The following is a 54,153-nucleotide window of genomic DNA, read 5'->3' as shown; positions in this document are numbered from 1 at the left end:
CCGGGTGCGGCTGCGGCGTCGGCGGCGGCCTGCGCGGCGTCTGCGGCTTCCGCTTCGGCTTCGGCGTCGGCTACGGCTTCGGCTTCAGAAGAAGCATCCTCTACAGCGTCTGTGCTGTCATCCTCTTTGTTGGCAACATCTGCGGTGTCATCCGCAGCCGTTTCAGGGGCCACAGTTTCGGACTCTTCGGACTTTACCTCAGCACCGGTTTCCTGAATTTCGGACGACGCGTCTTGCGTCTCTTCCGGCTTGGCTGGTTTTTGGTCCATGGTCGTCTCAACCCCCCTAAAATCAAATAGCCTTGCGAATATCTTCGCCGCAACTTAGCCCCTTATTTAGGGGCTCACAATAAATCCGTCCTCGTCAAATAGACCAGCAATGCCCTTTGCCATAGCAGGACTATCCGCCCTTGACGCAATAATAATGGTTTTTGCCCATCCTTGCGGCAATTCTGACGCAACCGCCCAACTCATCGCGACAACATAACGCGGGGCAATCCCGGTCACTTGTTGCGCTAACAGCTTGGCACTCCGCGGAGAAAACAACGGCAAGACCACCGGAGAAGTTCCATTAAGCAGAATTTTCGCATCTTCGGTCAGGGAAACGGGCGTCTGAGCATAGACCACTTTTTCGCGCGTTAGGATGCCGTGAGTCGACAATCGCTGCGCAACATCGCCCCGCGAAACCTCGCCGCGCAAGTGCAGAAGCGGTGCTTTGGGCCCCAGACGGAGCAACCCCTCAACCAGCTCATCCGCATCATCGCCCATTTGGCGTGCGGCAAACCCCGCAGCAGCGGCAGCGGCTGTTGTGCGCTGTCCGACCGCATAGACCGGCAGATCGCGGCGATCTGTCTTGGCGATCAACGCATCGACACCATTTTTCGATGTGACAATCAAACCTTTGACGTGCTCTAGTGGCAGCAGATCGGGCAGGGTGGCGATGTCCAAAACCGGTGAGATTACAATCGGCATCGCGCATGGCATCACTTGAGCCAGTTCCATCGCAAACCGCTCGGCCCCTTCGCGCGGGCGCGTGATCAGGATCTTGGCAGCGGGACGGTCCATCAGGTCTCGGCATTGTAAGGTCTTTGTCCCAGTGCTACCTCGGGACAAACCGCCCTGCAATGAAAGAGACAGATGTCCGACCTGACGATCCTTGGTATCGAGAGCAGCTGTGACGACACCGGCGCCGCCGTTGTGCGCGGGACTGCGGGCAACGCCCGTGTGATGTCGAACATCGTGATGGGGCAGGCCGAATTGCACGCAGCCTTCGGCGGAGTTGTCCCCGAGATTGCCGCCCGCGCCCATGCCGAAAAGGTCGATCTGGCGGTCAAACAGGCCCTGTCCGAAGCCATGGTGTCCTTGTCCGAGGTTGATGCGATCGCCGTCACTGCGGGCCCGGGCCTGATCGGCGGCGTCCTGTCCGGTGTCATGTGCGCCAAGGGGATCGCAGCCGCTTTGGGCAAGCCCTTGGTCGGGGTGAACCATCTGGCGGGCCACGCGCTGACCCCGCGCCTGACCGACGGATTGACCTATCCCTATCTGATGTTGCTGGTCTCGGGCGGGCACTGCCAGTTCCTGATCGTGCGCGGACCAGACGAATTCACACGCGTCGGGGGCACCATCGACGACGCCCCGGGCGAGGCGTTTGACAAAGTCGCGCGACTGCTCGCGCTCCCCCAACCCGGTGGCCCCTCGGTCGAGGCACGAGCGCGCGAAGGCAATCCAAAGCGCTTCCGCTTTCCGCGCCCTCTGTTGGATCGCGAGGGCTGCGACATGTCCTATTCCGGTCTGAAAACCGCCGTCCTGCGCGCGCGGGACGAGATGATGACCGACAACACCCTGACCGCCCAAGACCAAGCCGACCTTTGCGCTGGCTTCCAAGAGGCTGTCACTGCCGTTCTGGCCGAGAAAACCCGCCGCGCCCTGCGGGTCTACATGGAGCTGAACCCCAGCCAACCCATGATCGCCGTCGCAGGCGGGGTCGCTGCCAACCAAGCCATCCGCGCGGCGTTGACCACGGTCGCCGAAGAGGCAGGCGCAGGCTTCACCGCACCGCCCCTGAAACTGTGCACCGACAACGGCGCGATGATCGCCTATGCGGGGCTGGAGCGGTTCGCTTTAGGCGAGACCGACGACATGGCCCTGCAAGCCCGCCCGCGCTGGCCTTTGGACAAGAAATCCGCACCCATGATCGGCAGCGGCAAAAAGGGAGCCAAAGCATGAGCGTTTCGGTTCTGGGGGCAGGGGCGTTCGGCACCGCCTTGGCCATCACCTTGGCCGAGCGTGGCGTGACCCTGTGGGCCCGTGATCCGGATGCCGCCACTGCCATGCAAAAGACCCGTGAAAACGCCACACGACTCAAGGGCATCCAACTGCCCGACGGTCTGACTGTGACCAGCGATCTGGCCGCCGCCTGCGCCGCCGATACGATCCTGATGGCCGTGCCGATGCAATCCACCGCCGCCTTTGTCTCTCAGAATGCGGACCTGCTGCGGGGCAAGACGCTTGTCGCTTGTTCCAAGGGCGTCGATCTGACCAGCCTGCGCGGCCCGACCGCTATTCTGGCCGAAGTCACGCGCGCCCCTGCGATCATCACAGGTCCCAGCTTTGCTATCGATATCGCCCGAGGACTACCGACCGCGCTGACGCTTGCCTGTAAAAACCCGATCCTTGGCGAAGAGCTGCAAGAAACCCTTAGCTCCGCGACCATCCGCTTGTACCGCAGTATGGACCCTGTGGGCGCGGAACTTGGCGGCGCGCTGAAAAACGTTATCGCCATTGCAGCGGGGGCTGTAATGGGTGCAGGCCTTGGAGAGTCTGCCCGAGCAGCTTTGATCACCCGCGGATTTGCCGAGATGATGCGGATCGCAGGACCCCTTGGCGCGATCCCCGAGACGCTGATGGGTTTGTCCGGGTTTGGCGATCTGACGCTGACCTGCACGTCGCCGACCAGTCGCAACTATGCGTACGGCTTCGCGTTAGGGCAGGGTGCGGACTATGACCCTACCATCACAGTCGAAGGTGCCGCGACCGCCCGCGCCGTCGCCCGTCTGGCCCATGACAAAGGCATCGACATGCCAATCACCTCGGTGGTTGCCGCGCTGGTCGAAGGCCGTCTAGATGTATCGCAGGGCATGCAAACATTGCTGTCCCGCCCATTGAAAGAGGAAATCTGATGCTGTTTGCCCTGACCGCCCGTGACAAAGCTGGCGCCCTCGAGGTTCGCAAAGCCAACCGCGATGCGCACCTTGCCTACATCAAAGACACCGGCGTCGTCGCCCAAGCCGGCCCTCTGCTGGATGCGGCAGGCGAGATGTGCGGTTCGCTGGTCATTCTGGATGTCGAGGACATGGACGCAGCGCAAGCTTGGGCTGCAGGCGACCCCTACAAAGCGGCCGATTTGTTCGAGTCCGTCGAAATCATCGCGTGGAAAAAGGTCATCGGCTGATGCGCTACTGGCTGTTCAAATCCGAGCCTGACGCCTGGTCCTGGGACAACCAAGTCGCCAAAGGGGACGAGGGCGAGGAATGGAACGGCGTGCGCAACTACCAAGCGCGGAACTTCATGCGCGAGATGAAGGTGGGGGATCTCGGGTTTTTCTACCACTCGCAAAAGGACAAAGCGATTGTCGGGGTGGTCGAGGTGATCGCCGAGAGCCATCCCGACAGCACCACCGATGATCCGCGCTGGGACTGCGTGGACATCAAGGCTGTTGGCCCGTTCGCCACGCCAGTCACTTTGGATCAGGTCAAAGCGGACGAGCGTCTGGCGCAAATGGCGCTGGTCAAACAGTCCCGCCTGTCGGTGCAGCCAGTGACCGAAGCAGAGTGGAAACTTCTCTGCGATTTGGGCGGCTATACTAGATAAAGACGATGCCTTTGACGCGGCGGGAGTAAGTAAGAGGTCTGACGCTAAGAAGGATATTTAAATGCAAAGGGGTACTATTTTAGTGCCCCTGTTTATTCGTATTCGGATGGAATTAGCTCCATATTTTGCATTCTCGTATCGATCCAACGACGGTGTGCATGACTTGTTTGACAAAATTAAATCTTTCATTTTTGGCAGACTCTTCTAGTTCGTTTTTCAGGAGGTTCAGGAAAAGCTTATCTATGATTTGCATCTGCTCTCCTTTTCGAGGGCCTTCAGGTATCACCTCTCCCTCTAAGTCAATCCGAAAAGGATTTTGATCTTGCCCCATAGCCTCATCAATTTTTACCATCAGAACATTTATCACTTTCTGATAGGCTATGCCTTGCGCTTGGGAGGATACAACTCTATCGGCCAAGTATTTCATATATTCGTTTGCGTCATCCAGTTCGCCGTTGAGGCGTGCGCATTCATCCAAGGCCTCCATAGCGTTGCGATGGCTGCGACGCGCACTACGCATTTCAATAGCAAGACGAGACATATTTAGACTTCTTTGTTTAATGTAGCGGGGTCCGGCCAAGCCAATGGCCGAACCCCTTTCCCCACATGCTCCCACACACGCGATGGATTGGTTCGGCCATTCTGGCCTGTTGATTTATGAATAGACCGTGCGGTGCCCTGATCGCAAACAAATAGAACAGGGCATTTTAGTCGATTGCGCGGTCAATTGGCTTTGAGGCGCCAACTCACAAAAGGCTTTAGCCGTACACGGACTCTTTGCCGAAGTGCTTGACCAGCAGATAGTAGATGACAGCGCGGTACTTGTTGCGCTCAGAACGGCCGTAGGTCTCGATCACAGAATGGATCGCCTCCATCAGTTCTGGACCATCAGTCATCCCAAGTTTCTTGATTAAGAAACTCTTGCGCACAGTCTCCAGTTCACTCGGCTGGCTTCCTGCAACGGTCGCAGCATCGGCATTGTAGATCGACGGGCCGCACCCGATCGTCACTTTTGTCAGCAAATCCATATCGGGGTCCATGCCGCATTTATCGCGCAGATCCTCGGCATACTTGGCAATCAGATCGTCTCGTTTTCCCATAGTCACTCTCCCTCTTCGGGCTGCTGCCCTTACTCGCTAAAATTGTGAAAAGCGTAAGAGCGGGATTGCCTCGCAGACAAGGGAATTTTGCATCCGCCGCGTTTTCGGCAAAGAAAAGGGCGCGCCGCACTGGCGCGCCCCATTCAAACCTATACGCTCGGAATTACGAGTTGTCGGGCATATCCGGCATGGTCTCGGCGGTCATGGCATCCGCGATCACCATATCGTCGGGCAGGCTCTCGATCGCACTCTCGTCAATCTGCGGCATCTGCTTCAGGGCCTCAGCATCTTGCGACAGGATCAGAGTCTCGTCTTCGGCAACGGTGAAATCATTCAGCGGCAGGGCAACAGTGTATTCGCCTAGGCCAAGGAAACCGCCCACGCCAACAACGACTTCTACACCGGTTTCGCTTGCGATCACGTAGTCAATCTCGCCCACATCATCGCCGTTAATGGCCTCTACCTCCATCCCGATGACCTCGCCTACAGTTTTCTGAGCCAGTGCCATTTCGGTGTCGGCTGGTTCGGTCGACATCATCGGATCGGCGCTCATGTCAGCTTGGGTGCCCATATCAGTCGTGGTTCCGATCTCGGTGTCGCCATCCATCGGTTGTTCCATCATGATCTGGCCGTCGACCTCGCTCTGCGCATTCATGTCGATGTCGTTCATTTCGGCATACGCCGTACCAGTCATTAGGGCGGTGGTGGCAGCGGCGGTCATCAGTTTGGTCATAAAGGTCATCGTGTTTCTCCTTCTCCAGTTGCGGTGTGATGGGGAAACAGAAAAGCCCCGGCGAATGTTTCTGCCGGAGCTTGGAACTGCCAAATTTGGCGGTAAGTTGCTGTGACTGCGGGGAAGCTCTGTGCAGGTTCCCGCCGACAGCCTGTTAGTAACGGTAATGTTCCGGCTTAAAGGGACCTTCGGGGGTCACGCCGATGTAATCCGCTTGTTCTTTGTCCAAAGTGGTCAGCTTCACACCAATCTGGTCGAGGTGCAGGCGCGCCACCTTTTCATCCAGATGCTTTGGCAGGATGTAGACCTTGTTGTCGTACTCGTCGCCTTTGGTCCATAGCTCGATCTGGGCCAGAACCTGGTTGGTGAATGAGGCAGACATCACGAACGATGGGTGACCAGTTGCGTTACCGAGGTTCAGCAGGCGGCCTTCAGAGAGCAGGATGATCTTGGCGCCGCTCGGCATCTCGATCATGTCCACTTGGTCTTTGATGTTGGTCCACTTGTGGTTCTTCAGGTTGGCGACCTGAATTTCGTTATCGAAGTGACCGATGTTGCCGACGATCGCCATATTCTTCATCTCGCGCATGTGCTCGATGCGGATGACGTCTTTGTTGCCGGTGGTTGTGATGAAGATGTCAGCGGAGTCCACGACGTCTTCCAGCAGGACAACTTCGAAGCCGTCCATGGCCGCCTGCAGTGCACAGATCGGGTCAACTTCGGTGACTTTCACACGTGCGCCTGCCCCGCGCAGCGATGCGGCCGAGCCTTTGCCCACGTCGCCGTAACCACAAACCACAGCCACTTTGCCGGCCATCATCACGTCGGTCGCACGACGGATGCCGTCAACCAGCGACTCTTTACATCCGTACTTGTTGTCGAACTTCGACTTGGTGACCGAGTCGTTCACGTTGATCGCGGGGAAGGGCAGCTGTCCATCGCGCACCAGTTGGTACAAACGGTTCACGCCAGTGGTGGTTTCCTCGGACACGCCTTTGATCTGGTCGCGCACTTTGGTGAACCAGCCGGGGCTCTGTTCCATGCGCTTCTTGATCTGCGCTTTGATGACTTCCTCTTCCTCGGACGAGGGGACAGGAATGATGTCTTCGCCAGCTTCGGCACGTGCACCGAGCAGAACGTAGAGGGTCGCGTCACCGCCATCATCAAGGATCATGTTAGGGCCGTCTGCGAACATGAACGACTTGTCGAGGTAGTCCCAGTGCTCCTCAAGGCTCTGACCTTTGATCGCGAAGACGGGGATGCCCGCTTCGGCAATCGCCGCAGCCGCGTGGTCTTGGGTCGAGAAGATATTGCACGATGCCCAACGCACGTCCGCACCCAGCGCCGCCAGCGTTTCGATCAGAACCGCTGTCTGGATGGTCATGTGCAGCGAACCGACGATGCGCGCGCCTTTCAACGGCTGGCTTTCACCGTATTCCTCGCGCAAAGCCATCAGGCCCGGCATTTCGGTTTCGGCGATGTCCAGTTCCTTGCGACCAAAGGCGGCCAGCGAAATATCCTTGACGATGTAGTCGTTAGCCATGGGCGGCTCTCCTTCGATCTAGCGTCTTTTGCCGGTCGAAATAGCACTCGGCCGCCATATCGACAATGCGTATGAAAAAATGCATTTTTACTGTTTCCACAATGGAAACATTATCCTAAAGTGTAGGGGCGAAGCGGTTCTGCAAGGTCCGCGTCGTGTTTTACCAAAGTACAATTATTGAACACATTAACCCTCAGTGGGAGCAACATTTTCAAACGGAGCGCACCACAGTATAATATCGTTTTGCGAAACAATAGCACCCCCATGCACTGTTTATTCCTGCAACCTGTGCGGAATGGCTGATTGATCACGACAATCTGTCATTCTTGCTGACGGTCCCCAACATACCCCAGCACACAGCTTCGCTGGAATCGCAGGTGTCGGCCCATTCAGACCGGCATTGGCGGGCAAGGTGATACGAGGGGCCGGATTGGCCTTGGCCAATCCGGCACTGTAGTAACGAGTAACCTGGTACTGGATGGCGCGGAGGGCAGCACCGCGCCATTTTCTTTTGACTTCTGGCATTCTATTCATGGCACACCATCACAGGAGTGCCCCATGCCCCCACCTCCCAGAGCTTGGCAACGCATGCTATCCGGTCGTCGTCTGGACTTGCTGGACCCAACCCCCATGGATATCGAAGTCGAGGATATCGCTCACGGGCTGGCTTTCGTCGCGCGATGGAACGGGCAGACAGTCGGGGATTATGCCTACTCGGTCGCCGAACATTCCTTGCTGGTCGAAAAGATTTACGCCCTTCAAAATCCCAAAGCTCCGCCCAAATGGCGGCTGGCAGCGCTGCTGCACGATGCACCGGAATACGTGATCGGGGATATGATCTCGCCGGTCAAAGCGGCAGTTGGCCCGTCCTATTCAGAACTGGATGAAAAGTTGGCTGCAGCAATTCACATCCGGTTCGGCCTGCCAGCCGCGCTGCCAAAGACGGTCAAGGCCGCGATCAAGCGCGCCGACAAGGTCAGCGCATGGCTTGAGGCAGTGAAAATCGCTGGATTCGATGAGACAGAGGCCAACAAGTTCTTTGGCCGTCCATCAGAAGAAATCCTGAACAGTATCTCTATCGACTTACGTCCGCCGGTCAAAGTCCGCGAAGATTACACCAAGCGGCATGCTGAACTGCTCGCCCTTATTTAGGCGAGCGTTTGGCCAGAATGCGCTGAAGAGTCCGGCGATGCATATTCAAACGGCGTGCCGTCTCGGACACGTTCCGATCACACAGCTCATACACGCGCTGAATATGCTCCCAACGAACGCGGTCTGCGCTCATCGGGTTTTCCGGCGGCGGGGGCAGTTCGTCATCGGTGGCCAGTAAGGCGTTGGTAATGTCGGTCGCGTCTGCGGGCTTCGACAGATAATCCGTCGCGCCGATTTTCACGGCAGCCACCGCGGTTGCAATCGCGCCATAGCCGGTCAGCACAACGATCCGAGAGTCAGGTCGTTTTTCTCGCAGAGTTTCGACGATGTCCAAACCGTTCCCATCTTCGAGCCGCAGATCAACAACGGCAAAGGCCGGAGGCCGCGCCGTGGCGACAGCTTTGCCACCCGCAACCGAGTCCGCAGTCTCCACATCGAACCCACGTTTTTCCATAGCCTTGGCAAGGCGCCGCAGAAACGGTTCGTCGTCGTCGACCAGTAACAGTGTCTTGTCGACGCCGATATCAAGCTGTGCTTCTGCCATCGTAAAACCTCCCCACCGATCCGCCGGCCATCACCTATATCTATGTCCAAGGTGTGACTGCGTCAAACCTTCACATTCACGACTTAGCATCCAGAAAACATTGAATGCCGTCAGCCATCTGCTCTGGGCTCAGTTCGCGGCGGTAGAAATCGAGAAAGCCATCCTCGGGCGTGACGAGGTAACTAAATGTTGAGTGGTCGACCAAATACCATTCGGGATCGTCGGACTCATTCTTCTTGTAGTAAGTCCGGTAGGCTTGGCTTGCCGCTTTGACCTGCTCGGCGCTTCCGGTCAGCCCGATCATGTCAGGATGAATATTCTGTGCGAACTCTCCGACGACTTCGGGCGTGTCCCGCTCTGGATCAATCGAGATAAAGACGGGCTGAATATCGTAGCCTCGTTCAGTCAAGATATCCACGGCATCTGCATTGCGCACAGTGTCAAAGGGGCAAACATCGGGGCAGAAGGTATAGCCAAAGTACAGCAGCGACGGTTTGGTAATGACATCGGTGTCAGTTACGACCTCGGCGCGACTATTCAGCAACTCGAACGGACCACCGATCGCACCTGCACCGCCAGCCACTGCGCTGGTCCGGCATTCGGCAAACTGATCTTCGGGCCCTTGGGTCAGCACGAAAGCCGCCGTCCCGCCAACCACTGCCACGACCGCAGCGGTTGCTCCGATTGCTAGTGCTTTCCGCATCGCCTTCTCCTTTGTTTGTTCGGGCCGTTGATCCCAAAACCGGTGGCCCGTAACAATGGTTTACCTTGTCGCAACCCATGTAGGCATCGCTATGGCAGATACCAGCCTCTTTTCGACCGGTTTCGGCGGTCCAAACCACTTCGTGCGTCTTCGGACCATGATCCTGCTGCGTTGGCTGGCCATCGGGGGTCAGTTGATGGCGATTGTGGTGGGGCAGTGGCTCTATGGCCTGCAGCTGGAGATTGGCCTGTGTTTTATGGCCGTGGGCGTCTCTGTGATTGGCAATCTGATATCGCTGTTTGTCTTTCCCCAAAACAAGCGCCTATCAGAGACCGAAAACTTCCTCATGGTCCTGTTCGACATCCTGCAATTGGGTTTCCTGCTCTACCTGACGGGCGGTCTGCACAATCCCTTTGCCCTGCTGATCCTCGGACCCGTGACCGTGTCCTCCGCGGTAATGAGCCTGCGGTCCTACCTGATCCTTGGGATGACGGCAGTGGTGATCGTGTCCCTGCTCGCCAAATATCACCTCTTACTTACAACGCAGGCGGGCGAGGTGCTGCGGGTTCCGGATCTCTTTGTCTTTGGCACGTGGCTGGCGATTGTGATCGGGGTGATGTTTCTAGGCCTCTATGCGCGGCGTGTGACGTCCGAGATGCACACCATGTCGAACGCCCTACAGGCCACACAGATGGCCCTCGCCCGCGAGCAGAAGTTGACCGACCTTGGCGGCGTGGTGGCAGCGGCAGCCCACGAGTTGGGAACTCCACTGGCAACGATCAAGCTAACCAGCGCCGAACTGGCCGAGGAATTGGACGATCGCCCCGAACTCCAAGAAGACGCCCTGCTCATACGGCAGCAGGCGGATCGTTGCCGTGACATCCTGCGGACGATGGGTCGCGCTGGCAAAGATGACCTGCACATGCGTCACGCCCCATTAACGACAGTTCTGGAAGAGGCCGCAGACCCCCATCTCATGCGCGGTTCTCAGGTGATCTTCGACTGGCCAGAGGATTTAGATGCAGAAATCCCGACGATCCTACGTCGGCCAGAGCTGATCCATGGTGTTCGCAATTTGGTCCAGAATGCGGTCGATTTTTCCCGCAGCAAAGTCTGGATCGAAGCTCGGTGGACCGAAAATACGATCACAATCCGTATCATTGATGATGGCAAAGGCTACCCTGTCAGCATCATTGGCCGCATTGGCGATCCCTTTGTGCGCCGACGCCGCGCAGAACGCGACCTGCACCAAAGACCCGAATACGAGGGCATGGGTCTGGGGCTCTTCATAGCGAAAACGTTACTAGAACGTATAGGCGCCGAATTGACATTCGCAAACGGATCTAACCCATTGGACCCCGAATCACTGGGCACAGAACAGTGCGGTGCGATCGTCGAAGTGGTGATCCCGAGGGCAAAAGTAGAAGCCTCTAGTGACCAAATTGCACAAATTGGCGCTGAAAACCCGTATTTCGAATAATTTTCGCAACATGATAGTTGCGCTAATGCTTTATCTCTCTACCGTGAGCTTATCTCTTAGGGAGAGTTACATGCCACCGTTGCCACCGCATCTTGTACTAGTTCTTGTGGCCTCTTCGCTCCTGGCGGGCGCATTAGCCGCTTTGGCAATTTTGATTGCCACGCACAACAAAGAAATGCCGGAGAAGCCCGGTCAGAAAAGCGCGTCCGGTGATCATCCAACGGATGATTTGTCCGACACTGCGATTGCACAAAACCCCGAGGCTCTTGGGGGTGCCCTGCTACAAACATTGACCAAGACGATTGCCCATCTTTCAGTCGGGATCGCCATTTTCGACAAGGACGGTCGAATGGTGTTGTTCAACCCTGCCCTGATGGAACTGTCGAGCTTGCCGCTTGATCTGCTGACTAAGCGTCCACGCCTGTTTGACTTCTTTGACCAGCTGCGCACCCAAGGTATATTGCCGGAACCGAAGGACTACGCAAAGTGGCGCAATCAATACATGCAGCTTGGGAATAATGCTCCGGACCTGCTCGAAGAATTGTGGAGCCTGCCATCCGGCCTGACCTACCGCGTGACAGCGCAATCCCTGCGCAACGGGAACATGTCCCTTATGATCGAGGATATCTCGAACGAGTTGAGCGCAACGCGCGGCATCCGTGCCCGCGTCCGACAGAACGAATGCATCCTCAACAGCATCGACGAACCGCTATGCGTCTTTTCCGGCACCGGTCATCTGTCATTCTCTAACCGCGCATTCAAGGAACGTTGGGGCACCCCCGAGGCACGATCTGTCGGCAAGATGAACGACGCCATCAGCCGTTGGAAGGCACAAACCACTCTGAACGCGAACTGGGGCAAGCTCGCCGCGTTCTCTGAACAGCTGGATCACCGCAATGAATGGAGCTTTGATGCGGCCTTCCTTGACGGCGACAGCTACTCGGTGCGCGTGAACCCTGTGACTGGCGGCGGAACTATGCTGCGGTTCTTGCGACAGGACGCGATGGATTCTCTGTTCGAAACTGCGCAGAGCAGGTTGCAGGTGGACGGCGCTCGGTCCATCTTCGCAACCGATGGAAAAGCTATTTGAACTTCGCAGTCCCGAGGACACACAGGACCTGGCAGAGCGCTTTGCCCCGCAGCTGAGCGCGGGCGATATCATCCTGCTCGAAGGCCCGATTGGCGCAGGCAAAACACACTTCGCGCGGTCCCTGATTCAGGCCCTGCTGCCCGAGCCAGAAGATATCCCGTCACCGACCTTTACGATCGTGCAGGTCTATGATGGGCCGGATTGTGAAATTTGGCACAGCGACCTCTATCGCCTGAGCCATCCTGACGAAGCGATTGAACTCGGACTAGAAGAGGCGTTCGAGACCGCAATCTGCCTGATCGAATGGCCAGATCGGATGGGTGACGAAACTCCAGAGGCAGCCTTAAAAATCACGCTAGATGTCTCTGACGACCTACAAGCGCGCACTGCGGTGCTCAGCTGGACCGATCCGCGGTGGGGTCAGAAAATCGAGGCGGTGTCATGAGCGTCACCGAATTCCTCACCCTCGCAGGCTGGCAAAATGCGCAAATCAGTCCGATGACGGGCGATGCCTCTGCACGCCAGTACTCCCGCCTACAGCGCAAACAAGAGACTGCCATTCTGATGCAGGCCCCCCAAGACGGCAGCACGTCTGCCTTTGCGCGGGTAGCTCGTTATTTGCGCCAGAGCGGCTTGGCGGCCCCTCAGATTTTCGCCGCTCAGCCAGATCAGGGTCTGCTACTAACCGAAGACTTCGGTGCCTATCGGTTCGCTGACATCGCGGACCAAGCACCGGACCGAGCCACATCTCTGTATGCTTTGGCGACCGACGTCCTGATCCACCTGTCTCGGATCCCCGCGATGGATGGGTTGCAGCCCTATGACGGCAAGACGATGGCCGCGCAGGCAGAGCTGATTTTTGAGTGGGCACTCCCGGCCAAGCCTTTGCCCGACCTCAGATTGGCTAAGCCACTGAACAACGCACTGAGACAGGCGGCGCGCCCCTTTGACCGGATGCCCCGAGTGACGATGCTGCGCGATTACCACGCCGAAAACCTGATGCTGAGGGACGCTGCGGGCATCCAAGCCGCTGGCCTACTCGACTTCCAAGATGCAATGGCCGCGCATCCGGCCTATGATCTGGTCTCGCTCTTGCAGGATGCTCGGCGGGATGTTGATCCGGCGATAGAGCAAGAGATGACCTTCCGTTACATGGCCGAGACGGACTGCGACAGCACCGACTTTTACGCAGCATATGCGTTATACGGTACGAGCCGCGCACTGCGCATTCTGGGAATATTTGCGCGTTTGGCCGCCCGCGATGGCAAGACGCGCTACCTCGATTTCGTGCCGCGGGTGCGCGCGAACCTCGAACGGAACCTCTCTCATCCCCATCTGTCAGAGGTCGCCCGGTGCCTCACCCCTTGGCTGGAGGCCACAGCATGACCCTGCGCTTCCCAGTAATGCTCTTTGCCGCCGGGTTCGGCACGCGCATGGGCGCACTGACCCAGTCCCGCCCCAAGCCGCTGGTCGAGGTCGCGGGCAAAGCACTGCTCGATCATGCTCTTGCTCTGGTTTCTGAAGCAGGCGGTGGCCGAACCGTCGTGAACACCCATTACCTAGGCGGTCAAATTGCCGACCATCTGACGGGTCGCGACGTCGCAATCAGCCACGAGGCACCCGATATTCTGGATACGGGCGGAGGATTGCGAAACGCTCTGCCGCTTCTTGGCCAAGAGACCGTCATGACCCTGAACACCGATGCCGTGTGGGCGGGGCCGAACCCTCTGACACAACTTGATGCAGCTTGGGACCCTGATCGCATGGATGCGCTGCTGCTTTGCCTACCAAAGGAAAACGCTCTGGGGCACAAGGGCGACGGCGACTTCATTGCCACCGCAGATGGTCCCGCCCAGCGCGGCCCGGGACTGGTCTATAGCGGTGTGCAGATTATCAAAACCGGCGGCCTATGGGACATCGCCGAAGATGCCTTTTCGCTAAACGTGCTCTGGTCAGACATGATCGACCGCGAACGTTTATACATCCTGCCCTACGCTGGCCATTGGTGCGACGTGGGCCACCCTGCTGGTATCACCCTAGCCGAAGAAATGTTGGAGACTCATGGCTCTGTTTGACCCGACCGACGGCCCTCGTGTTTTCGGCCTGCCCATGGGGGCAGACTTCACGCGAGAATTCACACTTGGGCTGATGGATCGGCTGGATGGCCTACCACCCCATGAACAGGCCCGCGTCGAGGTGTACGTGAACACCGCGCGGATGAAGCGCAGGATGCAAGAGGTCTTCGACGAGCGTGGCGCTCGCCTGCTGCCGCGCATCCGCCTGATCGGCGAGCTTGCGGATTTGCCGGGCCCAGACCCGATGCCGCCTGCTGTGCCCGCTCTGCGCAAGCGGCTGGAACTGGTGACGCTGATCCGCCAACTCTTAATCAGCGCGCCGGAGATCGCCCCACAAACGGCACTCTTTTCCCTTGCGGACTCGCTCGCTGCACTCATGGATGAGATGCAGTCCGAAGGGGTCGATCCCCAGCGCCTACAGGAGCTAGATGTCTCGGACCAATCGGGACATTGGCAACGCGCACTAGCCTTTGTTCAGATCGTCGAACAATTCTTGGAAAACAGCGCAACACAGCCGGACAGGCTTGGCCGTCAGCGCATGATTGTCGAAGCGCTAGACACCTACTGGCAAGAGAACGTCCCCCAACACCCTGTCATCATCGCGGGCTCTACTGGCTCGCGGGGGGCGACGGCCGAGTTCATGAGGCTTGTAGCAGGTCTGCCCCAAGGCGCGATTGTCCTTCCCGGATTTGACTACGACCTGCCTACCAAGGTCTGGGCCGACATGAACGATGCCCTAACAGCCGAGGACCACCCGCAGTTCCGCTTCCGCAACCTGATGCGGATGCTGGGTTTTACACACTCAGATGTGCCAATCTGGACCCAGATTGCACGCCAAAATCAGACACGAAACAAGCTTGTGTCACTTGCTTTGCGGCCTGCACCCGTGACGGATGCGTGGCTCGAAGAAGGTCCACGCTTGCCAGACCTACACGCTGCCGCTGATGGTCTGACCCTGCTGGAGGCACCTGACCCTCGTACCGAAGCGAACGCGATCGCACTGGTCATGCGAGACGCTCTAGAGCATGGGCGCACTGCGGCTCTCATCAGCTCTGATCCAGTGCTCAACCGGATGGTCAAAGCGGCCCTCGACCGCTGGGAGTTGATCCCAGACGATTCCAAGGGCGATCTGGTACCGCTATCCCCACCGGGCCGGATTCTGCGCCAAGTGGCCGAACTGTATGGCACGCGGGTCAGTGCTGACGACCTGCTACGCATCTTGAAACATCCGCTGACCCACTCTGGTCACCTGCAAGAAGAAGATCCGCGCGGCAACCACCTACGCCGTACCCGTGACATGGAATTGGAAATCCGGCGCAAGGGCGTCGCCTATCCAGACCCTGCGTGGCTGCGCGACTGGACCGCCAAAAAGTACAAAGGCGAAGAGGGCACCGAGGTCTGGGCCGAATGGATCATAACCAACCTCCTGACCCTGCCCGATTTCGGCGAGGCTCCTCTGCAATCCTATGTCGAGGATCATATCGAGCGCACAATCCGCATCGTCGCAGGTCCCGAGGGCGAAAGCTCGACCCTCTGGCGAAATGCGGCAGGCCGCGTGACGAAACCCCTGATCGACGAATTCCGGCGCGAGGCGCATGTGGGCGGCAATATCACCGCCTTTGACTACTTCGGGCTGCTGTACGGAGTCCTGACCGGTGCCGAGATCCGCGACCGCGACACAGGCCACCCCATGCTCAGCATTTGGGGCACGCGCGATGTGCGGGTAGAGCGGGCCGACGTGATGATCCTTGCTGGTTTGAACGAAGGCTCGTGGCCCAGCGCACCGCGCCCAGATCCGTGGCTGAACCGCGCGATGCGCGCGCGTGTCGGGCTGAACCTTCCAGAGCGGGACATTGGCTTGGCCGCACATGACTTCCAACAGGCGATCACCGCGCCAGAGGTGGTGCTGACCCGCGCGGTTCGCTCGGACGATGCGCAAACCGTGCCGTCGCGCTGGCTGAACCGCCTTACGAACCTGATGTCAGGCCTGCCGATGATCAACGGGGCAGAAGCCTTGGGCGCTATGCGCAAGCGCGGGCGCCATTGGGTCGAGCTTGCCGAAGCTATGGAAATTCCGGGCGACCTCCCACGGGCACAACGTCCCAGCCCGTGCCCCCCGATCGAGGCGCGCCCACGACAGATGTCAGTGACGGAAATCCAGACCCTGATCCGAGATCCCTACGCCATCTACGCCAAGCATGTACTGCGCCTGCGCAAGCTGGACCCTTTGGGTCGTGACCCCGACGCCCGCTTGCGCGGGACTGTGTTGCACCGCGTGCTAGAGTTATTCACTAAAGCGGGGCCCGTTACAGGCACTGCCGAAGACCGCGAACGCCTGCTGAAGATTGCTGATGGTGTACTGCTGGAAGAGGTCCCGTGGACCGTCACCCGAACCTTCTACCGTGGCCGGATCGAGAAGTTCGCCGATTGGTTCATCAAGGCCGAATCCGAACGCCAGACACGGCTGCAAACACTGGGCCGAGAGGTTGCCGGCAAACTGTCGATCAACGTCGGGGACTTCACCCTGACGGCCAAGGCCGACCGCATTGATCAGGACGACAAAGGCCTCTTGCATCTGTTCGACTATAAAACCGGCGGCGCACCCAAGGACAAAGAGCAGACCTATTTCGACAAACAGCTGCTCTTGATGGCGATGATGGCGGAAGAGGGCGCGTTTCAGGATATCGATCCAGCAGACGTCGCCAGCGCCATCTATATCTCTCTCCGTGACATGGACGAAACCGCTGCCCCGCTGGACAAGGACCCGACAGACAAAGTGAAAGGTGAGTTCTTTAGCCTGCTGTCCTCCTATCGCGACCTGGACAAGGGTTATACCTCGCGCCGCGCTGTGAAGAACGAGAATTTCGAAGGCGATTTCGACCATCTGGCCCGCTACGGCGAATGGGAGCCGACGGACGATACCAATCCCGAGGTGCTGGAATGAACGTGATGAACGACGCAACCGCCCGTCAGGTGCAGGCAGCGAACCCGCACTATTCGACATGGCTGGCCGCAAATGCAGGGTCCGGCAAAACGCGTGTTCTAACTGACCGCGTGGCGCGACTGCTGCTAACAGGGGTCGAACCCCAGCACATCCTCTGCCTCACCTACACCAAGGCCGCCGCATCCGAGATGCAGAACCGTCTATTCAAGCGGCTCGGCGAGTGGGCAATGCTGGACGCTGCGTCCTTGCAGCAACAGCTCGAGGAATTGGGCGAAGCGGGCGAGATAAACGCCGAACGCTTGGCTCACGCCCGCACCCTGTTTGCCCGCGCGATCGAGACTCCGGGCGGCCTGAAAATCCAGACGATCCACTCGTTCTGCGGGGGGCTTTTGCGGCGTTTCCCCCTAGAGGCCGGCGTCAGCCCTGGCTTTTCCGAGATGGAAGAACGCGCCTCTGAGATTCTGCGCATCGACGTGTTGGAACAGATGTCTGAGCAAGTACCGGACCTCTTGGCCCGCGTGGCTGACCATCTGGACGAGAGCATGCTTGGGGGCTTTACCGCGAGCGTTGTCAGCCATCTGGACCGCCTGCGCGACCATCCAGGGCAGGACGCAATCTGGCAGACCTTTGATCTACCCTCGGGATATACCGAGTCTGATCTGCGCGCCCACGCCTTCATCGGCGGCGAGACAGAATTGATCGGAGAATTAGTCCCGTTACTGCTGGGATCGGGGGCGAATGACAGCAAGGCAGGCGCCAAGCTGCAAGGGTTCCACGTGGACAACGCCGATGCCTTTGACGTTCTGGAAAATATGCTGCTGACGGGTGCCGGGGCCAAAGAGCCCTTTACAGCCAAGATTGACGCCTTTCCCACCAAAGCCCTGCGCAGTAACGGGGCCGCGCACCTCATGGATCGCCTGAACGCACTGATGCTGCGGATTGAGGATACCCGCGCTCGCCGCCTGTCCCTGTTGGCCGCCCGCAAGAGCCTGATCCTACACGACTTCGCCGCCGACTTCCTGCGCCGCTACGAAAGCGCCAAGCAACTGCGCGGCGCGCTTGATTTCGACGATCTGATCCGCAAGGCGCGCATGCTCCTGACCGATCCAGCGGTGGCGCAATGGGTCCTGTACCGTCTGGACGGCGGGATCGACCACATTCTGGTGGACGAAGCACAGGACACCAGCCCGCAGCAATGGGCGGTGATCGAAGCCCTCGCACAAGAGTTCACCAGCGGCGAAGGCGCGCGGTCCGACGTGGAGCGCACCATTTTCGTTGTGGGCGACAAGAAGCAGTCGATCTACAGCTTCCAAGGCGCGGACCCCGAAGCCTTTGACCGGATGCAGGATGAATTCAGGGGTAAACTAGAGACTGTCGGCGCGCTGTTTCAGTCACTAGAGCTTGAATACAGCTTCCGGTCCTCGGTCGCGGTTCTGGGATCAGTGGACAAAGTTTTTAAAGGCCCATTGTCCAAGCAGGTCGGGCAGGATGCCACCCACCGTGCGTTCAAATCGGCGCTCCCTGGGAGGGTCGATCTGTGGCCGTTCTACGAGGCGGACAAGGACAAAGAGGACGACACGCCTTGGTACGATCCGGTGGACCGGACCAGCGCATCGTCGCCCGAAATCCTGCTGGCCCGCGACGTGGCCCGCGAAATCCGCCGCATGGTGGATGACAAGGTGCTGCTGCCTGATGAGGCCAAGGGCACCACTGGCCTACGCCCCGTGCGGCCCGGTGATTTCCTGATCCTTGTACAGAAGCGGGCAGGGGCACTGTTTTCTGAACTCATCCGCGCGTGCAAAGCCGAGGGGCTGCCCATCGCAGGGGCAGACCGACTGAAGGTCGGCGCGGAACTGGCGGTGCGTGATCTGGGGGCCTTGCTGGCGTTTCTGGCGCTGCCAGAGGATGATCTAGCGCTGGCGACGGCTCTGCGCTCGCCGCTGTTCGGGTGGACGGAACAGGAACTCTATACGCTGGCGCATCACCGTGAACCGGGGCGGTTCCTGTACCAAGATCTGCGCGGGCGATCCTTGGACGATCCGACCGCCGCAGTCCTGAAGGACTTGCGAGACAAATCGGACTTCTTGCGTCCGTTCGACCTGATCGAACGCATCCTGACCTACCACAACGGCCGCCATAACCTGCTGTCCCGCCTTGGGGCGGAGGCCGAGGATGGGATCAACGCGCTGCTGTCTCAAGCCTTGAAGTACGAGGAGCAGAACGTCCCCGACCTGACCGGTTTCCTGACGTGGATGCAGACCGAAGACTTGGTGATCAAGCGTCAGATCGACGACGCAAACGACGAAATCCGTGTAATGACGGTGCATGGGTCCAAGGGCCTAGAGGCGCCCATCGTGATCCTGCCCGACACAGGCAAGCGCAAGGCCCCCGACGCGCCAAAGCTGCTCGATATGGGCACAGCCTATGCATGGGGCGGCAACGCGCAGACCCGCACCCAAGAGATGGCAGAGCGTAGCAAAGCCTCGGTCGAGCGGACTTCGGACGAAAATTTCCGTTTGCTCTATGTGGCGATGACGCGGGCCGAAAAGTGGCTCATCGTTGCGGGTGCCAAGGACAAGGGTAAATGGCCCGACAGCTGGTACAGCATTGTCGAACACGCGATGCAGGACATGGAGGCCAAGACCCACAGCTTCGATCTGGGGCCGGGTCCCGGCCTGCGGCTGGAGCATGGGGATTGGACGAACTTGCCGCAGATCGACGTGCCATTGCCCGAACAGGCGATCGTCGATGTGCCGCCCTATGCCCGCATGGTGCCTGATGCGCCCGTGATGCCACCACGCCCGTTGATCGGCTCTGATCTGGGTGGGGCCAAGGCCCTGCGCGGAGAGGGGCAGGACGAAGAAACCGCCAAAACATATGGCAGCATGGTACACCAGCTGCTGGAAGTGCTGCCTGACCATCCCCGCGACCGGTGGGAAGAGATCAGCGCGCGGCTGATGACCGGCAAGGACGGAGCGCTGGCTGCATTGGCCGAAGGAGAGGCCATTTCGGTGCTCGAGCACCCCGCATTGCAGTACGTCTTTGCACCGGACACCTTGGCAGAGGTTGCCTTGACTGCCCAAATCAATGGCCAAACCTTGCACGGGATCGTGGATCGCCTGATCGTGACGGATCATTTCATCGAGGTCATCGACTTCAAAACCCACCGCACCTTACCCCAGTCAGCAGACCAGACCCCCGAAGCGATTTTGCGCCAAATGGCCGCTTATTCCGAAGGGTTACGGCAGATTTATCCAGGCCGAGACATCCGTGTTTCGGTGCTATGGACGGCAAGTGCTGTGCTTATGACGATACCGGACACAACACTTCGTGAGGCGTTGAATCGGGTCGGGGTTGCTTGACGCCCCGAGCCCGCGCACTTACGTTCCGCTCAACCGCATTCCGTAGGAGTTACAGACATGGCCACCGTAGCCGTCACCGACGAAACCTTTGACACCGAAGTCAAGCAGTCCGACATCCCCGTGGTCGTGGATTTCTGGGCAGAATGGTGTGGCCCCTGCAAGATGATCGGCCCCGTTCTGGAAGAGTTGTCGACCGAGATGGAAGGCAAAATCAAAGTCGTCAAAGTCGACGTTGACTCGAACTCGGGCATGGCAGCCCAGCTGGGTGTTCGCGGCATCCCCGCGCTGTTCATCTTCAAAGACGGCGAAGTCGTTTCGAACCGCGCTGGCGCAGCCCCCAAGGCGGCTCTGCAAGCTTGGATCAACGAGTCGATCTGATCTAACGATCACTCGGAATACATAGGGGCGTCCGCCATAGGGCGCCCTTTTTCTTATGCGACACGAGGTAGATTTCATGGCTGATAACGAATTCCCCGGCTGGCATGGCACCACCATCATCGGCGTGCGCCGCGGCGGCGAAGTCTGCATCGCGGGCGACGGTCAGGTGAGCCTTGGCAACACCGTGATCAAGGGCACCGCCCGCAAGGTGCGCCGCCTGTCCCCCGGCGGATATGACGTGATCGTGGGTTTCGCAGGCTCGACCGCAGATGCGTTCACCCTGCTGGAGCGTCTGGAGAAAAAGCTCGAAGCCACCCCCGGCCAGCTGGCTCGCGCCAGCGTGGAACTGGCCAAGGATTGGCGCACTGACAAGTACCTGCAAAAGCTGGAAGCGATGCTGATCGTCAGCGACGGCAAAGAGTTGCTGGTCATCACCGGCGCAGGCGACGTGCTGGAGCCCGAGCATGACATCGCGGCCATCGGATCGGGCGGGATGTTCGCCCTGTCGGCGGCGCGCGGTCTGTCCCACAACCCCGATCTGTCCGCCCAAGAGGTCGCCGAGCGCGCAATGGCGATTGCCGCCGACATCTGCGTCTTTACCAACGGCAACCTGACCATCGAAACCCTGAAGGGTTAAGGGGATCCACCCCTTTTCCCACCGTGGGCCAGCGCCTATGTCTGGCCCAAGAATGACATCCAGGAGACCCCTATGACCGACCTAACCCCGCGCGAGATTGTCAGCGAGCTTGACCGGTTTATCATCGGACAAGCCGAAGCCAAGCGGGCCGTCGCGGTCGCCCTGCGGTCCCGTTGGCGGCGCCAGCACCTGCCATCTGCCCTGCAGGACGAGGTGTACCCCAAGAACATCCTGATGATCGGACCCACCGGCGTTGGTAAGACCGAGATCAGCCGCCGTCTGGCGAAACTGGCCCGTGCTCCCTTTATCAAGGTCGAAGCGACCAAGTTCACCGAGGTCGGCTATGTGGGCCGCGACGTGGAACAGATCATCCGCGATCTGATGGATGCCGCGATCGTCACCGTCCGCGAGTATATGCGCGAAGACGTGAAATCACGTGCTATCCAAGCTGCCGAAGAACGTGTTTTGGCCGCGATTGCAGGTGAGGACGCCCGCGAGAGCACCAAAGAGATGTTCCGCAAGAAGCTGCGCGCAGGCGAGCTGGACGACAAGGAAATCACCGTCGAGATTGAAGACACTGCAAGCCCCTTTGGCGGGATGATGGATATTCCCGGGCAACCCGGCAGCCAGATGGGCATGATGAACCTAGGCGAGATGTTCGGCAAAGCCTTCCAACGCAAAGTCCGCAAGACCGTCACCGTGGCAGACAGCTACGAGCTGCTGATGGGCGAAGAGGCCGACAAACTGCTAGACGATGAACAGATCAAGCGCGCTGCACTGGAGTCGGTCGAGCAAAATGGCATCGTCTTCCTAGACGAGATCGACAAGGTTTGCGCCCGCTCTGACGCCCGTGGTGGCGATGTCAGTCGCGAGGGCGTGCAGCGCGACCTGCTGCCCTTGATCGAAGGCACCACTGTTAGCACCAAATACGGCGCTGTGCGGACGGACCATATTCTGTTCATCGCCTCCGGCGCGTTCCACATTGCGAAACCGTCCGACATGCTGCCTGAATTGCAGGGCCGTCTGCCAATCCGCGTGGAACTGAACGCTCTGACAGAGGCAGATTTTGTTCGCATCCTGACCGAAACCGACAATGCACTGACCCGCCAGTACGCCGCCTTGATGAAGACAGAAGGCGTCACTATCGAGTTCAGCGAAGACGGCATTGCTGAGATCGCGCGCATCGCCGCAGAGGTGAACCGCAGCGTCGAAAATATCGGGGCCCGTCGGCTGTATACGGTGATGGAGCGTGTTTTTGAGGAATTGTCGTTCGTCGCGCCCGATCTCGGGGAACAGCTGATCACGATCAATGCGGATTACGTTCGGAAATATGTGGGCGAGCTGGCCGAGTCCGCCGATCTTAGCCGCTACGTCCTGTAATCAGCGGGTTCGCCGCAGATACACGTAATATGCGCCTCCGCCCCCGTGGCGGAGGTGCGCTTGTCTCACCTGCAAGACCAGATGGGATAGTGGGCTCATTTGCAGCCACATAGGCACCTGATGGCGCAGCGCGCCGATACGTTCAGGAATGGGGCTGTCGGTCTCTTTGACCTTGCCCTTGCCCGTAATCACCAAAACCAGCCGATGCCCCGCCGCGTGATTTCGCATGACAAAGCCGACGAGGGCAGGGTGCGCCTGTGCCAAGGTCATCCCATGCAAGTCGATCCGCGCGTCTGGCATCAGCTTGCCGCGCTTCATCTGCGAATGGGTTTTCTTGTGCATGTTCAGCGGGGCGCCTGCGACCTCGTCCTCGATCGCCGGACTCAGGTGCTGGCCGAGCTTGTGTTTGCCCTTTTTCGCTTTCATTCCAATGGTGAAATGCTCGAGCGGAGGAGGCGTCGGCACATCCTCTAGAGGCTTTTTCGGCGCCTTGCGGACAGGATGAGGAAGCCATTCGGCCTGATCTTCTGGTTCAGCTTTGCGCGTGGGGTGCAGGGGGTCCGCAGTGCGACGCACCTGATCCCACAATTCCCGCTCTTCATCGCTGAGTTTCCGGCGGCGGCTCATAGCTCCTCCGCAAGGCTCGCGTAGGCCCGTTGGATCGGCATCAGAACGACCATGCGGCCGTTGTCTTTCATGGTTCCGGCGATTTCACCCGCCTTGTCTCCCGTCCCGACAAAGATATCTGCACGCTGCGCGCCCTTGATCGCGGACCCTGTGTCCTGAGCGATCATGAGGCGGCGCAAGGGCATATGGCCATCCTTCTCGACCCAGACGGGCGCACCAAGGGTCACATAGGCTGGATCGACCGCGATACTGCGCCCCGCAGTGATCGACCGGTTCATCGCCCCGAGGGGCCCCATATGCGCGGGCACTTGGCTCACTTCGCGGAAAAAGACGAAAGAGGGGTTATGCCATAGCAGTTCACGGCCCTCGGCCGGATTGCGGCGCACCCACTCGCGGATCACCTGCGCAGAAACCTGATGTTGGTTAAAGACGCCGCGCGCCACCAGTTCTTGACCGATTGAGCGATACTCGTGACCGTTATGGCCAGCATAGCCCACGCGCATGGCCCCGCCACCGCGCAGTTTCACGCGGCCAGACCCTTGGACCTGCAGGAAGAATGCCTCAACCGGATCGTCGACGTAGACAAGTTCCAGACCGCGGCCACGCATGAAATCACCCTCTTCGATCTGGCGGCGTGTGGCCCAAGGCGAAATCTGCTTGGCCTCGGACGGCATGCGGTAGAGGGGATAGCGATAGCGGCCAGTTGGCACACGAGAACCATCTAGTTCCGGCTCGAAATAACCGGTGAATAGCGGGTCGTTTCCGTCCTCGATCATCACGGGGCGGAAGAAGAGTTCAAAGAATGTGCGCGGCGCGTCTTGGTGCGCACGCGCCAAAGAGCACAGGCTCGTCCAGTCGGATCCGTTGATATCGCCGCAGGTGTTCAGAAAAGCATCAAGGGCCGCGGCATGATCATCCTCGGCCCATCCATCCAGTTCTGAAAATTCAAGCAGTCGGTTCACAGGTTCCCCGCTGTGTGCTGGCGCGGCCCACCAAGGGAGCAGCGCCAACATGACGGCCAGCGCCTTGCGGATCATTCGCCAGTTGCCACCAGCTGCCAGTTCGGATCGTCCGCGCCCATCTTGCGGGCAAAGGTCCATACGTCCTTCTGACGCTTGATCTGCTTTTCGTCGCCTTCGATCACGACGCCGTCCGCGTCGCGCACCTGCCATGTCAGATCGGCGACATAGCGCACGGTGACTTCACCTTCTTGGGTCGCTTCGTCAAATGTGGCTTCGACCAACTGCAGCTCACGGATGCCCACGAACGTCGCGTCGATCGTCAGACCTTGGTCCGCACGATGATCGATCACGCTGGCAAAGCTTTCGGCCACGTCCTCGGACAAGAAGGGGCGAATTTCGTTCAGATCGCCGCGCTCGAAACCCATCAGGATCATTTCATAAGCTGCACGCGCGCCGGACAAGAACTCGTGCACCGAGAAAGACGGCTCTGCACGTTTCATCGCGGTCAGCGCATCTGCGCTCGCGCTGCCTTCGGGCACATGGTCTGTAATGTCGCGGTCGGGGCCCCCTTCGATGACTTCGAAAGAGTGGCGCGATTTCGCAGCGGCTTCAGGCTGCTCTGTGCGCGGGAGCGGCGGTTTTTCAAACCCCTCACGCGTGCCAAGCACGCTTCTGAGCCTCAGGATCAGAAACACGGCAATAGCGGCAAGGACCAAAAGCTGCACGATCGGAGATTCCATCTATTCCTCGTTCTTAAACGGGGACCGTAGCATGATCCCGTGTCAGCACCTATGTATGTCACTGACAGGGTCAAGTCCACTGACCCCCAGAAACTCTATTACCGGAAAGGTTCTAACAATGTGGTTATTCCTGGCGTTTGTGCTGGTCCCTCTGATCGAGATCGGCCTGTTCATTCAGGTCGGAGGTCTGATCGGGCTGTGGCCAACGCTGGCAATCGTGCTGCTTACGGCGGTCGTCGGCACCTATATGGTCAAGACCGAGGGGCGCGGCGTGCTGCGTGATTTGCAGAACTCTATCAATAATATGCAGGATCCCTCTGAACATCTGGCCAGCGGGGCCATGATCCTGTTCGCAGGCGCGCTGCTCCTGACACCCGGCTTTTTCACGGACATCACCGGCATTTTGTTCCTGATCCCAGGCGTGCGAAGTGTCATCTTCCAGCAGATCAAACACAAAATGCAGGAACATCGCTCACGCGGACAGTCCGGCGGTGGATTTCGATCGGAAACGATCGTTGTCGATTACGAAGTGGTGGACGAAAATGCGCCTAAATCATCCGGACCAAGTGGCCCAGAAAACCAAGGGCCATCTGGCTGGACGCGCCATTGAGCATCAATACAGCGGATGATAAGCCCGTTACCGAGATAAAATTCCCAGGGAGACCTTCAAAATGACTGATACACCCGAGGCAGGCGCACAGAACGCCGCCCCCCAAATGAAAATGCAAATTCTGGCGCAGTACGTTCGCGACCTGTCCTTTGAGAACATTCTCGCGCAAAAGGGCGCGTCGGGCGACACCACCCCCGAGGTTAGCGTGAACGTCGGTCTGGATGTGAAAAAGCGCCAGGCAGAGCACCAGTACGAAGTCATCATGAAGACCAAGGTCAACGCCAAGACCAAAGAAGGCGGTCAGCCCCTGTTCCACGTTGAACTAGAATATGCTGGTGTCTTCCACATCGAGGGTGTGCCCGAAGACCAGATGCACCCCTTCTTGCTGATCGAGTGCCCGCGTCAGCTGTTCCCGTTTGCACGCCGCGTCATCAGCGACGTGACCCGCGATGGCAGCTTCCCTCCGCTGAACCTCGAAAACATCGATTTCGTCGCTCTGTACCGCCAGCAGCTGGCACAGATGCAGGCGCAGGCCGCACAGAAGGCCGACGCCTAATTGCAGCTTAGCTGCCGAGCTTTTTCCAAAGCGCGTCGTCGCCCAATTTGTCGATAAAGGCAGAGTGGGCGGCGGCTTCCTGCTCTGAAATCCGCGAAGGCAGCGGATTTGGACGCGGGCGGGGCCGCCATTCCTCGGCCCCTGAACCGCCGCGATCTCCACGATAGGTCTCTGCCAGTCCGAAATCAGGCTGACGTCCCCCCAGAAGTTCCAGATAAACCTCGGCCAGAATTTCAGAGTCAAGCAAAGCGCCGTGCAGAGTCCGGTTCGAGTTATCGATGCCAAAACGGCGACAAAGAGCATCCAACGTCGCCGGCGAGCCAGGGAATTTCTTGCGCGCCATCGCCAGAGTATCGAACGACCGCTCCATCGGGATCTGGGGCAGACCCATCCACCGCAATTCAGCGTTCAGGAACTTCATATCGAAGCTGGCATTGTGGATCACGAGGATCGAGTCCTGACCGATGAAGTCCCAGAAAGACTGGCCAACTGCCTTGAACACCGGCTTGTCCCTGAGAGTGACCTCACCATCCTTGGGCGGGCGTGGGCTGTCTAGGAGGTCGGGGCCGATCCCATGCACGCCAAACGCTTCGTCCGGCATCCCGCGTTCGGGATTGATGTATTGGTGATAGGTGTTGCCCGTGGGCATGTGGTTCAGAAGTTCCACCGCACCGATTTCGACGATGCGATCTCCCTTTTCGGGATCAAAACCTGTGGTTTCGGTATCGAGCACGATCTCACGCACGCAACAACTCTCCTCTGATCTTGGTCACGATGGCTTCGACCTGCTGGCGCGCATGGTCGAGCGTATCCGTCTCAATGATATAGTCAGCGCGTGCGCGTTTGTCGGCATCAGACATCTGACGGGATTTGATTTGTTCGAACTGCTCTTCCGTCATGGTGCCGCGCGCCAGCACTCGTGTGCGCTGGGTTTTGGCATCAACAGTGGTGACGCAGACAGCGTCCAACTCTGCCTCGGTCCCATTTTCGAAGAGCAGAGGAATGTCATATATTGCGATATCAGCATCGCAGGTATCTTTGAACACCGCGCGGTCTGCTGCCACCAGAGGATGTACAATATCGTTTAACAGATTGAAATCATTTGGATTATCAGACAGATGTTCACGCAAAGCTGTTCTCGAAACCACGCCATCAACGATGACGTCAGGAAAGACCACCCAAAGAGGGGCAACCGCTGTGCCACCCACATCGTAAATCCGATGAACTGCAGCATCCGCGTCCCAAACCGCACATCCTAGATCCGCAAACATCTGTGCAGTCGTGCTTTTGCCTGTGCCGATCGAACCGGTCAGGCCAAGGTGATAAGTCATCCCAAAACCACGTTGCGCAGTTCGTCGTCCACTTCGGGGCGCTGACCAAACCAGCGTTGGAAGCCTGGTACCGCTTGGTGGAGCAACATCCCAAGGCCATCGACAGTCTGGTAGCCATAGTCCTGCGCCAACGCGAGCAAGGGGGTGATCAGCGGCGTATAAACGATGTCTGTAACCAGCGCATTGGGATCCAATTCATCAAGATTGATCTTGAGCGGTGGCTGCCCCTCCATCCCCATAGAGGTGGTGTTGACCAGAGTAGTCGCACCATTGAGCATACCGTTCATGTGGGCCCAGTCGTACACGACGATACGACCCCCGAATTCAGACTTCAGCTGATCGGCCCTCAGGCGCGTGCGATTGGTTAGCCGGATTTCAGGCACCCCCGCATCCAGCAGGGCGACGACAACAGCGCGCGCTGCGCCGCCTGCACCGATGACAGCGGCAGGGCCGCTGCGCGGGTCCCAGTCGGTCGCATTCTGGCGCAGGTTCTCGATAAAGCCATAGCCGTCTGTGTTGTCGGCAAAGATCGTGCCGTCCGGCCGGAAGGTCAGAGTGTTCGCCGCCCCAATCAGGGTCGCGCGGTCCGTGACTTGATCCGCCAGACGCAGCACCGTCTCTTTGTGCGGGATCGTGACGTTGGCCCCGACAAAGCCCATGCGGCCCATCGCTCCCAACGCTTCGACCAGATCATCGGGATGCACTTCGAGCGGCACATAGTGACCTGTGATCCCGTAGCGCTGCAGCCAATGGCCATGCAGACGGGGGGACAGGCTGTGCGCGACGGGGTTTCCGATGACACCGGCCAAAGGTATCGAATGCTTACTCATGATGCGATGCTCCCTGTCACTCCGAGATACGCCAGAAGCTCGACCAGCGGCAAACCCAAAATCGTAAAGTAGTCGCCTTGAACACTCGAAAAGAGGCGCACACCCTCCTCTTCGAGTTTGTATCCCCCCACAGAGTGGCGAACGCTTTCCCAGTTCCGCGACAAATAGTCGTCAAGATAGGCATCAGAGAAATTGTGCATCCGCAGACGCGCAACGCCCACATGGCGCCACTTTGGCTCTGCGTCTTTGTAAAGCACCGCAGCAGAGAGTAGCTGATGCGGCTGATTGCGGAGCGCCATAAGCTGCGCGCGGGCGTCCTCTGGTGTGGCGGGCTTGGCGTAGATTTGAGTGCCCATCGCGAGAACCTGATCGCAGCCAATGACGATCGCGTCCGGATGCTTGGCGCTAATCTTACGCGCTTTGGCCTCGGCCAATGCGTCCGCGACGTCGCGGGGTTTGGCCTCTTCCATCTCCAGCGCGGCGCGGATGGCCTCTTCGTCGACGCGGGCGGGGATGACCTCGACCTCGAGCCCTGCATTGCGAAGAAGCTGCGCGCGGATGTCCGATCCTGACGCAAGAATGATGCGATCCTGCATGTGGATAACCTTGTGAGAGTCTGCCGTAAAATCCCTGTAGGGGTTCGGGGACGGATAAAGCCCCTGAGCGGGCCTGTCGATAGTTTCGGGTTTATGAGTCTGGCTCATATTCTTTTTACCCCCACGGATAAGGATAAATCAGACTCTGTGGATAACCAACTTTCCCACGAGTTATCCACCGATTCCCACAGGACTCGGATTTTCGGATTCTCGCAAGGAATCCTGAGATTTTATTGGGCTTAAGTGATTCCCTCACACCCCCTGTGGGACTCTTGTTCACTGTGCAAAACCATGGGGGAAAGGAAACAATCCACAGAGTCTGCTGACTCTTCAAATACATCTTCCTTTTAATTCTTATATTTTATTTAAGAGAGTTAATCAGAAAGGAACCCGCCCATGCTCGATCTGCTCGCTAGTGTTTATCCTTGGACAAAATCGCTTCACGTGGTCTCGGTCATGTCCTGGATGGCGGGGTTGTTCTATTTACCAAGACTGTTCGTCTATCACGCGGAACGCGTGGGGCAGGACGGCGAGACTCACGAGCTGTTCACCACCATGGAGCTGAAGCTGTTCCGCTACATCATGAACCCAGCCATGATCGCGACGTGGATCTTTGGTTTGGCTTTGGTGTTCACACCGGGGATCGTGGACTGGACCAGCGTCTGGCCTTGGACCAAGGCTGCGAGTGTGCTGGGAATGACCTGGTTCCATCATTGGCTGGGATATCGCCGCAAGGATTTCGTCGCGGCGAAGAACTCTCGGGATGGCCGGACTTATCGTCTAATGAACGAGGTTCCGACGCTTCTGATGCTGGTGATCGTCTTCTCGGTCATCGTGAAGTTCTAAGCGATTCATTGACTCAACGGGGAATCCCCCCTATGTCGCGTTCAACGGCCAGTCCTGGTCGGGGTTTTCCTGTGTAAGAAAATAACTTTGACCTTGGCCCGATCGCGGGCGGCAAAGGGTATACCTATGACCGATGAACGTCTGAACCTCTCTGAACTCAAAGCCAAGAGCCCCAAATCCTTGTTGGCGATGGCCGAAGAGTGGGAAATCGAAAACGCGTCGAACATGCGCAAAGGCGAGATGATGTTCTCGCTGCTCAAGGAGCACGCAGAAGACGGCTGGGTGATCGGTGGGGAAGGTGTTCTTGAGGTTCTGCAGGATGGCTTCGGCTTCCTTCGTTCGCCCGAAGCGAACTACCTGTCTGGTCCCGACGACATCTACGTTTCACCTGAAATGATCCGTCAGCATTCGCTGCGCACCGGTGACACCGTCGAAGGTGTGATCAAGGCGCCGGCGGATAACGAGCGTTACTTTGCGCTGACCGCGGTCGAGCAGGTGAATTTCCAGGACCCAGAGAGTGCGCGTCACAAGGTCAGCTTCGACAACCTGACGCCCCTCTATCCTGACGAGCGTCTTAAGATGGAGATTGAAGATCCCACCATCAAAGACCGCTCCGCCCGTATCATCGATCTGGTTGCACCCATCGGTAAGGGTCAGCGTTCGCTGATCGTTGCGCCGCCGCGGACTGGTAAGACCGTTCTGTTGCAGAACATCGCTTCCAGCATCGAAAAGAACCACCCTGAGTGCTATCTGATCGTTCTGCTGATCGACGAACGCCCGGAAGAAGTCACTGACATGCAGCGTAGCGTGAAGGGCGAGGTTATCTCCTCGACTTTCGACGAACCTGCGACCCGTCACGTGGCCGTTTCCGAGATGGTGATCGAAAAAGCCAAGCGTCTGGTCGAGCACAAGCGCGACGTTGTGATCCTGTTGGACTCGATCACTCGTCTCGGCCGCGCTTACAACACCGTCGTCCCGTCGTCGGGCAAAGTTCTGACCGGTGGTGTGGACGCCAACGCCCTGCAGCGTCCCAAGCGTTTTTTCGGTGCGGCGCGTAACGTCGAAGAGGGTGGCTCGCTGACTATCATCGCGACTGCGCTGATCGATACCGGCAGCCGGATGGACGAAGTCATCTTCGAAGAATTTAAGGGCACCGGTAACAGCGAAATCGTTCTGGACCGCAAAGTTGCGGACAAGCGCGTCTTCCCTGCGATGGACATCCTCAAGTCGGGTACCCGCAAAGAAGACCTGCTGGTCGACAAGGTCGATCTGGCCAAGACGTTCGTTCTGCGCCGTATCCTCAACCCGATGGGGACCACAGACGGTATCGAATTCTTGATTTCCAAACTCAAGCAAACCAAGACAAACTCCGAGTTCTTCGACTCGATGAACACCTAAGAGGGCGTAATGCACACGATCTTTGCCCTGGCGACTGCTCAAGGCAAAGCCGGGGTCGCAGTGATCCGGATTTCGGGGCCGCAGGCATTTGCCGCGGCCTCTGTTCTTGCGGGTTCGATGCCGCAGCCGCGCAAGACAGGTGTGCGCAAGCTGCGTGATAGGGCAGGGGCCTTGATCGACGAAGCGATGGTAATCTGCTTCGCCGGTCCTGCCAGCTTCACCGGCGAGGATGTTGTCGAACTTCACCTTCATGGCAGCCCCGCCATCGTGCGAAGCGTGATGACTGAGCTTTCCGTCATTGATGGATTGCGCTTGGCCGAGCCTGGAGAGTTCACGCGGCGTGCTTTGGAGAATGAGCGCCTCGACTTGGCTCAGGTCGAAGGCCTGTCCGATCTGATTGAGGCCGAGACGGAAGCACAGCGTCAGCAAGCGATGAAGGTGTTCTCCGGAGGACTGAGCGAGCAAGCAGAACTATGGCGCTCACAAATCATTCGGGCTGCGGCCTTGCTTGAGGCGACGATCGACTTTGCAGACGAAGAAGTTCCAGAGGATGTTACCCCGGAAGTTCAAACGCTTCTGAGGAGCGTTAGAGAGGACCTTCAACAAGAAATTGTAGGTTCAGAGGTCGCAGAGAGACTACATCTGGGGTTCGAAGTCGCGATTGTTGGCGCGCCGAACGCGGGTAAGTCGACACTGCTGAACTATATCGCGAAACGAGATGCAGCAATCACCTCTGACATCGCGGGTACGACGCGCGATGTGATTGAAGTACGGATGGACTTAAAAGGCTTGCCAGTCACATTGCTGGACACAGCCGGACTACGCGAAACCGACGATCAGATCGAAGGGATCGGAATCGAGCGCGCGATACAGAGGGCGAAAGCTGCTGATCTTCGAATCTTTCTCAATCAATCCGGAGAGCCATTGCTACTGGCGCCAGAGAGTGGCGATCTACAGTACTCCGCAAAAGGCGATACACGAGATGATGCACCGAAGCCTATATCTGGTTTAACTGGCCTCGGCGTTATTGATATGCTGGATTCGGTTCATGCGATTCTGTCCGACCGACTGCAACAAGCAAATCTTGCCAGCAAAGAGCGGCATCGCGTTGCCCTTCTGATAGCTAAAGACGCCATTGCTTTTGCTGAAGAACAGGTCCAACACGGCGCGGAACGTTATGAACTCGTCGCGGAAGAAATCCGTACTGCGGCGAGAGCGTTGGACTCGTTATTGGGTCGAATCGATGTGGAAGTTATCCTTGATGAAATCTTTTCGAGCTTCTGCTTGGGTAAATAGGAGTGTTTCACGTGAAACAATCTGATTTCGATGTCCTCGTTATTGGTGGAGGCCACGCCGGCTCAGACGCGGCTCACGCGGCGGCGCGCATGGGGGCGAAAACAGCCTTGGTCACCTTGCGAAAGGATACGATCGGTGTGATGTCGTGTAATCCGGCGATTGGTGGCTTGGGTAAAGGTCATCTGGTTCGCGAGATTGATGCGATGGACGGCATTATGGGGCGCGTTGCAGATCGTGCCGGCATTCAGTTCCGTCTTCTTAATCGTCGGAAGGGTCCAGCCGTACAAGGGCCACGGGCACAAGCGGATCGAAGAATCTATCGTGAGACCATGTTGGCCGAGTTAGCGACTGCCCGAAATCTCTCTATCATTGAAGGGGAGGTCGCGGACCTCATCGAGCTTGATAGTCGGATTTCTGGTGTCGTACTTGCAGACGGCAGCGTGATCAAATCCCATGCAGTCGTTTTGACGACAGGCACTTTCCTAAACGGGATTATCCATATCGGTGATGTTTCAAAGCCGGGCGGACGGATGGGAGATACCCCGTCGGTCAAATTGGCGGAGCGCCTTCACAGCTATGGCCTGCCACTTGGCCGCCTGAAAACAGGTACACCGGCAAGATTGGACGGGAGAACGATCAAATGGGAGCTTCTTGAGGAGCAGCCCGGCGATGAAGAGCCTACAATGTTCTCGTTCACCTCAAAAGCACCATATGTGCGCCAAATCTCTTGCGGGATTACACACACGAATGAGCGGACCCATGAGATTATTCGCGAAAATCTCTCTCGTTCTGCGATGTATGGGGGACATATTGAGGGTGTTGGTCCGAGATATTGCCCTTCGATCGAAGATAAAATCGTACGCTTCGCCGATAAGACGTCCCATCAGGTTTTTCTTGAGCCCGAGGGCTTGGACGATCCTACGGTTTACCCGAATGGAATTTCGACATCCCTGCCAGTTGACATACAAGAAGCCTATATCCGTTCGATGTATGGTTTGGAGGATGTACACATTTTTCAGCCTGGGTATGCGATTGAGTATGACTATGTTGATCCAAGATCACTGAAAGAGACCCTAGAACTGCGAGACCATCCTGGTCTTTATCTGGCTGGACAGATTAACGGCACCACTGGCTACGAAGAGGCGGCAGCCCAAGGAATGGTCGCAGGACTGAATGCAGCTCAATCAGCGTTTGGAAAAGATCCGATAACTTTCAGTCGGACGAATAGCTACATTGGGGTAATGATCGATGATCTCACGACGCGTGGTGTGAGCGAGCCTTATCGTATGTTTACATCTCGAGCAGAGTTTCGTTTATCGCTCCGTGCTGACAATGCTGATCAGCGTTTGACGCCTATGGGCATTGCGCTTGGTTGTGTATCCGAGGACAGAAAAGCGGCATTTGAGGATAAAATGGAGCGCTTGGCCAACGGTAAATCACGGTTGGAGAGCATGAGTTACACTCCTCGCGAACTCAAAGAGAAGGGTTTGAAAGTAAACCAAGACGGTGCGCGACGCACCGCGTTTGATCTTCTGGCATTCCCTGATTTCAATTTTGATACACTTCTCTTGGTATCGCCCGAACTGTCCGACATCGATCCCGAAACCAGGCGGCAGCTGGAATGTGATGGTCTCTATGCGAAGTACATCGCGCGCCAAGAGAAAGATGCAGAGGCGCTGCGGCGGGACGAGGGACATGTTATCCCAGAGGATTTTGATTTTGCCACTCTGCAAGGGCTTTCGAATGAGCTGAAAGCAAAATTGATTGCCGCTAGGCCTTCAACTTTGGGGCAGGCTGGTCGCGTCGAGGGGATGACGCCGGCCGCACTGACTCTAATTCTATCCAAAATGCGTCAAAACAAAAGAATGGCCGCGGGTTCATGAATCATGAAAGTTATCCACTGAGTGTTTCACGTGAAACACTAGACAGGTTAGCGCACTACGAAGCGCTCCTAAAGAAGTGGAACAAAGCGATCAATCTTGTTTCGCCGGCCACATTAAAAGACGCTCGCTCTAGACATTTCATCGACTCTGCCCAGATATATGCTTTGGCAAAAGAGGATTGGCAAATCTGGTGTGATATGGGCAGCGGTGGTGGTTTCCCAGGTTTGGTTATCGCAATCTTAGCTGCAGAGCTCCGACCTGCGTCTGAGGTCGTTTTACTTGAGAGCGACCAGAGGAAGGCAACGTTTCTTCGTACCGTGGCGAGAGAGACTGGCATCAGGGCAACGGTAATTTCTAATCGAATCGAGACGGCTGAGCCGATTGGGGCGGACGTTTTGTCTGCTCGTGCACTTGCATCGCTCACCAACCTGCTCGAATTTTCTGAGCGACATTTGAAGCCAGAAGGGCAGGCATTATTTCCAAAAGGAGCAACTTGGCAACAAGAGCTTCAAGAAGCAAAGCGAACGTGGTCTTTCTCTCATGAAGTTACTAAAAGCATCGTAGAGTCTAACTCGGTTATTCTGAGCATCGGAGGCATTGCACGTGGCTGATATTTTGACGTCCAGCGGTACCAAGATCATCGCTGTCACCAATCAGAAAGGTGGTGTGGGCAAGACGACTACAGCCATCAATCTGAGCGCGGCACTAGCCGATATGGGGAAGCGTGTTCTGGTGGTGGATATCGACCCTCAGGGTAACGCTTCAACCGGCTTGGGAATTCACGCCGACGAGCGTGATTACACAGCGTATGAACTGTTACTTGAAGAGGTTTTGCCAACCGAAGTGATCCGGCAGACCCAGTTTGAGAACATCTTTGTTGTGCCTGCGACCACAGATCTGGCGTCCGCTGATATCGAACTTATTTCGAATGAGAAGCGAAGCTATTTGCTCCGAAATGCATTGCGAACAGCTTTGATGGCGGAGATCGATTTTGACTACATCTTAATCGACTGTCCGCCGTCACTGAACCTTCTGACGGTCAATGCGATGGTCGCCTCGGACTCCGTGCTTGTCCCTTTGCAAAGCGAATTTTTTGCTCTGGAAGGTTTGAGTCAGCTCATGCTCACCATCCGAGACGTGCGCAAAGCGGCGAACCCCGATCTGCGGATTGAGGGGATTGTGCTAACGATGTTCGATGGGCGGAATAATCTGTCTCAGCAAGTGGAGGCAGACGCCCGCGAAAACTTGGGTGATCTCGTTTTTCAAACCAAGATCCCTCGGAATGTCCGCGTGAGCGAAGCACCTTCGTTCGCGCTTCCTGTTTTGCACTACGATCCCAATTCCCGTGGTGCAGTTGCCTATCGCGCACTCGCGAAAGAACTGGTAGAGAAGAGCGCTCAGGTAGCTGCATAAAAACATAAGAGGGCAGGCATGGATCGAAAGCCAACGAAACGAGGATTGGGCCGTGGTTTGTCGGCACTGATGGCTGACGTTCAACCCGAAACCACGGCCGCCGCGGCAACAACCGCACCGCGCCGTCCAGATATGATGGTCCCGATCGAGAAGATCGAACCTAACCCCGACCAGCCGCGGCGCAGGTTCGAGACCGAAGATCTGGAGGATCTGTCGCGGTCGATCAAAGAGAAGGGCGTTATCCAACCCCTGATCGTACGCGTAAGCCCGCGTGATAGTCTGAAGTACGAGATCGTTGCCGGCGAACGCCGCTGGCGTGCCTCGCAGATGGCACAGCTCCACGAGCTTCCTGTACTGATCCGTGACTTCGATGATACCGAAGTTCTGGAAGTAGCGATTATCGAAAACATCCAGCGTGCCGATCTGAACCCGGTAGACGAAGCTGCTGGCTACAAACAGTTGATGGAGAAGTTCGGTCATACGCAAGAGCGACTTGCGGAAGCTCTTGGCAAGAGCCGGAGTTACATCGCGAACTCGATGCGTCTGCTACAGCTGCCAGAAGACGTCATAGAGCATCTGGCGGATGGCCGCCTGACGACTGGTCACGCGCGTGCGCTGATCACGAGTGACCATGCTTCGGAGTTGGCAAAGCAGATCGTCTCTCGTGGCATGTCGGTGCGCGACACCGAGCGGTTGGTCAAGAAGGCTGCGCAGGGCGAGACTGCGCCCAAACCGCGCGCTGCGACCAAATCTTCGGGTGAAAAGGACGCCGATACCAAAGCTCTCGAAGGGGATTTGTCCGCTGCAGTCGGGATGAAAGTTTCAGTCGAGCACAAGGACGGAACTGAGCAGGGTAAGATCGTTATCAGCTATAACAACCTAGATCAGCTCGACGAAATCTGCCGCCGCTTGAGTGCAGTGGAATAAAAGTTAATAGCTGGGGCGGGTCCAGATAAAGATGAGAACCGCCCCAAGTGTCACGGCCTGAATGGCCAAGATCGTTGGTCGCAATCCCATAAAAACCGAGATCGAAAAGACGACCGCGATCGAGGCGGTGGCAGCGCGCTTGCCTGTAAGGCTGATCGCGCCGCTACGATTCCAGTCTTCGATTGCTGGACCAAAGACTCGGTGGTTCACCAGCCATCCATGCATCCGTTCGGACGATCGGGCAAAGCAAAACGCTGCCAGCAGCATAAAAGGCACTGTCGGCAGAAGGGGGAGAACGACCCCGATCAGGCCGAGCGCCACGCATATGATGCCAAAGGTGAACCAGACAGGCCGCATGCTGTTAATCCAGTAGGAGTTCCGCGATTACCGCGTTCAGGACCAGTCGACCCGCACGCGTAGCTTTAAGATAGGGCTTTTCGTTTTTAATCATCCCCATATCTTCTAGCTCTTGCAATGTGCGCGGATTGAGAGGTTTGCCTCCAATTTGATTAAAACGCTGTAGATCGATGCCCTCTGTCAGGCGCAGGCCCATCATCAGGTACTCGTTAGCTTGTTCCGTCGCAGAGACAGCCTCGACTAAATTCTCACCAGTCCCTGCCGCGACGGCATCAAGCCACTTCTGAGGTTGCTTCCACGTGTCAGTGGCGTGGCGCTGGCCGTTCATAGTTAATCGACCATGTGCGCCAGGTCCGACACCAACATAGTCGCCGTAGTTCCAGTAGATCTGGTTATGCCGGCTCTCTGCGCCAGAATTCGCGTAGTTCGAAACTTCGTAGTCGTACATTCCGAATTCAGCGCAGATCTCTTGGGTGACTTCGTACATCTCGGCTGCGTCATCATCTTCGGGCAGGCCACGCAGCTTGCCTCGCTCATATCGGTCGCCGAAGGCTGTTCCGGCCTCGATGGTCAGCTGGTAGAGCGATAGATGGTCGGCAGCCAACGAGAGTGCTTCGCGCAGTTCGGATTTCCACGCAGAAACGGTTTGATCTTGGCGTGCATAAATCAAGTCAAAGCTGACACGCCCGAAACAGTCCTTGGCGATCTCGAACGCGCGCTGACCCTCGGCGACTGTGTGCATCCGGCCGAGACGACGTAAGTCATCATCTCGCAAGCTCTGAAGGCCCATCGAAACGCGGTTCACACCGGCGTCTGCATAGGCACGAAAACGGCCAGCTTCGACCGATGTCGGATTTGCTTCGAGTGTGATTTCCTGATCGTTGGCGGGCGTCCAAAGTTCGCCAACCCGTTCTAGGATCGCAGCGACGACGTCTGGGTCCATCAAGCTGGGGGTGCCGCCACCAAAGAAAACTGACTTTAGCACTCGGTCCGGGGTGCGGGCTGCGTTGCGATCTAGCTCTTTCAGGTAGGCATCTAGCCACGCCTTCTGGTCGATGGACCGAGAGACGTGGCTGTTAAAATCGCAGTAGGGGCATTTGGCCATACAGAACGGCCAGTGGATGTAGAGGCCAAATCCCCCGTTGCGCCAGTCCTCAACCAAAGCAGGCGTCCACGAACTTTTTGAAGGCGTCAGCTCGGTGGCTGATGCGGTTTTTCTCGGCGGGGTCCATTTCGCCAAGGGTGATGTCGTAGCCGTTGGGCATGAAGATCGGGTCGTAGCCGTGACCTTCGGCCCCGCGCATGGGCCAAACGAACTGCCCTTCGATCGTGCCTTCGAAGACGTCATCGGCGCCATCGGGCCACGCGAGAACCAACGTGCAGCAGAACCGGCATGTGCGAGGCTCTGGCGCGTTCTTTTCTTCAAGTAGATTGTAGGTCTTGGTCATCGCCATGACGAAGTCGCGCCCATTCGGAGTCTCGGACCAGTCGGCGGTATAGACACCGGGCGCACCATCCAGCGCATCCACCGCGATTCCGCTGTCGTCGGAAAGGGCAGGTAGGCCGGTGGCCTTGGCGGCGGCGTGGGCCTTGATGCGAGCATTCTCGACAAAAGTTGTGCCGGTCTCTTCGGGTTCTGGCAGACCCTTCTCCTTGGCGCCGACAACGGCGATGTTGAAGGGAGCGAGTAGAGCCCGCATCTCCTCCAGCTTACCGGCGTTGTGGGTCGCGAATAGGATTGTATCGCCGTCAAATTTGCGGGTCATGCGCAGGCTGCCTCCTGGGCTGCGACCAGCTCGGCGATGCCTTTGTCCGCCAAGTCCAGCAGTTGGTTCATTTGTTCACGCGAGTAGGTCGCGCCCTCGGCCGACATCTGCGTTTCGATCATCTGGCCGTTGCCAAGCATCACGAAGTTGCCGTCGACACCGGCCGCGGAGTCTTCGGGGTAGTCTAGATCCAAAACTGGTTGACCCGCATAGATCCCACAGCTCACTGCCGCGACCGGAGAGATCAGCGGATCTGTTTTAATGTCGCCCGCCTTGATCAGTTTGTTGACGGCAAGACGCAGGGCAACCCAACCGCCGGTGATTGACGCGCAGCGGGTGCCACCATCAGCTTGGATCACGTCGCAGTCGATAGTGATCTGACGCTCGCCCATGGCGACGCGGTCAACACCAGCGCGCAGGCTGCGGCCAATCAGGCGCTGGATTTCGACGGTGCGGCCGCCTTGTTTGCCCATGGTGGACTCGCGGCGCATGCGCGAGCTAGTCGAGCGGGGCAGCATGCCATATTCCGCAGTGACCCAACCCAGGCCCGAGCCTTTGATGAACGGGGGCACGCGGGCTTCGAGAGTGGCGGTGCACATCACATGCGTGTCACCAACTTTGATCAAGCAAGAGCCTTCGGCGTGCTTGGTCACGTTGGTTTCAATTGAAATTTCGCGCATCTCGTTTAGATCACGTCCAGAAGGTCGCATAATAATTCCCCTGTAATTGTTGCGTCGGGCATACGCCCGCGTCGGATAGGGTGGCAACCCCGATTGACGATTTCCTTCAGGCGAATTTTAGTGCGTCCTAAGGAGATGCAAATGCACGAAGGCAGAAAACTTCTCGAAGAGATGAACGACCGCTCGCGCGAGGTCTTTCGCCGTGTGGTCGAAGGTTACTTGGAAAGCGGCGATCCGGTGGGAAGCCGGACCCTTACGCGCACCATGGACGAAAAGGTCAGCGCTGCGACGATCCGGAATGTGATGCAGGATCTGGAGTACATGGGTCTGATCGGTAGTCCCCATGCCAGCGCGGGCCGCGTGCCGACCCAGATGGGGCTGCGCATGTTCGTTGATGGTCTGCTCGAGGTGACGGCACCCTCTGATCAGGACCGCGAAAAGATCAGCGCGACCCTAGGCGGGAACAGTGATGATGTGGGCATGATGCTGGACCGGATTGGGTCGGCGTTGTCTGGGGTGACCAAAGGCGCGAGTCTGGTTCTTGCTCCAAAGCACGAAGCGCCGATCAAACATATTGAGTTCGTGTCTCTGACACCCGAGCGGGCGCTCGTGGTGTTGGTGTTCGCAGACGGGCATGTTGAGAACCGCGTGTTCACCCCACCTGTAGGCCAGACCCCCAGCAGCATGCGGGAGGCCGCGAATTTCATGAACGCCTTGGCAGAAGGTAAAACGCTGTCAGAGCTGCGTCGTGATGTCCGCGACCAGATCAGCACCCGCCGCCAAGAGATCGACGCACTGGCCCATGCTATGGTCGAATCTGGGCTCGCAGTCTGGAGCGAGGAGGGCGATGGACCCGAACGCCTGATCGTCCGTGGCCGCGCGAATCTACTCGAAGAGACGGGCCAAGACGATCTGGAACTGATCCGCGTACTGTTCGACGATCTGGAGCGCAAACGTGATTTGGCCGATTTCCTTCAACTGACCGAAGAAGGCGAAGGCGTGCGCATTTTTATTGGCTCGGAGAACAGACTTTTTTCACTTTCGGGTTCCTCTCTGGTCGTCTCTCCTTATATGAACGCTGACCGAAAGATTATTGGTGCGGTCGGGGTCATCGGACCCACGCGCTTGAACTATGGTCGGATCGTGCCCCTTGTGGACTACACAGCTCAGCTGGTAGGGCGCATGATCTCTGACCGGACTGAGAGGTAAGGAATGGCTGAGCCGAAGAACGAAGACTTCCTTGATGATGTCGAGGCTCTCGAAGAAGAGCTGTATGGCGAAGACGAAAATGACAGCGAAGAGCTGATCGATATCGACGAAGAAGCTGCCAAGGGCGAAGCATACGATGCCCTGAAAGCAGAACGCGACGATTTCAAAGATCGCTACGTTCGCGCACTGGCCGAGGCTGAAAACGCCCGCAAGCGTGCTGACAAGGATCGCCGTGATGCCGAGAAGTATGGCAGCACCCGTCTGGCCCGCGATCTGCTGGGGGTTTACGACAACCTGCAGCGCGCGCTGAAGGCCGCCGAGGAAACCTCGAAAGAGGACAATGCGATCCTGATCGAAGGCGTTGAGCTGACACTCCGCGAATTGAACAACACCTTCTCGAAGCATGGTCTTGTTGTGATCGAGCCTGCGGTGGGTGAGCAGTTTGATGCAAACGTCCACGAAGCGATGTTCGAGGCCCCCGTGCCGAACACCAAGAAGGGCGAGATCATTCAGGTCAGCGCCGTTGGCTTCATGCTGCACGACCGTCTGCTGCGTGCAGCGCAGGTTGGCGTGTCGTCGAACCCCGCCTGATTTTCAGCGCACCTCTGGAATGCCAAAAGGCCCGCCGTTACTGGCGGGCCTTTTCTTTGAGATCGTAGAGGAGTTGCAGTGCCTCGCGTGGGGTCAACTCGTCGGGATGGATTTTCTCCAACATATCCAGAGCAGGCGACGGGGCCGGTTTGGCAGCCGGTGGCGGTGCGGGCGGGATCGCAGCGAACAGGGGCAGGTCGTCGATTAGTGCCTTTTGCTTTGATCCGCCGCCTTGACGTTCGCCTTCCTCCAGCGCCTCTAGCACGACACGGGCCCGTTCCACGACGCTCGTGGGCAGGCCAGCCAGACGGGCCACCTGCACACCATAGGACCGATCCGCTGCGCCGCGTTTGACTTCGTGCAGGAAGATGACTTCGCCTTCCCATTCCTTGACGCTGACGGTCGCGTTTTCCGCGCCATCCAGTTTCTCGGTTAGGGCAGTCATCTCGTGATAGTGGGTCGCGAACAGGGCACGGCAGCGGTTCACATCATGCAGGTGCTCCATCGTCGCCCAAGCTATCGACAGACCGTCATAGGTCGCGGTGCCGCGTCCGATCTCGTCCAGGATCACGAGGGCCCGGTCGTCGGCTTGGTTCAGGATCGCTGCCGTCTCGACCATCTCGACCATAAACGTCGAGCGCCCACGAGCCAGATCGTCGGACGCGCCGACACGGCTGAAAATCTGACTGACCAGACCGATTTGCGCCGATCGCGCAGGGACGAACCCACCCATCTGCGCGAGTAGCGCAATCAAAGCGTTCTGCCGCAGGAAGGTCGACTTACCCGCCATGTTCGGACCCGTCAGCAGCCAGATGGCAGCGCCGTCTCGCGGGGACAGCTCGCAGTCGTTGGCGACAAAGGGATCGCCGTCTGATTTCAGCGCGGCCTCGACGACGGGATGGCGCCCCGCATCAATGCGGAAGGTCCGGCTGTCGTCGATCAGCGGACGGCACCAATCTTCGCTGCGGGCCAGATCGGCGAGGGCCGTGGTCAGGTCCAACTCAGCCAAGGCACGGGCCATCGACCCGAGCGGTGCGGCCTGTTCCAGAATGGCTTGGCGTAGGTCTTCGAAGAGGCGCTTCTCAATCTCCAAAGCGCGGCCACCTGCGTTCAGAATGCGCGTCTCCAGATCGGATAGTTCGACCGTTGTAAAGCGCAGGGCGTTCGCGGTGGTCTGACGGTGGATGAACCGCTCGCCCATCCCCAGCATTTTTTCACCGTGAGTGGCGGTGCATTCGATAAAGTAACCGAGGACGTTGTTGTGCTTGACCTTAAGGCTCGAGATGCCTGTCTCTTTGGCATACTGGGCTTGCATGCCCGCGACGACTCCGCGGCCTTCGTCGCGCAGGGTGCGAGCTTCGTCCAGTTCGGCATGAAACCCGGCTGCGATGAAACCACCGTCCCGTGCTAACAGAGGCGGCTCCGCGATCAGTGCCTGATCAAGAAGATCCAGCAGCTCTTCTTGCTGGGCCATGTCTACCGTCAATTGGGACAGCAGCGGGGGCAGGTCCAACTGCGACAAGGTCTCGGCCAGATCCAGAGATTGGGTGATGGTGTTCCGAACAGCGGTCAGGTCGCGGGGACCCGCGCGATCCAGCGACAAGCGTGACAGTGCGCGGTCCAGATCAGGAACGCGGCGCAGGCTCTCGCGCCATTGATTGGCCGTGGTGGTATGATCGACGGCATAGGCAACGGCTTCTTGGCGGCGCTGCACTTCGTCCAATACGCGCGACGGGGCCGACAGGCGGCGCTCCAGCAAGCGGCCGCCACCGGCAGTCACCGTGCGATCCACGACTGACAGCAGCGATCCCTGACGTCCACCCGAAAGACTGCGGGTCAGTTCCAGATTGCGGCGGGTCGAGGCATCGATCTGCACCACACGGTCCTGAGCCTCGCGCACGGGCGCGCGCAACAGGGGCAGGGTGCCTTTCTGCGTGATGTCCAGATACTCGACGATCGCTCCCAATGCGGACAATTCGGCACGTGTAAAGGTGCCAAAGGCATCGAGCGTGTCGACCTTGTATAGCTTGCACAGGCGCCCCTCGGCGGCAGTGCTATCAAACGCGGCGCGGCCCAAGGGCGTCAGCGCAGCGCCGTTGTCCTCGATCAGTTCGGCCCAGTCTTCTTCCTTGTTGTCACAAAGCAGAACCTCCCGTGGCAACAGACGCGCCAGTTCCGGCCCAATGCGTACCTCTGGCAGGGACACCACCCGCAGCTCTCCGGTCGAAATGTCGGAGTAGGCCAAAGCGACTTCGCCGCGCACCTCGGTCAGGGCGGCCAGATAGTTGTGGCGGCGCGCTTCTAGAAGCGAGTCCTCAGTCAGTGTGCCTGGCGTCACCAGACGCACGACGCCGCGTTTCACGACAGACTTCGATCCGCGCTTCTTGGCTTCGGCTGGGTCTTCCATTTGCTCGCAGACCGCGACGCGGAAGCCCTTGCGGATCAGGGTCAGCAAATACCCCTCTGCCGCGTGCACAGGAACGCCGCACATTGGGATGTCATTGCCATCGTGCTTGCCGCGTTTGGTCAGCGCGATGTCCAGCGCCTCTGCCGCGGCGACGGCGTCGTCAAAGAATAGCTCGTAGAAATCGCCCATGCGATAGAACAGCAGAGACCCCGGATGAGCCTCTTTGATTTCCAAATACTGCGCCATCATCGGCGTAACGCCGGTTGCTGCCATGCTGCCTCTGGTCGTGTTAACTCTGGTCCCGTTTCCAGAGGGGATACCCTGTCAGGGCCAGCGCCAAAAGGCAAAACATTGGATATACCTTCAGGGTAACTTAATTACAAAAATAGAGCATTTTTGATAATTATGTGTTGAACATATCGAGATAAACTGCGAAATCGCAAATCGAATGAAGGGAATAAGCGTTTGTTAGCGCAACCATTGTGGCCGACTGTTGAGACAGCCGAAACAAGGGGTTAGGGACCTACGCGCTCCACTGAGGGAAATGAGAATGTCGAAGAATAAAGTCACCCGCGAAGAGGCTCTGGCCTTTCACCTGAACCCCACCCCCGGCAAGTTCGAGGTGACTGCGACCGTTCCCATGACCACACAGCGCGACCTGTCGCTGGCTTATTCGCCCGGTGTGGCCGTTCCCTGCGAAGAAATCGCTGCGAACCCCGAGGTCGCTTATGATTATACCACCAAGGGCAACCTTGTCGCTGTGATCTCGAACGGGACCGCAGTTCTAGGTCTGGGCAACCTTGGCGCGCTGGCGTCCAAGCCCGTGATGGAAGGCAAGTCGGTTTTGTTCAAACGCTTTGCCGACGTGAACTCGATCGATATCGAACTGGATACCGAAGATCCCGATGCGATCATCAACGCCGTGAAACTGATGGGCCCGACCTTTGGCGGCATCAACCTCGAAGACATCAAGGCGCCCGAATGCTTTATCATCGAGCAGCGCCTGAAAGAGGAGATGGACATCCCCGTCTTTCACGACGACCAGCACGGTACCGCCGTGATCTGTGCCGCCGGCCTGATCAACGCCCTGCACATCAGCGGCAAGAAGATCGAGGATGTGAAGATCGTTCTGAACGGCGCGGGCGCGGCGGGCATCGCCTGCATCGAGCTGCTGAAATCCATGGGTGCGCGTCACGAGAACTGCATCGTCTGTGACACCAAGGGCGTGATCTATCAGGGCCGCACCGAAGGCATGAACCAATGGAAATCGGCCCACGCGGTGAAAACCGATCTGCGCACGCTGGAAGAGGCGATGAACGGCGCGGACGTGTTCCTTGGCGTATCGGTCAAGGGCGCTGTGACCCCTGACATGGTGGCGTCCATGGCAGACAACCCCGTGATCTTTGCCATGGCGAACCCCGATCCCGAGATCACTCCGGAAGAGGCGCACGAAGTTCGCGTCGATGCAATCGTCGCCACCGGTCGCAGTGACTACCCGAACCAGGTGAACAACGTTCTGGGCTTCCCCTATCTGTTCCGCGGCGCGCTGGATATCAACGCCCGCGCCATCAACGACGAGATGAAGATCGCCTGCGCCGAAGCTCTGGCTGAACTGGCCCGCGAGGACGTTCCGGACGAAGTGGCGCTGGCCTATGGCCGCAACTTGTCGTTTGGTCGTGACTACATCATCCCGACCCCTTTCGACCCGCGTCTGATCTATCGCATTCCGCCCGCAGTGGCGAAGGCCGGTATGGACACCGGCGCGGCGCGTCGTCCGATCATCGACATGGACGCTTACGAGGTTTCGCTCAAGGGCCGCATGGACCCGACCGCCAGCATCCTGCGCGGCATCCACGCACGTGCCAAAGCCGCCCAAGCCCGCATGATCTTTGCCGAAGGTGACGATGTTCGCGTTCTGCGCGCCGCCGTGCAGTATCAGCGTTCGGGTCTGGGCAAAGCCTTGGTCGTTGGCCGCGAAGCAGACGTGAAGGAAAAGCTCGAAGCCGCAGGCATGGGCGATGCCGTTCGCGAACTGGAAATCGTGAACGCGGCGAACACCCGTCACCTTGAGACCTACAAAGAGTTCCTGTACGAGCGCCTGAAGCGCAAAGGTTACGACCGTCATGACATCCACCGCCTTGCGGCGCGTGATCGTCACGTGTTCTCGGCTCTGATGCTGGCGCACGGTCATGGCGACGGTCTGGTGACTGGCGCGACCCGCAAATCGGCGCACGTGCTTGAGCTGATCAACCACGTGTTCGATGCAGATGCGAAGCACGGCGCGGCTGGTATTACCGCCTTGCTGCGCAACGGTAAAATCGTTCTGATCGGTGACACGCTCGTGCACGAATGGCCCGAAGCCAGCGATCTGGCTGACATTGCAGAGCGCGGTGCAGGCGTGGCCCGTCACCTTGGCCTCGAGCCCCGCGTGGCGTTCGTCAGCTTCTCGACCTTTGGCTATCCGCGGTCGGAACGTGCAGAGAAGATGGCGTTGGCGCCCAAAGTGCTTGAAGAGCGCGGCGTGGACTTCGAATTCGAAGGCGAGATGACCGTGGACGTCGCGCTGAATCCGAAATCAGCAGAGGCTTATCCCTTTAGCCGTCTGTCGGGGCCAGCGAACATTCTGGTCGTGCCTGCCCGTCACTCGGCTAGCATCTCGGTCAAATTGATGCAGGAAATGGGTGGCGCGACTGTGATCGGCCCGATCCTGACCGGCGTTGATCAGTCGATCCAAATCTGCTCGACCAACATGACAGAGACCGACATCCTGAACATGGCGCTTCTGGCGGCTTGCAAAGTCGGCTAAGTTAGAAACATAGCGCAAACCATTGTAAAACGCCCCTCGCGGGCGTTTTATGCGTTTCAGATCATTGCTTCAGGGGGCGCATATGACCGTTTTCAATCTTGGATCGATCAACGCGGACTACACCTATCAAGTCCCGCACCTGCCCCAACCGGGCGAAACGCTGGCGGCCAGTTCTGTAACACGCGGTCTAGGGGGCAAGGGCGCAAATATGTCAGTGGCCTGCGCCCGCGCAGCTGGGCGCGTGTTTCACATCGGTGCTATCGGCGAGGATGGCACGTGGGCGACGGACCGTTTGCTGGAATACGGGGTCGACACGCGTCACGTCTCGACACTGGACGTGCCAACCGGGCACGCAATCATCTCTGTCGATCCTGAGGGTGAAAACAGTATCCTGATCCTGCCCGGCGCGAATATTGAGATCACGGAAAAGATGATTGCTGCTGCAATCTGCGAAGGCGGGCCGCAAGACTGGCTGTTGATGCAGAACGAAACCAACGGCTTGCAAGAGGCGACCGATATGGCAAAGCAGGTGGGTATGAAAATCGCCTATGCTGCGGCGCCTTTCGTGGCCAAAGATGCTGCGCAGATTGCGCCGCGTGCTGATCTGCTGTTCCTGAACGAGATTGAAGCGCAGCAGTTGCAGGACGAGATGAACACCACGCTTTCGAGCCTGCCGATCGCCGATATAATCGTGACCAAGGGCGGCAAAGGCTGCGCATGGCATCATGGCGACGAGGTCACTGAATTCCCGAGCTATCCGGCCGACGTTGTGGATACCACTGGCGCGGGTGACACCTTTACCGGCTATGTTCTGGCAAGTCTGGACCGTGGAATGACTATTCCGCAGGCAATCGATTTGGCGCAGCGCGCTGCTTCGCTCATGGTGCAGCGTTTGGGGACAGCAGATGTTATTCCTGATCTCAAAGAGGTTCAGGACGCCTCTTTCGGGTCCAGCCAAAGCTGATCAGATCGTTTCGGTCTGACCTCTGTTCGATTCATCATGTACAGCCACTTGCCTTCGTCAGGAGGCAAGATCAGTCTGCGGCCAAACCGATATGGAAAAGGCGCGCAGAATGACCGATACAGACCACGTCTCGACCCACCAATCGCAGGACGACCCTCGCAACGAAGAGATCCTGATCTACGTGAATGGCGCCTTAAAGCCCAAGGCCGAGGCGCTGATCAGTGTCTACGACAGCGGCTTCATGCTTGGGGACGGCATTTGGGAAGGTCTGCGCCTGTACAATGGCAAGTGGGCCTTCGTGGATGATCATTTGGACCGCCTGTTCGAGGCGTCGCTCGCCATTGATCTCGATATCGGAATGACGCGGGCCGAGGTTTTCGCAGCTCTGGAAGAAACGCGCTCCGCAAACAACATGCACACCGATGCCCATGCGCGCTTGATGGTGACACGGGGGATCAAGACGCGCCCGTTTCAGCACCCATCGCTGTCCCAGCAGGGGCCCACTGTGGTGATCATCATGGAGCATTCGCAGCCCAAAATTCCGCGTCCCATCCGTCTGGCGACAGTCCCGCATCAGCGCGGGTTGCCGATGACCCAAGACCCGAAACTCAACAGCCATTCCAAGCTGAATTGCATTCTCGCCTGTATCGCGGCGGAAAAGGCAGGCGCGGACGAGGCGCTGATGCTGGACGTCCATGGATTCGTCAACACCACGAACGCCTGCAACTTCTTCATCGTCCGCAAGGGAGAGGTTTGGACCAGTACGGGTGACTACTGCATGAACGGCATTACCCGTGCCAAGGTTATTCAGGTCTGCCGAGAGGCGGGTATCCCTGTGTTCGAACGCAATTACAGCCTCGTGGACACATATGGTGCGGATGAGGCTTTCCTGACCGGGACTTTTGGCGCGCAGACGCCTGTTGGGTCGATTGATGGGCGCCAAATCGGTTCGGGCGAGATGGGTCCGATGACCCAGCGCATCCGAGACCTCTACAAAGCTTTGGTCGCCAAGGAGGCGGGCGAATGAGGCTCGCTGTCTGGTCAGGCCCCCGCAATCTGTCCACCGCGATGATGTACGCTTTTGGCCACCGAGAGGATTTTACCGCTGTGGATGAACCGTTTTATGCCGCGTATCTGGCGAAAACGGGTTTGATCCATCCGATGGGGGACCAGATCATTTCCAGCCAGCCCACCGATCCCGATCAGGTCATTGCTGGCCTACTGGCCCCGACGGCAAAGCCGCACGTCTATCACAAGCATATGTCGCAGCACATGATAGACGGCATTCCGAGGGAATTCATCGAAGAGTGCACCAACGTGTTTCTGATCCGCCATCCTGCGCGGGTCGTTGCGAGCTTTTCCGCGAAGTATGACAACGTGACGCTAGACAGCATCGGGTTCGTTCAGCAGCACGAACTGTGCAACCAGCTGATGGCTAAAGGGATCGCACCGGTGGTTATCGACAGTGCTGACATCCGCCGTGCGCCAGAGGCGGGGCTGCGCGCGATGTGTGATGCGGTTGGGTTGGAATTTGACCCATCTATGTTGCATTGGCCCGCCGGTCCGCATCCCGACGATGGCGTTTGGGCAGCGCACTGGTACGGCGCTGTGCATCAATCGACAGGTTTTGCCGGTGCCGAGGGTCCGCTGCCTGATGTCCCCGAAGCTTTGCAGCCTCTTGTAGATGGGGCCATGCCGCACTACGAAGAGATGCAGAAGATGGCGCTCTCTTTTACGTGATCTGTCGTGAACACTTTCGATGCGTCCAAATGATCGTTCCCGGGCGTAACCCTATCAGAAAGAGGGCAAAGAGTGCTCTCTCTGAACCGGGAGGATTTTTCCTTGAAGACTTTTTTGATTGCAGCCGCCGCAGCCTCGATTACTGCGACAACCGCATTTGCAGCGGGCCACGGCATGGCTCCCATGGTTGACGCCGCAGACCAGTCCGTTTCGAACGGTGTTGTCTCGGCCTCCAAAGTCATGGCGCCTGCGAATGGCTGGATGGTTGTTCACCGCACTGACTCGGAAATGAAGCCCGGCCCCGTCGTCGGCTACGCCCCCCTGCGCGAAGGTGAGAACACCGACGTTGCAGCGATCCTGCAAGAAGATGTCGCGACTGGCGATATGCTGATGCTGATGGTCCACGGCGAAGACGGTGGCATGTCGACCGGTGTGTTTGAATACACCCTTGGCGCCAAAGAAGATGGTCCGATCAAAGTCGACGATGCACTGGTTATGAAGGTTATCACTGCACAATAACCGCCACTTGATTAGGCGAACTGGGCCCGCTTTGGCGGGCCCTTTTTTCATTTCAGGAACTTGGCCAGTTCCATTGCTGCGGACGGATTACCGCTAACTTTCATTTTACCCATCATGACACCAGTCATCGGGTTCAGTTGGCCCTTGAGCAGCTTTTTCAGGTTTTCGAGCGAGATTTTGATGGTGCATTCCGCGGGGCGGTCCTCCATCGCGACCTCTTGGCGGTCCAGCACCATGATGCCGTCCGCACCGCAGTCGATCTTTAGGCTTTTTTCATTGGTACTGGTGGCCAGAACGGGCGCGACGCGGTCCGCAATGTCTTGGAGCGTTGTGCTCATTGGGAAACCTCTAAACTGATGAGTTCAGAAAAAGAAATGGCCCGCCAAAGCGAGCCAAATCAAGACTGACGGTGCGTCCTGCACTTACGATTTGTTGCGGCGCTTGCGGGCGGCCAGCAGTTTCAGACGCAGCGCATTCAACTGGATGAAGCCTGCCGCGTCCTTCTGATCGTAGGCGCCTGCATCCTCTTCAAAGGTCACGTGCGCTTCGGAGTAGAGGCTGTTGTCCGACCAGCGGCCGACAGTACGCACAGAACCTTTGTACAGCTTCAGACGCACGGTGCCGTCGACATGCTCTTGGCTCTTGTCGATGGCCGCCTGCAGCATTTCACGCTCGGGCGAGTACCAGAAGCCGTTGTAGATCAGCTCTGCATAACGGGGCATCAACTCGTCCTTCAGGTGGGCTGCGCCGCGATCCAGAGTGATCTGTTCGATACCGCGGTGTGCCTCGAGCAGGACGGTACCACCGGGCGTCTCGTAGATGCCGCGCGACTTCATGCCAACAAAGCGACCCTCGACCAGGTCCAGACGGCCGATGCCATGCTTGCCACCCAGTTCGTTCAGTTTGGTCAGGATGGTTGCGGGGCTCATCGCCTCGCCGTTGATGCTGACTGCGTCGCCCTTCTCGAAACCAACTTCGATGAACTCGGGTTCATTGGGGGCGTCCTCGGGGTGGACGGTGCGCTGATAGACGTAATCAGGTGCTTCGACTGCGGGGTCTTCCAAAACCTTGCCCTCGGACGAGGTGTGCAGAAGGTTCGCGTCAACCGAGAAGGGCGCTTCGCCGCGCTTGTCCTTTGCGATCGGGATCTGGTGCTTTTCAGCGAACTCGATCAGCTTGGTCCGGCTGGACAGGTCCCACTCACGCCAGGGCGCAATTACCTTGATGTCGGGGTTCAGCGCGTAGGCGGCCAGTTCGAAACGAACTTGGTCGTTGCCCTTGCCGGTTGCGCCGTGTGCGACGGCGTCAGCGCCGGTCTCGGCTGCGATCTCGACCAGACGCTTCGAAATCAGCGGACGCGCGATCGAGGTGCCCAGAAGGTACAGGCCTTCGTAGACCGCATTTGCGCGGAACATGGGGAAGACAAAGTCACGAACGAACTCTTCGCGGACATCTTCGATGTAGATGTTTTCAGGCTTGATCCCCAGAAGCTCGGCTTTCTTGCGAGCAGGTTCCAGCTCTTCGCCCTGACCAAGGTCAGCGGTAAAGGTCACGACTTCGCAGCCGTATTCGGTCTGGAGCCATTTCAGGATGATCGAGGTATCAAGGCCACCGGAATAGGCCAGGACGACTTTTTTGGGCGCGGACATGAAGAATTCCCCTTTAATCGGACAATGGGCCGATAGCGGGTTTTCTGCGCGGGGGCAAGTTGAGCCGCTAGAATCCTGTGTTTTCCGGTCTACTGCGCGCGGAAATCGTGCGTGAAGTTGTTGACCGGCCAGATGATCCACGCGATTCAAGGCACAGACTTCTAGTTAAGGGTGAGCATATGACGGCTTGGATGTTGTTTCGACACGCGGTGCTGATAGTGGCGCGCAACTGGCGCGAGGCGCTGAAAATCTCTGGCGTGCTCTACCTGATAATCGCTGTGTTCGATTTGTCGATCTCGAGCCAGATGCCCCAAGGCGGCATGGGTAACGGGATGGCTCATGGTGAATTCGGGATGTCTCCGACAAACATGCTGCTGTCGATCGTGCTGATTGCGGCCTACATCATTATCAGCATGTGGATCGCCGTCGCGTGGCACCGCTATGTTCTGCTCGAAGAGATGCCGAGCGGTTGGTTGCCCACGTGGAACGCCCCAGCTGTGGGCCGATACTTTGGCAAATCTCTGCTGATCATGGCGATTGTGATTGCAGCGGCTCTGTGTGTTGGTCTGTCCGTCACAATAACTGCAGTTTTTGCCCCCCCGATCGCCGTGTTTTTTGGTTTAGCGGGCATGCTGTTTGTCGGCGCACTGTTCTATCGTCTTTGCCCTATCCTGCCTGCGGTAGCCGTGGGCGAGTCGCTGTCCATTCGCGACGCATGGCACCAGACGCGCGGGCTATTCAGCTCGATCATCCTGCTGGTTCTGCTGCAGTTCATGTTGATGCTGGCGATCCAAATTCCAGTGGTTCTGATCGGATCGCTGATCCCGTTCCTTGGTCTGTTGGCACAAATTGCGGCCAGCTGGTTCCTAACGCTCGTGACAGTCAGTCTGTTGACCACGTTCTACGGTCACTTTGTCCAAGAGCGCCCTCTGGCAGATTGACGCCTTGCGCGGGATCGGCGGTTGAGCCACAGATATCGGCATGACCGATTTTCGCACTCTGGCCCAAGCCGCCGAAGCCGCCATGCGCGAGGTGTTCCCCGCAACACCCTTGCTCCGTAACGATTACCTCTCCAAGCGCTACGACGCCGATATCTGGCTTAAGCGCGAGGATCTGAGCCCTGTCCGCAGTTACAAGATCCGCGGCGCGCTAAATTCGATGCGCAAGGTCTTGGCGGACAATCCCGACAGCAACGTGTTTGTCTGCGCGAGTGCGGGGAATCATGCGCAGGGCGTGGCCTACATGTGCCGTCATTTCGGGGTCAAAGGCGTGATCTACATGCCTGTGACCACCCCACAGCAGAAAATCATGAAAACGCGGACCTTTGGCGGGGATGCGGTCGAGATCCGGCTGATCGGGGATTATTTCGACGACACTTTGGCCGCAGCGCAGGCTTATTGCACCGAGGCAGGTGCGCATTTCCTGTCACCCTTTGACGATCCCGACGTGATCGAGGGACAGGCCAGTGTGGCAGTTGAGATCGAGAAAGCCTTGGGTCGCGCGCCGGATCAAATCGTGCTGCCTGTGGGCGGAGGCGGTTTGTCTTCGGGTGTGTACAACTATTTTGGCGATAGCACGGATTACAGCTTGGTCGAGCCTCTGGGCGGTATGAGCTTGAGCGAAGCGCTCAAAGCGGGCCGCCCGATGAAGCTGAAACGTGTGGACAGTTTTGTGGACGGCGCAGCGGTAGCCCAGATCGGGGCCAAGCCCTTTGAGATTTTGAAGAATCTGCCGGTGAACAAAGTCTTTGCTGCGCCAGAGGATCGGATCTGCGTTACCATCCTCGATATGTTGAATGTCGAAGGGGTCGTGCTGGAGCCCGCCGGCGCCTTGGCGATCGACGTTCTAGCGGACATTCGAGATCAGATTCGCGGAAAGACGGTGGTCTGTGTCGCCTCGGGTGGAAACTTTGATTTCGAGCGCCTGCCAGAGGTCAAAGAGCGGGCGCAGCGCTATTCGGGCGTGAAGAAGTACTTCATTCTGCGACTGCCCCAGCGCCCAGGTGCCTTGAAAGAGTTCTTGAACCTCTTGGGCCCCAAGGACGATATCGCGCGTTTCGAGTACCTGAAGAAGTCAGCGCGCAACTTTGGTTCAGTGCTGATCGGGATCGAGACAGATGATGCACGCAACTTCGCTGGGTTCTTCGCCAAGTTGGATGCCGCAGGATTTGTCTATACAGACATCACGAACGACGATCTGCTCGCGCAGTTCCTGATTTGATCAGGCAGCGCCCTTAACGAGGGCGCTGTTCAAAAACTGTTCTTTAGAAGCATCGTAGGTCGAAACGACCTGGCCAATGTCCACCGTTTCGGGTTTGCCAGCTCGCGCGGCAATTTCGCCTTGTTGGCACAGGCGGGACAATTCCGCGAAGCCAAGGTTGAGCGCGCTGCCTTTGAGGAAGTGCAAATCTTCGCCCAAAGTATCCATGTTCGGGGATGTGCGCAGGGTGTCGATCGAGGA

General features: G+C 58.0%; 56 protein-coding genes (1 of these 56 cut by a window edge). 33 read left to right on the top strand and 23 right to left on the bottom strand.

The genetic code is table 11. The features are described from left to right. Positions 1–269, bottom strand: a 269-nt coding sequence (locus tag N4A58_RS05590; RefSeq protein WP_293708306.1) for a hypothetical protein, incomplete at its 3' end; no start/stop codon positions are given. Between the two features lie 66 nt (positions 270–335). Further along, a complete protein-coding gene (locus N4A58_RS05585) occupies positions 336–1,064 on the bottom strand; it encodes a uroporphyrinogen-III synthase (protein WP_293708305.1) in 729 nt (242 codons plus the stop codon). 72 nt (positions 1,065–1,136) lie between these two features. Here N4A58_RS05585 and tsaD point away from each other — a divergent pair, with 72 nt between their 5' ends. Genes tsaD through N4A58_RS05565 form a run of 4 tightly spaced genes read left to right on the top strand, consistent with a single transcriptional unit; the run spans position 1,137 to position 3,869 of the window. After that, a complete protein-coding gene (gene tsaD / locus N4A58_RS05580) occupies positions 1,137–2,225 on the top strand; it encodes a tRNA (adenosine(37)-N6)-threonylcarbamoyltransferase complex transferase subunit TsaD (RefSeq protein WP_293708304.1) in 1,089 nt (362 codons plus the stop codon). Continuing rightward, positions 2,222–3,178 (top strand): NAD(P)H-dependent glycerol-3-phosphate dehydrogenase, encoded by a 957-nt coding sequence (locus tag N4A58_RS05575; RefSeq protein ID WP_293708303.1) that lies wholly within the window; start codon positions 2,222–2,224, stop codon positions 3,176–3,178. Before tsaD ends, N4A58_RS05575 begins: the two co-directional genes overlap by 4 nt. Then, positions 3,178–3,450: a YciI family protein gene (locus N4A58_RS05570; protein WP_072708987.1), complete on the top strand. Its 273-nt coding sequence runs from the start codon at positions 3,178–3,180 to the stop codon at positions 3,448–3,450. Before N4A58_RS05575 ends, N4A58_RS05570 begins: the two co-directional genes overlap by 1 nt. After that, complete coding sequence (locus N4A58_RS05565) at positions 3,450–3,869, top strand: EVE domain-containing protein (protein ID WP_293708302.1); 420 nt, start codon at positions 3,450–3,452, stop codon at positions 3,867–3,869. Before N4A58_RS05570 ends, N4A58_RS05565 begins: the two co-directional genes overlap by 1 nt. Positions 3,870–3,981: 112 nt before the next feature. Here the strand turns inward: N4A58_RS05565 and N4A58_RS05560 are convergent, their stop codons facing one another. The 4 genes from N4A58_RS05560 to ahcY all read right to left on the bottom strand — a co-directional run bounded on the left by N4A58_RS05560 (position 3,982) and on the right by ahcY (position 7,245). Next, entirely contained in the window at positions 3,982–4,410 is a 429-nt protein-coding gene (locus N4A58_RS05560; RefSeq protein ID WP_293708301.1) for a hypothetical protein, read from the bottom strand. Between the two features lie 217 nt (positions 4,411–4,627). Beyond that, complete coding sequence (locus N4A58_RS05555; RefSeq protein ID WP_293708300.1) at positions 4,628–4,969, bottom strand: DUF2853 family protein; 342 nt, start codon at positions 4,967–4,969, stop codon at positions 4,628–4,630. 163 nt (positions 4,970–5,132) lie between these two features. Next, positions 5,133–5,711, bottom strand: coding sequence for a PRC-barrel domain-containing protein (locus tag N4A58_RS05550; protein WP_293708299.1), 579 nt, complete (start codon positions 5,709–5,711; stop codon positions 5,133–5,135). Positions 5,712–5,856: 145 nt separating this feature from the next. Then, positions 5,857–7,245, bottom strand: a complete 1,389-nt coding sequence (gene ahcY / locus N4A58_RS05545; RefSeq protein ID WP_293708298.1) for an adenosylhomocysteinase — start codon at positions 7,243–7,245, stop codon at positions 5,857–5,859. Between the two features lie 558 nt (positions 7,246–7,803). Between ahcY and N4A58_RS05540 the strand changes: the two genes are divergently transcribed. Further along, positions 7,804–8,397: an HD family hydrolase gene (locus N4A58_RS05540; protein ID WP_293708297.1), complete on the top strand. Its 594-nt coding sequence runs from the start codon at positions 7,804–7,806 to the stop codon at positions 8,395–8,397. Here the strand turns inward: N4A58_RS05540 and N4A58_RS05535 are convergent. After that, positions 8,390–8,941 (bottom strand): ActR/PrrA/RegA family redox response regulator transcription factor, encoded by a 552-nt coding sequence (locus N4A58_RS05535; protein ID WP_072708975.1) that lies wholly within the window; start codon positions 8,939–8,941, stop codon positions 8,390–8,392. The genes N4A58_RS05540 and N4A58_RS05535 overlap by 8 nt on opposite strands. Positions 8,942–9,017: 76 nt before the next feature. Further along, entirely contained in the window at positions 9,018–9,644 is a 627-nt protein-coding gene (locus N4A58_RS05530; RefSeq protein WP_293708296.1) for an SCO family protein, read from the bottom strand. 91 nt (positions 9,645–9,735) lie between these two features. Between N4A58_RS05530 and regB the strand changes: the two genes are divergently transcribed. The 10 genes from regB to hslU all read left to right on the top strand — a co-directional run bounded on the left by regB (position 9,736) and on the right by hslU (position 22,990). Continuing rightward, positions 9,736–11,124: a sensor histidine kinase RegB gene (regB, locus tag N4A58_RS05525; RefSeq protein WP_293708295.1), complete on the top strand. Its 1,389-nt coding sequence runs from the start codon at positions 9,736–9,738 to the stop codon at positions 11,122–11,124. A gap of 70 nt (positions 11,125–11,194) precedes the next feature. Beyond that, positions 11,195–12,214, top strand: a complete 1,020-nt coding sequence (locus tag N4A58_RS05520; RefSeq protein WP_293708294.1) for a PAS-domain containing protein — start codon at positions 11,195–11,197, stop codon at positions 12,212–12,214. Continuing rightward, positions 12,198–12,659 carry a tRNA (adenosine(37)-N6)-threonylcarbamoyltransferase complex ATPase subunit type 1 TsaE gene (gene tsaE, locus N4A58_RS05515; protein WP_293708293.1) on the top strand — a complete coding sequence of 154 codons (462 nt, stop codon included), beginning with the start codon at positions 12,198–12,200 and terminating at the stop codon, positions 12,657–12,659. The genes N4A58_RS05520 and tsaE overlap by 17 nt, the downstream gene beginning before the upstream one ends. After that, positions 12,656–13,600, top strand: a complete 945-nt coding sequence (locus N4A58_RS05510; RefSeq protein WP_293708292.1) for a phosphotransferase — start codon at positions 12,656–12,658, stop codon at positions 13,598–13,600. Before tsaE ends, N4A58_RS05510 begins: the two co-directional genes overlap by 4 nt. Next, the gene (locus N4A58_RS05505) at positions 13,597–14,289 is read left to right on the top strand and encodes a nucleotidyltransferase family protein (protein ID WP_293708291.1); all 693 of its coding nucleotides are present in this window, start codon (positions 13,597–13,599) and stop codon (positions 14,287–14,289) included. The genes N4A58_RS05510 and N4A58_RS05505 overlap by 4 nt, the downstream gene beginning before the upstream one ends. Then, positions 14,276–17,233, top strand: a complete 2,958-nt coding sequence (gene addB, locus N4A58_RS05500; RefSeq protein WP_293708290.1) for a double-strand break repair protein AddB — start codon at positions 14,276–14,278, stop codon at positions 17,231–17,233. The genes N4A58_RS05505 and addB overlap by 14 nt, the downstream gene beginning before the upstream one ends. A gap of 5 nt (positions 17,234–17,238) precedes the next feature. After that, entirely contained in the window at positions 17,239–20,595 is a 3,357-nt protein-coding gene (addA, locus tag N4A58_RS05495; protein ID WP_367176719.1) for a double-strand break repair helicase AddA, read from the top strand. A gap of 57 nt (positions 20,596–20,652) precedes the next feature. After that, positions 20,653–20,973 (top strand): thioredoxin, encoded by a 321-nt coding sequence (trxA, locus tag N4A58_RS05490; RefSeq protein ID WP_072708953.1) that lies wholly within the window; start codon positions 20,653–20,655, stop codon positions 20,971–20,973. Between the two features lie 76 nt (positions 20,974–21,049). Then, on the top strand, positions 21,050–21,610 hold the full coding sequence (gene hslV, locus N4A58_RS05485) for an ATP-dependent protease subunit HslV (RefSeq protein ID WP_176852424.1): 561 nt from the start codon (positions 21,050–21,052) through the stop codon (positions 21,608–21,610). Positions 21,611–21,682: 72 nt separating this feature from the next. After that, positions 21,683–22,990 (top strand): ATP-dependent protease ATPase subunit HslU, encoded by a 1,308-nt coding sequence (gene hslU, locus N4A58_RS05480; RefSeq protein WP_072708949.1) that lies wholly within the window; start codon positions 21,683–21,685, stop codon positions 22,988–22,990. Here the strand turns inward: hslU and N4A58_RS05475 are convergent, their stop codons facing one another. Genes N4A58_RS05475 through N4A58_RS05465 form a run of 3 tightly spaced genes read right to left on the bottom strand, consistent with a single transcriptional unit; the run spans position 22,991 to position 25,319 of the window. Next, complete coding sequence (locus tag N4A58_RS05475; RefSeq protein ID WP_293708288.1) at positions 22,991–23,617, bottom strand: Smr/MutS family protein; 627 nt, start codon at positions 23,615–23,617, stop codon at positions 22,991–22,993. It abuts the gene before it with no gap. Continuing rightward, positions 23,614–24,630 carry an MltA domain-containing protein gene (locus tag N4A58_RS05470; RefSeq protein ID WP_293708311.1) on the bottom strand — a complete coding sequence of 339 codons (1,017 nt, stop codon included), beginning with the start codon at positions 24,628–24,630 and terminating at the stop codon, positions 23,614–23,616. Before N4A58_RS05470 ends, N4A58_RS05475 begins: the two co-directional genes overlap by 4 nt. Before the next feature lie 20 nt (positions 24,631–24,650). Continuing rightward, positions 24,651–25,319: a Tim44/TimA family putative adaptor protein gene (locus tag N4A58_RS05465; RefSeq protein ID WP_293708287.1), complete on the bottom strand. Its 669-nt coding sequence runs from the start codon at positions 25,317–25,319 to the stop codon at positions 24,651–24,653. Positions 25,320–25,374: 55 nt separating this feature from the next. Between N4A58_RS05465 and N4A58_RS05460 the strand changes: the two genes are divergently transcribed. Both N4A58_RS05460 and secB read left to right on the top strand, forming a co-directional pair. Continuing rightward, positions 25,375–25,929 (top strand): FxsA family protein, encoded by a 555-nt coding sequence (locus N4A58_RS05460; protein WP_367176716.1) that lies wholly within the window; start codon positions 25,375–25,377, stop codon positions 25,927–25,929. A gap of 61 nt (positions 25,930–25,990) precedes the next feature. Beyond that, a complete protein-coding gene (gene secB, locus N4A58_RS05455; protein WP_072708944.1) occupies positions 25,991–26,485 on the top strand; it encodes a protein-export chaperone SecB in 495 nt (164 codons plus the stop codon). 7 nt (positions 26,486–26,492) lie between these two features. On the opposite strand, the gene dnaQ is transcribed toward secB, so the two are convergent. From dnaQ to N4A58_RS05435, 4 genes are read right to left on the bottom strand one after another with little or no spacing between them, the layout of a single operon-like run. Then, entirely contained in the window at positions 26,493–27,230 is a 738-nt protein-coding gene (gene dnaQ, locus N4A58_RS05450) for a DNA polymerase III subunit epsilon (RefSeq protein ID WP_293708286.1), read from the bottom strand. Then, entirely contained in the window at positions 27,223–27,816 is a 594-nt protein-coding gene (gene coaE / locus N4A58_RS05445) for a dephospho-CoA kinase (RefSeq protein WP_293708285.1), read from the bottom strand. Before coaE ends, dnaQ begins: the two co-directional genes overlap by 8 nt. Then, entirely contained in the window at positions 27,813–28,646 is an 834-nt protein-coding gene (locus tag N4A58_RS05440) for a shikimate dehydrogenase (RefSeq protein ID WP_293708284.1), read from the bottom strand. The genes coaE and N4A58_RS05440 overlap by 4 nt, the downstream gene beginning before the upstream one ends. Continuing rightward, on the bottom strand, positions 28,643–29,242 hold the full coding sequence (locus N4A58_RS05435) for a Maf family nucleotide pyrophosphatase (RefSeq protein WP_293708309.1): 600 nt from the start codon (positions 29,240–29,242) through the stop codon (positions 28,643–28,645). Before N4A58_RS05435 ends, N4A58_RS05440 begins: the two co-directional genes overlap by 4 nt. A gap of 396 nt (positions 29,243–29,638) precedes the next feature. Here N4A58_RS05435 and N4A58_RS05430 point away from each other — a divergent pair, with 396 nt between their 5' ends. The 7 genes from N4A58_RS05430 to N4A58_RS05400 all read left to right on the top strand — a co-directional run bounded on the left by N4A58_RS05430 (position 29,639) and on the right by N4A58_RS05400 (position 37,005). Continuing rightward, entirely contained in the window at positions 29,639–30,088 is a 450-nt protein-coding gene (locus N4A58_RS05430; protein WP_293708283.1) for a CopD family protein, read from the top strand. A gap of 126 nt (positions 30,089–30,214) precedes the next feature. Further along, on the top strand, positions 30,215–31,486 hold the full coding sequence (gene rho / locus N4A58_RS05425) for a transcription termination factor Rho (RefSeq protein ID WP_293708282.1): 1,272 nt from the start codon (positions 30,215–30,217) through the stop codon (positions 31,484–31,486). A 9-nt stretch (positions 31,487–31,495) separates the two neighbouring features. Then, on the top strand, positions 31,496–32,782 hold the full coding sequence (mnmE, locus tag N4A58_RS05420; RefSeq protein ID WP_293708281.1) for a tRNA uridine-5-carboxymethylaminomethyl(34) synthesis GTPase MnmE: 1,287 nt from the start codon (positions 31,496–31,498) through the stop codon (positions 32,780–32,782). A gap of 2 nt (positions 32,783–32,784) precedes the next feature. After that, the gene (mnmG, locus tag N4A58_RS05415; RefSeq protein ID WP_293708280.1) at positions 32,785–34,665 is read left to right on the top strand and encodes a tRNA uridine-5-carboxymethylaminomethyl(34) synthesis enzyme MnmG; all 1,881 of its coding nucleotides are present in this window, start codon (positions 32,785–32,787) and stop codon (positions 34,663–34,665) included. Further along, on the top strand, positions 34,662–35,276 hold the full coding sequence (rsmG, locus tag N4A58_RS05410) for a 16S rRNA (guanine(527)-N(7))-methyltransferase RsmG (RefSeq protein ID WP_293708279.1): 615 nt from the start codon (positions 34,662–34,664) through the stop codon (positions 35,274–35,276). Before mnmG ends, rsmG begins: the two co-directional genes overlap by 4 nt. Beyond that, complete coding sequence (locus tag N4A58_RS05405; protein WP_072708929.1) at positions 35,269–36,078, top strand: AAA family ATPase; 810 nt, start codon at positions 35,269–35,271, stop codon at positions 36,076–36,078. Before rsmG ends, N4A58_RS05405 begins: the two co-directional genes overlap by 8 nt. Positions 36,079–36,096: 18 nt before the next feature. Beyond that, complete coding sequence (locus N4A58_RS05400; RefSeq protein ID WP_293708278.1) at positions 36,097–37,005, top strand: ParB/RepB/Spo0J family partition protein; 909 nt, start codon at positions 36,097–36,099, stop codon at positions 37,003–37,005. A gap of 3 nt (positions 37,006–37,008) precedes the next feature. Here the strand turns inward: N4A58_RS05400 and N4A58_RS05395 are convergent, their stop codons facing one another. From N4A58_RS05395 to rph, 4 genes are read right to left on the bottom strand one after another with little or no spacing between them, the layout of a single operon-like run. After that, on the bottom strand, positions 37,009–37,362 hold the full coding sequence (locus tag N4A58_RS05395) for a YbaN family protein (RefSeq protein ID WP_293708277.1): 354 nt from the start codon (positions 37,360–37,362) through the stop codon (positions 37,009–37,011). Positions 37,363–37,366: 4 nt separating this feature from the next. Next, entirely contained in the window at positions 37,367–38,524 is a 1,158-nt protein-coding gene (hemW, locus tag N4A58_RS05390; RefSeq protein ID WP_293708276.1) for a radical SAM family heme chaperone HemW, read from the bottom strand. After that, positions 38,517–39,128 (bottom strand): RdgB/HAM1 family non-canonical purine NTP pyrophosphatase, encoded by a 612-nt coding sequence (gene rdgB, locus N4A58_RS05385; protein WP_293708275.1) that lies wholly within the window; start codon positions 39,126–39,128, stop codon positions 38,517–38,519. The genes hemW and rdgB overlap by 8 nt, the downstream gene beginning before the upstream one ends. Continuing rightward, the gene (gene rph / locus N4A58_RS05380; protein ID WP_293708274.1) at positions 39,125–39,838 is read right to left on the bottom strand and encodes a ribonuclease PH; all 714 of its coding nucleotides are present in this window, start codon (positions 39,836–39,838) and stop codon (positions 39,125–39,127) included. The genes rdgB and rph overlap by 4 nt, the downstream gene beginning before the upstream one ends. A gap of 111 nt (positions 39,839–39,949) precedes the next feature. Here rph and hrcA point away from each other — a divergent pair, with 111 nt between their 5' ends. Continuing rightward, positions 39,950–41,017 (top strand): heat-inducible transcriptional repressor HrcA, encoded by a 1,068-nt coding sequence (hrcA, locus tag N4A58_RS05375; protein ID WP_293708273.1) that lies wholly within the window; start codon positions 39,950–39,952, stop codon positions 41,015–41,017. A gap of 3 nt (positions 41,018–41,020) precedes the next feature. Continuing rightward, positions 41,021–41,608, top strand: coding sequence for a nucleotide exchange factor GrpE (locus tag N4A58_RS05370; RefSeq protein WP_072708915.1), 588 nt, complete (start codon positions 41,021–41,023; stop codon positions 41,606–41,608). A gap of 37 nt (positions 41,609–41,645) precedes the next feature. Here the strand turns inward: N4A58_RS05370 and mutS are convergent, their stop codons facing one another. After that, a complete protein-coding gene (gene mutS / locus N4A58_RS05365) occupies positions 41,646–44,288 on the bottom strand; it encodes a DNA mismatch repair protein MutS (protein WP_293708272.1) in 2,643 nt (880 codons plus the stop codon). Between the two features lie 277 nt (positions 44,289–44,565). Between mutS and N4A58_RS05360 the strand changes: the two genes are divergently transcribed. From N4A58_RS05360 to N4A58_RS05340, 5 genes are all read left to right on the top strand, one after another. Further along, complete coding sequence (locus N4A58_RS05360; protein WP_293708271.1) at positions 44,566–46,821, top strand: NADP-dependent malic enzyme; 2,256 nt, start codon at positions 44,566–44,568, stop codon at positions 46,819–46,821. A gap of 82 nt (positions 46,822–46,903) precedes the next feature. Continuing rightward, positions 46,904–47,785 (top strand): ribokinase, encoded by an 882-nt coding sequence (locus N4A58_RS05355; RefSeq protein WP_293708270.1) that lies wholly within the window; start codon positions 46,904–46,906, stop codon positions 47,783–47,785. A gap of 109 nt (positions 47,786–47,894) precedes the next feature. Further along, entirely contained in the window at positions 47,895–48,812 is a 918-nt protein-coding gene (locus N4A58_RS05350; RefSeq protein ID WP_293708269.1) for a D-amino acid aminotransferase, read from the top strand. Beyond that, positions 48,809–49,525, top strand: coding sequence for an HAD family hydrolase (locus N4A58_RS05345; RefSeq protein ID WP_293708268.1), 717 nt, complete (start codon positions 48,809–48,811; stop codon positions 49,523–49,525). Before N4A58_RS05350 ends, N4A58_RS05345 begins: the two co-directional genes overlap by 4 nt. Positions 49,526–49,699: 174 nt before the next feature. Then, the gene (locus N4A58_RS05340) at positions 49,700–50,044 is read left to right on the top strand and encodes a hypothetical protein (RefSeq protein WP_245780448.1); all 345 of its coding nucleotides are present in this window, start codon (positions 49,700–49,702) and stop codon (positions 50,042–50,044) included. A 47-nt stretch (positions 50,045–50,091) separates the two neighbouring features. On the opposite strand, the gene N4A58_RS05335 is transcribed toward N4A58_RS05340, so the two are convergent. Together N4A58_RS05335 and N4A58_RS05330 are read right to left on the bottom strand one after the other, a co-directional pair. Further along, positions 50,092–50,382: an SCP2 sterol-binding domain-containing protein gene (locus N4A58_RS05335; protein WP_072708904.1), complete on the bottom strand. Its 291-nt coding sequence runs from the start codon at positions 50,380–50,382 to the stop codon at positions 50,092–50,094. A gap of 84 nt (positions 50,383–50,466) precedes the next feature. Beyond that, positions 50,467–51,693, bottom strand: coding sequence for an argininosuccinate synthase (locus tag N4A58_RS05330; RefSeq protein ID WP_072708902.1), 1,227 nt, complete (start codon positions 51,691–51,693; stop codon positions 50,467–50,469). 191 nt (positions 51,694–51,884) lie between these two features. Between N4A58_RS05330 and N4A58_RS05325 the strand changes: the two genes are divergently transcribed. Beyond that, entirely contained in the window at positions 51,885–52,634 is a 750-nt protein-coding gene (locus tag N4A58_RS05325; protein ID WP_293708267.1) for a hypothetical protein, read from the top strand. Between the two features lie 40 nt (positions 52,635–52,674). Beyond that, on the top strand, positions 52,675–53,913 hold the full coding sequence (gene ilvA, locus N4A58_RS05320; protein WP_293708266.1) for a threonine ammonia-lyase IlvA: 1,239 nt from the start codon (positions 52,675–52,677) through the stop codon (positions 53,911–53,913). Here the strand turns inward: ilvA and N4A58_RS05315 are convergent, their stop codons facing one another. Then, a protein-coding gene (locus N4A58_RS05315) for an Hpt domain-containing protein (RefSeq protein ID WP_293708265.1) crosses the window boundary here: on the bottom strand, positions 53,914–54,153 show its 3' portion. Its footprint extends 93 nt past the window's final position; the window shows 240 of its 333 coding nt (coding positions 94–333); the start codon falls outside the window, past its right edge — the gene reads right to left on this strand; its stop codon occupies positions 53,914–53,916.

Source organism: Donghicola sp. (assembly GCF_025210255.1).
In the GTDB taxonomy this organism is placed as follows: domain Bacteria; phylum Pseudomonadota; class Alphaproteobacteria; order Rhodobacterales; family Rhodobacteraceae; genus Donghicola; species Donghicola eburneus.
Note: the sequence above shows the minus strand (reverse complement) of the source record. Positions and strands in the feature narration are given on the sequence as shown.

Coding starts and splice junctions, on each gene's coding strand:
- N4A58_RS05435 (WP_293708309.1), bottom strand. CDS start 29,242: ATGCAGGATCGCATCATTCTTGCGTCAGGATCGGACATCCGCGCGCAG.
- N4A58_RS05470 (WP_293708311.1), bottom strand. CDS start 24,630: ATGTTGGCGCTGCTCCCTTGGTGGGCCGCGCCAGCACACAGCGGGGAA.
- trxA (WP_072708953.1), top strand. CDS start 20,653: ATGGCCACCGTAGCCGTCACCGACGAAACCTTTGACACCGAAGTCAAG.
- N4A58_RS05340 (WP_245780448.1), top strand. CDS start 49,700: ATGGCTCCCATGGTTGACGCCGCAGACCAGTCCGTTTCGAACGGTGTT.
- N4A58_RS05350 (WP_293708269.1), top strand. CDS start 47,895: ATGACCGATACAGACCACGTCTCGACCCACCAATCGCAGGACGACCCT.
- secB (WP_072708944.1), top strand. CDS start 25,991: ATGACTGATACACCCGAGGCAGGCGCACAGAACGCCGCCCCCCAAATG.
- N4A58_RS05475 (WP_293708288.1), bottom strand. CDS start 23,617: ATGAGCCGCCGCCGGAAACTCAGCGATGAAGAGCGGGAATTGTGGGAT.
- regB (WP_293708295.1), top strand. CDS start 9,736: ATGGCAGATACCAGCCTCTTTTCGACCGGTTTCGGCGGTCCAAACCAC.
- hslV (WP_176852424.1), top strand. CDS start 21,050: ATGGCTGATAACGAATTCCCCGGCTGGCATGGCACCACCATCATCGGC.
- N4A58_RS05530 (WP_293708296.1), bottom strand. CDS start 9,644: ATGCGGAAAGCACTAGCAATCGGAGCAACCGCTGCGGTCGTGGCAGTG.
- N4A58_RS05550 (WP_293708299.1), bottom strand. CDS start 5,711: ATGACCTTTATGACCAAACTGATGACCGCCGCTGCCACCACCGCCCTA.
- coaE (WP_293708285.1), bottom strand. CDS start 27,816: ATGACTTATCACCTTGGCCTGACCGGTTCGATCGGCACAGGCAAAAGC.
- N4A58_RS05560 (WP_293708301.1), bottom strand. CDS start 4,410: ATGTCTCGTCTTGCTATTGAAATGCGTAGTGCGCGTCGCAGCCATCGC.
- N4A58_RS05335 (WP_072708904.1), bottom strand. CDS start 50,382: ATGAGCACAACGCTCCAAGACATTGCGGACCGCGTCGCGCCCGTTCTG.
- ilvA (WP_293708266.1), top strand. CDS start 52,675: ATGACCGATTTTCGCACTCTGGCCCAAGCCGCCGAAGCCGCCATGCGC.
- rdgB (WP_293708275.1), bottom strand. CDS start 39,128: ATGACCCGCAAATTTGACGGCGATACAATCCTATTCGCGACCCACAAC.
- N4A58_RS05585 (WP_293708305.1), bottom strand. CDS start 1,064: ATGGACCGTCCCGCTGCCAAGATCCTGATCACGCGCCCGCGCGAAGGG.
- hslU (WP_072708949.1), top strand. CDS start 21,683: ATGACCGACCTAACCCCGCGCGAGATTGTCAGCGAGCTTGACCGGTTT.
- tsaE (WP_293708293.1), top strand. CDS start 12,198: ATGGAAAAGCTATTTGAACTTCGCAGTCCCGAGGACACACAGGACCTG.
- hrcA (WP_293708273.1), top strand. CDS start 39,950: ATGCACGAAGGCAGAAAACTTCTCGAAGAGATGAACGACCGCTCGCGC.
- addB (WP_293708290.1), top strand. CDS start 14,276: ATGGCTCTGTTTGACCCGACCGACGGCCCTCGTGTTTTCGGCCTGCCC.
- mutS (WP_293708272.1), bottom strand. CDS start 44,288: ATGGCAGCAACCGGCGTTACGCCGATGATGGCGCAGTATTTGGAAATC.
- N4A58_RS05505 (WP_293708291.1), top strand. CDS start 13,597: ATGACCCTGCGCTTCCCAGTAATGCTCTTTGCCGCCGGGTTCGGCACG.
- N4A58_RS05575 (WP_293708303.1), top strand. CDS start 2,222: ATGAGCGTTTCGGTTCTGGGGGCAGGGGCGTTCGGCACCGCCTTGGCC.
- tsaD (WP_293708304.1), top strand. CDS start 1,137: ATGTCCGACCTGACGATCCTTGGTATCGAGAGCAGCTGTGACGACACC.
- N4A58_RS05355 (WP_293708270.1), top strand. CDS start 46,904: ATGACCGTTTTCAATCTTGGATCGATCAACGCGGACTACACCTATCAA.
- N4A58_RS05360 (WP_293708271.1), top strand. CDS start 44,566: ATGTCGAAGAATAAAGTCACCCGCGAAGAGGCTCTGGCCTTTCACCTG.
- N4A58_RS05400 (WP_293708278.1), top strand. CDS start 36,097: ATGGATCGAAAGCCAACGAAACGAGGATTGGGCCGTGGTTTGTCGGCA.
- N4A58_RS05370 (WP_072708915.1), top strand. CDS start 41,021: ATGGCTGAGCCGAAGAACGAAGACTTCCTTGATGATGTCGAGGCTCTC.
- N4A58_RS05540 (WP_293708297.1), top strand. CDS start 7,804: ATGCCCCCACCTCCCAGAGCTTGGCAACGCATGCTATCCGGTCGTCGT.
- N4A58_RS05565 (WP_293708302.1), top strand. CDS start 3,450: ATGCGCTACTGGCTGTTCAAATCCGAGCCTGACGCCTGGTCCTGGGAC.
- N4A58_RS05395 (WP_293708277.1), bottom strand. CDS start 37,362: ATGCGGCCTGTCTGGTTCACCTTTGGCATCATATGCGTGGCGCTCGGC.
- N4A58_RS05440 (WP_293708284.1), bottom strand. CDS start 28,646: ATGAGTAAGCATTCGATACCTTTGGCCGGTGTCATCGGAAACCCCGTC.
- N4A58_RS05345 (WP_293708268.1), top strand. CDS start 48,809: ATGAGGCTCGCTGTCTGGTCAGGCCCCCGCAATCTGTCCACCGCGATG.
- ahcY (WP_293708298.1), bottom strand. CDS start 7,245: ATGGCTAACGACTACATCGTCAAGGATATTTCGCTGGCCGCCTTTGGT.
- N4A58_RS05460 (WP_367176716.1), top strand. CDS start 25,375: ATGTCACTGACAGGGTCAAGTCCACTGACCCCCAGAAACTCTATTACC.
- N4A58_RS05535 (WP_072708975.1), bottom strand. CDS start 8,941: ATGGCAGAAGCACAGCTTGATATCGGCGTCGACAAGACACTGTTACTG.
- mnmE (WP_293708281.1), top strand. CDS start 31,496: ATGCACACGATCTTTGCCCTGGCGACTGCTCAAGGCAAAGCCGGGGTC.
- addA (WP_367176719.1), top strand. CDS start 17,239: ATGAACGACGCAACCGCCCGTCAGGTGCAGGCAGCGAACCCGCACTAT.
- N4A58_RS05430 (WP_293708283.1), top strand. CDS start 29,639: ATGCTCGATCTGCTCGCTAGTGTTTATCCTTGGACAAAATCGCTTCAC.
- N4A58_RS05510 (WP_293708292.1), top strand. CDS start 12,656: ATGAGCGTCACCGAATTCCTCACCCTCGCAGGCTGGCAAAATGCGCAA.
- rho (WP_293708282.1), top strand. CDS start 30,215: ATGACCGATGAACGTCTGAACCTCTCTGAACTCAAAGCCAAGAGCCCC.
- N4A58_RS05330 (WP_072708902.1), bottom strand. CDS start 51,693: ATGTCCGCGCCCAAAAAAGTCGTCCTGGCCTATTCCGGTGGCCTTGAT.
- N4A58_RS05465 (WP_293708287.1), bottom strand. CDS start 25,319: ATGGAATCTCCGATCGTGCAGCTTTTGGTCCTTGCCGCTATTGCCGTG.
- N4A58_RS05325 (WP_293708267.1), top strand. CDS start 51,885: ATGTTGTTTCGACACGCGGTGCTGATAGTGGCGCGCAACTGGCGCGAG.
- N4A58_RS05520 (WP_293708294.1), top strand. CDS start 11,195: ATGCCACCGTTGCCACCGCATCTTGTACTAGTTCTTGTGGCCTCTTCG.
- N4A58_RS05570 (WP_072708987.1), top strand. CDS start 3,178: ATGCTGTTTGCCCTGACCGCCCGTGACAAAGCTGGCGCCCTCGAGGTT.
- rph (WP_293708274.1), bottom strand. CDS start 39,838: ATGCGACCTTCTGGACGTGATCTAAACGAGATGCGCGAAATTTCAATT.
- N4A58_RS05555 (WP_293708300.1), bottom strand. CDS start 4,969: ATGGGAAAACGAGACGATCTGATTGCCAAGTATGCCGAGGATCTGCGC.
- rsmG (WP_293708279.1), top strand. CDS start 34,662: ATGAATCATGAAAGTTATCCACTGAGTGTTTCACGTGAAACACTAGAC.